Origin of the sequence: Kitasatospora setae KM-6054, from assembly GCF_000269985.1 — a bacterium.
Lineage (GTDB): Bacteria > Actinomycetota > Actinomycetes > Streptomycetales > Streptomycetaceae > Kitasatospora > Kitasatospora setae.
This window is the reverse complement of record NC_016109.1, coordinates 4,790,284-4,847,077: the sequence shown is the minus strand read 5'-3', so window position 1 is coordinate 4,847,077 and position 56,794 is coordinate 4,790,284. Positions and strand designations below refer to the sequence as shown.

At 71.5% G+C, this 56,794-nt stretch carries 52 protein-coding genes, 3 rRNA genes and 1 pseudogene (2 of these 56 running past the window's edge); 14 read left to right on the top strand and 42 right to left on the bottom strand.

The genetic code is table 11. From position 1 onward, the window contains the following. The 5 genes from ftsH to dacB all read right to left on the bottom strand — a co-directional run. Positions 1-1,316, bottom strand: the 5' portion of a protein-coding gene (gene ftsH, locus KSE_RS21605) for an ATP-dependent zinc metalloprotease FtsH (RefSeq protein WP_033257793.1). The gene continues 727 nt to the left of window position 1, outside the view; only the first 1,316 of its 2,043 coding nucleotides appear in the window; it begins with the start codon at positions 1,314-1,316; its stop codon lies beyond the left edge, outside the window. A 223-nt stretch (positions 1,317-1,539) separates the two neighbouring features. Further along, a complete protein-coding gene (gene hpt, locus KSE_RS21600) occupies positions 1,540-2,079 on the bottom strand; it encodes a hypoxanthine phosphoribosyltransferase (RefSeq protein WP_033217699.1) in 540 nt (179 codons plus the stop codon). A 78-nt stretch (positions 2,080-2,157) separates the two neighbouring features. After that, positions 2,158-3,285, bottom strand: coding sequence for a tRNA lysidine(34) synthetase TilS (gene tilS, locus KSE_RS21595; RefSeq protein ID WP_014137463.1), 1,128 nt, complete (start codon positions 3,283-3,285; stop codon positions 2,158-2,160). Between the two features lie 231 nt (positions 3,286-3,516). Continuing rightward, entirely contained in the window at positions 3,517-4,701 is a 1,185-nt protein-coding gene (locus tag KSE_RS21590) for a zinc-dependent metalloprotease (protein WP_014137462.1), read from the bottom strand. Positions 4,702-4,770: 69 nt separating this feature from the next. Further along, complete coding sequence (gene dacB / locus KSE_RS21585) at positions 4,771-6,312, bottom strand: D-alanyl-D-alanine carboxypeptidase/D-alanyl-D-alanine endopeptidase (RefSeq protein ID WP_014137461.1); 1,542 nt, start codon at positions 6,310-6,312, stop codon at positions 4,771-4,773. Positions 6,313-6,388: 76 nt separating this feature from the next. Between dacB and KSE_RS21580 the strand changes: the two genes are divergently transcribed. After that, on the top strand, positions 6,389-6,880 hold the full coding sequence (locus tag KSE_RS21580; RefSeq protein ID WP_014137460.1) for an inorganic diphosphatase: 492 nt from the start codon (positions 6,389-6,391) through the stop codon (positions 6,878-6,880). A gap of 100 nt (positions 6,881-6,980) precedes the next feature. Here KSE_RS21580 and KSE_RS21575 read toward each other — a convergent pair whose 3' ends face one another. The 3 genes from KSE_RS21575 to KSE_RS21565 all read right to left on the bottom strand — a co-directional run bounded on the left by KSE_RS21575 (position 6,981) and on the right by KSE_RS21565 (position 8,844). Beyond that, on the bottom strand, positions 6,981-7,202 hold the full coding sequence (locus KSE_RS21575) for a dodecin (RefSeq protein ID WP_033257792.1): 222 nt from the start codon (positions 7,200-7,202) through the stop codon (positions 6,981-6,983). A gap of 111 nt (positions 7,203-7,313) precedes the next feature. Further along, positions 7,314-8,318 (bottom strand): asparaginase, encoded by a 1,005-nt coding sequence (locus KSE_RS21570; RefSeq protein WP_014137458.1) that lies wholly within the window; start codon positions 8,316-8,318, stop codon positions 7,314-7,316. A gap of 7 nt (positions 8,319-8,325) precedes the next feature. Next, positions 8,326-8,844: an RsiG family protein gene (locus KSE_RS21565; RefSeq protein ID WP_014137457.1), complete on the bottom strand. Its 519-nt coding sequence runs from the start codon at positions 8,842-8,844 to the stop codon at positions 8,326-8,328. Between the two features lie 348 nt (positions 8,845-9,192). On the opposite strand from KSE_RS21565, the gene dtd reads away from it, so the two are divergent. Beyond that, positions 9,193-9,624, top strand: a complete 432-nt coding sequence (gene dtd, locus KSE_RS21560; protein WP_014137456.1) for a D-aminoacyl-tRNA deacylase — start codon at positions 9,193-9,195, stop codon at positions 9,622-9,624. Between the two features lie 9 nt (positions 9,625-9,633). Here the strand turns inward: dtd and ygfZ are convergent, their stop codons facing one another. The 3 genes from ygfZ to KSE_RS21545 all read right to left on the bottom strand — a co-directional run bounded on the left by ygfZ (position 9,634) and on the right by KSE_RS21545 (position 11,718). Then, a complete protein-coding gene (gene ygfZ, locus KSE_RS21555) occupies positions 9,634-10,590 on the bottom strand; it encodes a CAF17-like 4Fe-4S cluster assembly/insertion protein YgfZ (RefSeq protein WP_014137455.1) in 957 nt (318 codons plus the stop codon). A gap of 10 nt (positions 10,591-10,600) precedes the next feature. Then, complete coding sequence (locus KSE_RS21550; RefSeq protein ID WP_014137454.1) at positions 10,601-11,047, bottom strand: Fur family transcriptional regulator; 447 nt, start codon at positions 11,045-11,047, stop codon at positions 10,601-10,603. 86 nt (positions 11,048-11,133) lie between these two features. Continuing rightward, on the bottom strand, positions 11,134-11,718 hold the full coding sequence (locus tag KSE_RS21545) for an FABP family protein (protein WP_014137453.1): 585 nt from the start codon (positions 11,716-11,718) through the stop codon (positions 11,134-11,136). A 242-nt stretch (positions 11,719-11,960) separates the two neighbouring features. Between KSE_RS21545 and KSE_RS21540 the strand changes: the two genes are divergently transcribed. Continuing rightward, positions 11,961-12,323: a DsrE family protein gene (locus tag KSE_RS21540; RefSeq protein ID WP_014137451.1), complete on the top strand. Its 363-nt coding sequence runs from the start codon at positions 11,961-11,963 to the stop codon at positions 12,321-12,323. Here KSE_RS21540 and KSE_RS21535 read toward each other — a convergent pair. From KSE_RS21535 to KSE_RS21515, 5 genes are all read right to left on the bottom strand, one after another. After that, positions 12,317-12,604 carry a DUF3099 domain-containing protein gene (locus KSE_RS21535; protein WP_014137450.1) on the bottom strand — a complete coding sequence of 96 codons (288 nt, stop codon included), beginning with the start codon at positions 12,602-12,604 and terminating at the stop codon, positions 12,317-12,319. The two genes, KSE_RS21540 and KSE_RS21535, sit on opposite strands and share 7 nt — an antisense overlap. A gap of 75 nt (positions 12,605-12,679) precedes the next feature. Next, positions 12,680-12,970, bottom strand: a complete 291-nt coding sequence (locus tag KSE_RS21530; protein ID WP_014137449.1) for a DUF1416 domain-containing protein — start codon at positions 12,968-12,970, stop codon at positions 12,680-12,682. Positions 12,971-13,009: 39 nt separating this feature from the next. Beyond that, positions 13,010-13,843 carry a sulfurtransferase gene (locus KSE_RS21525; protein WP_014137448.1) on the bottom strand — a complete coding sequence of 278 codons (834 nt, stop codon included), beginning with the start codon at positions 13,841-13,843 and terminating at the stop codon, positions 13,010-13,012. A gap of 543 nt (positions 13,844-14,386) precedes the next feature. Then, positions 14,387-15,043, bottom strand: coding sequence for an LmeA family phospholipid-binding protein (locus KSE_RS21520; protein WP_051055312.1), 657 nt, complete (start codon positions 15,041-15,043; stop codon positions 14,387-14,389). A 133-nt stretch (positions 15,044-15,176) separates the two neighbouring features. Beyond that, a complete protein-coding gene (locus tag KSE_RS21515) occupies positions 15,177-15,482 on the bottom strand; it encodes a MoaD/ThiS family protein (protein WP_014137446.1) in 306 nt (101 codons plus the stop codon). Between the two features lie 583 nt (positions 15,483-16,065). Between KSE_RS21515 and KSE_RS21510 the strand changes: the two genes are divergently transcribed. The 5 genes from KSE_RS21510 (at position 16,066) to KSE_RS21490 (ending at position 21,532) form a co-directional block, all read left to right on the top strand. Next, positions 16,066-16,815 (top strand): response regulator transcription factor, encoded by a 750-nt coding sequence (locus KSE_RS21510; protein WP_014137445.1) that lies wholly within the window; start codon positions 16,066-16,068, stop codon positions 16,813-16,815. A gap of 149 nt (positions 16,816-16,964) precedes the next feature. Further along, positions 16,965-18,020 carry a LacI family DNA-binding transcriptional regulator gene (locus KSE_RS21505; protein ID WP_014137444.1) on the top strand — a complete coding sequence of 352 codons (1,056 nt, stop codon included), beginning with the start codon at positions 16,965-16,967 and terminating at the stop codon, positions 18,018-18,020. 126 nt (positions 18,021-18,146) lie between these two features. Beyond that, the gene (locus tag KSE_RS21500) at positions 18,147-19,244 is read left to right on the top strand and encodes a S1C family serine protease (RefSeq protein ID WP_106437705.1); all 1,098 of its coding nucleotides are present in this window, start codon (positions 18,147-18,149) and stop codon (positions 19,242-19,244) included. A 72-nt stretch (positions 19,245-19,316) separates the two neighbouring features. Next, entirely contained in the window at positions 19,317-20,087 is a 771-nt protein-coding gene (locus KSE_RS21495) for a response regulator transcription factor (RefSeq protein ID WP_014137442.1), read from the top strand. Continuing rightward, a complete protein-coding gene (locus KSE_RS21490) occupies positions 20,084-21,532 on the top strand; it encodes a sensor histidine kinase (protein ID WP_014137441.1) in 1,449 nt (482 codons plus the stop codon). Before KSE_RS21495 ends, KSE_RS21490 begins: the two co-directional genes overlap by 4 nt. A 61-nt stretch (positions 21,533-21,593) precedes the next feature. Here KSE_RS21490 and KSE_RS21485 read toward each other — a convergent pair whose 3' ends face one another. The 6 genes from KSE_RS21485 to KSE_RS21460 form a co-directional block, all read right to left on the bottom strand. Next, positions 21,594-23,399 carry a bifunctional metallophosphatase/5'-nucleotidase gene (locus KSE_RS21485; RefSeq protein ID WP_014137440.1) on the bottom strand — a complete coding sequence of 602 codons (1,806 nt, stop codon included), beginning with the start codon at positions 23,397-23,399 and terminating at the stop codon, positions 21,594-21,596. Between the two features lie 162 nt (positions 23,400-23,561). Then, positions 23,562-24,908, bottom strand: a complete 1,347-nt coding sequence (locus KSE_RS21480) for an ATP-binding protein (protein WP_014137439.1) — start codon at positions 24,906-24,908, stop codon at positions 23,562-23,564. A gap of 27 nt (positions 24,909-24,935) precedes the next feature. Continuing rightward, positions 24,936-26,510, bottom strand: a complete 1,575-nt coding sequence (locus KSE_RS21475) for an SCO6880 family protein (protein WP_014137438.1) — start codon at positions 26,508-26,510, stop codon at positions 24,936-24,938. 7 nt (positions 26,511-26,517) lie between these two features. Beyond that, positions 26,518-27,723, bottom strand: coding sequence for a hypothetical protein (locus tag KSE_RS21470; RefSeq protein WP_014137437.1), 1,206 nt, complete (start codon positions 27,721-27,723; stop codon positions 26,518-26,520). Positions 27,724-27,787: 64 nt separating this feature from the next. Next, on the bottom strand, positions 27,788-28,609 hold the full coding sequence (locus KSE_RS21465; protein ID WP_014137436.1) for a hypothetical protein: 822 nt from the start codon (positions 28,607-28,609) through the stop codon (positions 27,788-27,790). A 156-nt stretch (positions 28,610-28,765) separates the two neighbouring features. After that, on the bottom strand, positions 28,766-29,113 hold the full coding sequence (locus KSE_RS21460; protein ID WP_014137435.1) for a hypothetical protein: 348 nt from the start codon (positions 29,111-29,113) through the stop codon (positions 28,766-28,768). A 250-nt stretch (positions 29,114-29,363) separates the two neighbouring features. Between KSE_RS21460 and KSE_RS21455 the strand changes: the two genes are divergently transcribed. Beyond that, positions 29,364-30,419: a C40 family peptidase gene (locus KSE_RS21455; protein ID WP_014137434.1), complete on the top strand. Its 1,056-nt coding sequence runs from the start codon at positions 29,364-29,366 to the stop codon at positions 30,417-30,419. Positions 30,420-30,606: 187 nt separating this feature from the next. After that, positions 30,607-31,359 (top strand): phosphatase PAP2 family protein, encoded by a 753-nt coding sequence (locus KSE_RS21450; protein WP_014137433.1) that lies wholly within the window; start codon positions 30,607-30,609, stop codon positions 31,357-31,359. Positions 31,360-31,404: 45 nt separating this feature from the next. Here the strand turns inward: KSE_RS21450 and KSE_RS43420 are convergent, their stop codons facing one another. Further along, a complete protein-coding gene (locus KSE_RS43420; protein ID WP_202524401.1) occupies positions 31,405-31,545 on the bottom strand; it encodes a hypothetical protein in 141 nt (46 codons plus the stop codon). A gap of 242 nt (positions 31,546-31,787) precedes the next feature. Between KSE_RS43420 and KSE_RS21440 the strand changes: the two genes are divergently transcribed. Continuing rightward, positions 31,788-32,618 carry a LolA-like protein gene (locus KSE_RS21440; protein ID WP_014137432.1) on the top strand — a complete coding sequence of 277 codons (831 nt, stop codon included), beginning with the start codon at positions 31,788-31,790 and terminating at the stop codon, positions 32,616-32,618. A gap of 138 nt (positions 32,619-32,756) precedes the next feature. Continuing rightward, on the top strand, positions 32,757-32,933 hold the full coding sequence (locus tag KSE_RS43415; RefSeq protein WP_167544099.1) for a hypothetical protein: 177 nt from the start codon (positions 32,757-32,759) through the stop codon (positions 32,931-32,933). A 54-nt stretch (positions 32,934-32,987) separates the two neighbouring features. Here KSE_RS43415 and KSE_RS21435 read toward each other — a convergent pair whose 3' ends face one another. Then, entirely contained in the window at positions 32,988-33,368 is a 381-nt protein-coding gene (locus KSE_RS21435) for a metal-sensitive transcriptional regulator (RefSeq protein WP_014137430.1), read from the bottom strand. A 223-nt stretch (positions 33,369-33,591) separates the two neighbouring features. On the opposite strand from KSE_RS21435, the gene KSE_RS21430 reads away from it, so the two are divergent. Further along, positions 33,592-34,212 carry a DUF47 domain-containing protein gene (locus KSE_RS21430; RefSeq protein ID WP_014137429.1) on the top strand — a complete coding sequence of 207 codons (621 nt, stop codon included), beginning with the start codon at positions 33,592-33,594 and terminating at the stop codon, positions 34,210-34,212. A gap of 5 nt (positions 34,213-34,217) precedes the next feature. After that, a complete protein-coding gene (locus tag KSE_RS21425; protein ID WP_033257788.1) occupies positions 34,218-35,213 on the top strand; it encodes an inorganic phosphate transporter in 996 nt (331 codons plus the stop codon). Positions 35,214-35,351: 138 nt separating this feature from the next. Here the strand turns inward: KSE_RS21425 and pstB are convergent, their stop codons facing one another. From pstB to KSE_RS21340, 18 genes and pseudogenes are all read right to left on the bottom strand, one after another. Further along, the gene (pstB, locus tag KSE_RS21420; protein WP_014137427.1) at positions 35,352-36,128 is read right to left on the bottom strand and encodes a phosphate ABC transporter ATP-binding protein PstB; all 777 of its coding nucleotides are present in this window, start codon (positions 36,126-36,128) and stop codon (positions 35,352-35,354) included. 41 nt (positions 36,129-36,169) lie between these two features. Further along, entirely contained in the window at positions 36,170-37,246 is a 1,077-nt protein-coding gene (gene pstA / locus KSE_RS21415) for a phosphate ABC transporter permease PstA (protein WP_014137426.1), read from the bottom strand. Continuing rightward, a complete protein-coding gene (gene pstC, locus KSE_RS21410; RefSeq protein WP_014137425.1) occupies positions 37,243-38,226 on the bottom strand; it encodes a phosphate ABC transporter permease subunit PstC in 984 nt (327 codons plus the stop codon). The genes pstA and pstC overlap by 4 nt, the downstream gene beginning before the upstream one ends. A gap of 168 nt (positions 38,227-38,394) precedes the next feature. Next, on the bottom strand, positions 38,395-39,534 hold the full coding sequence (pstS, locus tag KSE_RS21405) for a phosphate ABC transporter substrate-binding protein PstS (RefSeq protein ID WP_014137424.1): 1,140 nt from the start codon (positions 39,532-39,534) through the stop codon (positions 38,395-38,397). A gap of 245 nt (positions 39,535-39,779) precedes the next feature. Then, entirely contained in the window at positions 39,780-40,286 is a 507-nt protein-coding gene (locus KSE_RS21400; RefSeq protein ID WP_014137423.1) for an NUDIX hydrolase, read from the bottom strand. 38 nt (positions 40,287-40,324) lie between these two features. Further along, complete coding sequence (locus tag KSE_RS21395; RefSeq protein ID WP_014137422.1) at positions 40,325-41,404, bottom strand: CHAD domain-containing protein; 1,080 nt, start codon at positions 41,402-41,404, stop codon at positions 40,325-40,327. A gap of 91 nt (positions 41,405-41,495) precedes the next feature. Beyond that, entirely contained in the window at positions 41,496-43,964 is a 2,469-nt protein-coding gene (locus tag KSE_RS21390; protein ID WP_014137421.1) for an RNA degradosome polyphosphate kinase, read from the bottom strand. Positions 43,965-44,249: 285 nt separating this feature from the next. Beyond that, complete coding sequence (mshD, locus tag KSE_RS21385; RefSeq protein ID WP_014137420.1) at positions 44,250-45,170, bottom strand: mycothiol synthase; 921 nt, start codon at positions 45,168-45,170, stop codon at positions 44,250-44,252. A gap of 280 nt (positions 45,171-45,450) precedes the next feature. Continuing rightward, a 5S ribosomal RNA gene (gene rrf / locus KSE_RS21380) occupies positions 45,451-45,567 on the bottom strand. A gap of 76 nt (positions 45,568-45,643) precedes the next feature. Next, positions 45,644-48,751, bottom strand: a 23S ribosomal RNA gene (locus KSE_RS21375). A 291-nt stretch (positions 48,752-49,042) separates the two neighbouring features. Further along, positions 49,043-50,566 (bottom strand): 16S ribosomal RNA (locus KSE_RS21370). Together the 16S, 23S and 5S rRNA genes form the textbook arrangement of a ribosomal RNA operon. 532 nt (positions 50,567-51,098) lie before the next feature. Further along, positions 51,099-52,343: pseudogene (locus KSE_RS21365) on the bottom strand (PP2C family protein-serine/threonine phosphatase); the annotation flags it as partial. 285 nt (positions 52,344-52,628) lie between these two features. Next, positions 52,629-53,957: an NAD(P)/FAD-dependent oxidoreductase gene (locus KSE_RS21360; RefSeq protein ID WP_202524001.1), complete on the bottom strand. Its 1,329-nt coding sequence runs from the start codon at positions 53,955-53,957 to the stop codon at positions 52,629-52,631. Between the two features lie 225 nt (positions 53,958-54,182). After that, a complete protein-coding gene (locus KSE_RS21355) occupies positions 54,183-54,755 on the bottom strand; it encodes a hypothetical protein (RefSeq protein WP_014137417.1) in 573 nt (190 codons plus the stop codon). A 124-nt stretch (positions 54,756-54,879) separates the two neighbouring features. Continuing rightward, positions 54,880-55,248: a hypothetical protein gene (locus KSE_RS21350; protein WP_014137416.1), complete on the bottom strand. Its 369-nt coding sequence runs from the start codon at positions 55,246-55,248 to the stop codon at positions 54,880-54,882. 2 nt (positions 55,249-55,250) lie between these two features. After that, positions 55,251-55,394, bottom strand: coding sequence for a hypothetical protein (locus KSE_RS42935; protein WP_014137415.1), 144 nt, complete (start codon positions 55,392-55,394; stop codon positions 55,251-55,253). Positions 55,395-55,558: 164 nt separating this feature from the next. After that, complete coding sequence (locus tag KSE_RS21345; RefSeq protein WP_014137414.1) at positions 55,559-56,134, bottom strand: hypothetical protein; 576 nt, start codon at positions 56,132-56,134, stop codon at positions 55,559-55,561. Continuing rightward, positions 56,131-56,794: the 3' end of an alpha/beta hydrolase gene (locus KSE_RS21340; protein WP_051055306.1), read on the bottom strand. 1,154 nt of this gene lie beyond the right edge of the window; only the last 664 of its 1,818 coding nucleotides appear in the window; its start codon lies beyond the right edge, outside the window; it ends in the stop codon at positions 56,131-56,133. Before KSE_RS21340 ends, KSE_RS21345 begins: the two co-directional genes overlap by 4 nt.

Sequence of the window (56,794 nt, the reverse complement as noted above, 5' to 3'; positions counted from 1 at the left end):
GTGATCTTCTTCTCCTTGTCGGACATGATCCGCGAGCGCTTCTGCGGACCGGCCACGACGCGGTCGATCGCCTCGTCCAGCGTCTGGTTGTCGATCAGCTTCTTCTCGGAGCGCGCGGTGAGCAGCGCCGCCTCGTTCAGCACGTTCGACAGGTCGGCGCCGGTGAAGCCGGGGGTGCGCTTGGCGACGGCCGAGAGGTCGACGTCCGGCGCGATCGGCTTGCCCTTCTGGTGCACCTTGAGGATGTCCAGCCGGCCCTGGAGGTCCGGGCGGTCGACCGCGATCTGCCGGTCGAAGCGGCCGGGGCGCAGCAGCGCCGGGTCCAGGATGTCGGGGCGGTTGGTGGCGGCGATCAGGATGACGCCGCCCTTGACGTCGAAGCCGTCCATCTCGACCAGCAGCTGGTTGAGGGTCTGCTCGCGCTCGTCGTGGCCGCCGCCGAGGCCCGCGCCGCGGTGCCGGCCGACGGCGTCGATCTCGTCGACGAAGATGATCGCCGGGGCGTTCGCCTTGGCCTGCTCGAACAGGTCGCGGACGCGGCTGGCGCCGACGCCGACGAACATCTCGACGAAGTCGGAGCCGGAGATCGAGTAGAACGGCACGCCGGCCTCGCCCGCGACGGCGCGGGCCAGCAGGGTCTTGCCGGTGCCGGGCGGGCCGTACAGCAGCACGCCCTTCGGGATCTTGGCGCCGACGGCCTGGAACTTGGCCGGCTCCTGCAGGAACTCCTTGATCTCGTGGAGCTCCTCGACCGCCTCGTCGGCGCCCGCGACGTCCGCGAAGGTGGTCTTCGGGGTGTCCTTGGTCAGCAGCTTGGCCTTGGACTTGCCGAACTGCATGACCCGGGAGCCGCCGCCCTGCATCTGGTTCATCAGGAACAGGAAGACCAGCACGATGATGACGATCGGCAGCATCGAGAAGAGCAGGCTGACGATGGTCGACTGCTTCTCGGGGCTGACGGTGTAGCCGTCGGCGATCTGGCCGGCCGCGTACTTGTCCTGGAGCTTCTTCGCCAGGTCGGCGGCCTGCTGGTCGCCGGTGTAGGAGGCCTGGAAGCGGGTGCCGGACGGCGACTTGCCGTTCGAGCCCGCCTTCAGCTTCTGGCCGTCCTGCAGCTGGATCTTGATGAGGTTCGAGTCACCGGTGGTGAGCTGCGCCGACTTCACCTGGTTGCTGTCGATAGCGCTGACGATCTGCCCGGTGTCCGCAGTCTTGTAGCCGCTCGAATCCGAGACGAGCTCCATCAACGCGAACACGGCGAGGGCGGCCAGCACGACCCACATGATCGGCGCACGGAAGTATCGCTTGACGTCCATCCATGCGGGGCGTCGCCGCCCCGTCCCTCCTGCCAGTTCAACGGGCGCTGCTCGGCTGTGGGGCCTCGGCGCCTCCGATATGTACTCGTAAGACGAGCGTTTGATGGGACCGTACCGCAGTGACCCCCGCTACCGGCGGGATCGCACCACGGTGCGGTCTATTTTCCTACCCCCGCACAACGGGTGGGAACAGGGCCCTGTTCCCACCCGTCGCCCGAACGGTTCAGCCGCCGTAGACGTGCGGCGCGAGCGTGCCGATGAACGGCAGGTTGCGCAGCTTCTCGGCGTAGTCCAGGCCGTAGCCCACCACGAACTCGTTGGGGATGTCGAAGCCGACGTACTCGACGTCGATCTCGACCTTGGCGGCGTCCGGCTTGCGCAGCAGGGTGCACACCTTCAGCGAGGCCGGGCCGCGCGAACCCAGGTTGCCGAGCAGCCAGGACAGCGTCAGACCGGAGTCGATGATGTCCTCGACGATCAGCACGTCCTTGCCGGCGATGTCGGTGTCCAGGTCCTTGAGGATCCGCACCACGCCGGAGGACTTGGTGCCCATCCCGTACGAGGAGACCGCCATCCAGTCCATGGTCACCTGGCTGTGCAGGGCCCGGGCCAGGTCCGCCATCACCATCACGGCGCCCTTGAGGACGCCGACCAGCAGGAGGTCCTTGCCCGCGTAGTCCTGGTCGATCCGCGCGGCCAGCTCCACCAGCTTGGCGTCGATCTCGTCCTTGCTGATGAGCACCTTCGCGAGGTCTGCGCCCATGTCGTTCTGGTCCACCGGGGATACGTCCTCAAACGTTCGGGGTCTGGGTTCGGCGGCGGTCGTACGACTGGTTCGTGCTCAGTCGCCCTGCCGCCGAAACACCAGCGTGCCACACCGGCGCACGGCTTCGACGCCCCCGGGTAGGTGCAGCGGGCCCTGGCCGCGCCAGCCGGTGACCAGCAGGTCCACCGTTTCCAGGTGCCGGGCGAACAGGTCCCCGGCCGGACAGCCCGCGCGCAGCGCCGCCCGGCGCAGCACCCGGCGGCGGACCGCGGGGGGCAGTTCGGCGAGCTTGCCGGCGTCCAGCGCGCCGTCCGGGGTGCGCAGGTCGCGCTCGGCCAGGGCGGCCCACTGGTCGAGGGCGTCGGCGTCGTCGCGGAACAGCCGGGCGGTGCGGGCCAGCGCCTCGACCACGCCGCCGCCCAGGTGCTTCTCCAGCACCGGCAGCACCTCGTGCCGGACCCGGGAACGGGTGTAGGCCGGGTCGGTGTTGTGCGGGTCGTCCCAGACCGGGATCGACTGCGCGCTGCACGCCTGCCGGGTGGCGGCCCGGTCGAGCTCCAGCAGCGGGCGGCGGTAGCGGCCCTTCTGGGCGGGCATCCCGGCCAGCGAGCGGGCGCCGGAGCCGCGGGCCAGGCCCAGCAGCACGGTCTCCGCCTGGTCGTCGCGGGTGTGGCCGAGCAGCACGGCCAGCGCGCCGTGGCGCTCGGCGGCCAGGTCCAGGGCGGCGTAGCGGGCGTCCCGGGCGGCGTTCTCCGGCCCGCCCTCGCGGCCCACCCGGACGGCGACCGCCTCCACCGGGTCCAGGCCGAGTTCGCGCAGCCGGACGGCGACCTGCTCGGCGCGCTCGGCCGAACCGTCCTGCAGGCCGTGGTCGACGGTCACGGCGCCGACCCGCAGGCCGAGCTTGGGGGCCTCGAAGGCGGTGGCGGTGGCCAGCGCCATCGAGTCGGCGCCGCCGGAGACCGCCACCAGCACCAGCGGGGAGCCGGGCGCGGCGGGCGTGCGGGGCAGGCCGGACGGGTGCCGGCGGGCGTTGCCGATCAGCGTGCCGGGCACCGTCGCGGTGCCGGCCAGCGCGGGCACCGGCACCGGGGCGGGCGTGCGGACCGGCCCGCCGGGGGCGACGCCCGCCTCCGCGGCGAGCTCGGCGAGGGTACGGCGGACGGCGAGGCGTATCGCCGCGACAGCGGGGTGTGGGCCCATGGTTGGCACTCCTTGGCGGAGGGGGGTACGTCGGCCGCCTGTCAGCTCTCGGTCACCAGGCGCTCACAGATGGTCGCAGAATCCGGCCACCGCCCACACCACCCGCGCCAACGGCGGATCCACCGTCCCACGTACGGGTGAATGGAGAAACGTTACGGCTGCCGCCAGGTGTACGACCCGACGGGTGGACGAACCGGTCGGGAACCGGCGCCCACCGGTCCGGTCGGCTCCTCAGCCGATCACCCGGGCGACCCAGGACGCCGGGTCGTGGACCTCCTCCTTGGTCGGCAGCGTGTTCGGCGAGGTCCAGACCCGGTTGAAACCGTCCATCCCGACCCGCTCGACCACGCCCCGGACGAACACCGCGCCGTCCTGGTACTGCCGCAGCTTGGCGTCCATCCCGAGCAGCCGGCGCAGCGCCAGGTCGAGCCGGCCGCTGCCGCGGTCGCGGCGGCGCTGGAACTTCTCCCGGATCTCCGCCACCGAGGGCACCACCGCCGGGCCGACCCCGTCCATCACCACGTCCGCGTGGCCCTCCAGCAGCGACATCACCGCCGTCAGCCGGGCCAGGATCTCCCGCTGGGCGGGCGTCTGCACCAGGTCGGTCACGCTGAGCGGGCCCCCGCCGCCCCCGCCGCCCTCGCCGCCCTTCCGGCGCCGGCCGCCGGCCAGCCCGGGGACGACACCGCCGAACGCCTCGCGCAGCCGCTCCAGGAACGCCCCCGGGTCGACGTCGGTGCTGGCCAGGAAGTCCTGCACCTCGGACTGGATGTGGTCGCGCAGCCACGGCACCGCGGTGAACTGGGTCCGGTGGGCCTCCTCGTGCAGGCACACCCAGAGCCGGAAGTCGTGCGGGGAGACGTCGAGTTCGCGCTCCACCTGGACGATGTTCGGCGCCACCAGCAGCAGCCGCCCGGGCGGCACCGCGAGGCCGCGCCGGGGCTGGTCGAACAGGCCCTCCGGGCTGTCCGGAGCGGCCGGCAGCTCGGCCGGGGCGAAGGTCTCGTACTGGCCGAGCACCTTGCCCGACAGGAAGGCCAGCACCACGCCGACCTCCACCCCGGTCGCCCGGGCGCCCGCCGAGACCGCCGTCGCCGCCGCCCGGCCGCCGTCCGCCCGGCGGGCCGCCAGCTTGTCGGTCAGCGGGCGCACCACCGTCCGGAACCCCGCCACGTTGGCCCGCACCCAGCCGGGCCGGTCGACCACCAGCACCGGCGTCCCGGCCACCGCCGTCGACCCCATCCGGGTGTACTCCCGGACGTGCCGCTCCGCCGCCGCGGCGTGCCGACGCAGCTCCGCGACGGCGGCCCGCGCCTCGTCCCGGCCGACCCGCGGCCCCGGCCGGGCGAGCCGCGCCGCGGTCGCCACCGCGAGATCCCAGTCGACCATCTCCGCACCGCCGCTCGCGCTCGTCATGCCCTCACCGTACGTGCTCGCCCCCGCCCGGGGGAGGGACGCGGCTGACGGCGGCCGCCCCGGGGGGGGTCAGCAGCCGCAGGCGGCGAGTCTGGCGACGACGCGGTCGACGGCGGCGCGGGCGCTGGTGGCGTCGGCGTCGGTGCGGGTCATCAGGGCGAAGGCCAGCACCCGGCCGTCGGCGTCGACCACGGTGCCCGCGAGGGTGTTGACGCCCATCATGGTGCCGGTCTTCGCGCGGACGATCCCGGCGGCCTCGCCGGCGCCGGACTTGGCGCCGAAACGGTTCATCAGGGTGCCGGAGAAGCCGGCGACCGGGAGGCCGGTGAGCACCGGGCGCAGCTCGGGGTGGGCGGGGGACGCGGCGGCGGAGAGCAGCTTCACCAGGGCGATCGGCGGGATCAGGTTGGCCTTGGCCAGGCCGCTGCCGTCGGTGAGCAGCACGCCGTTCATCGGGACGCCGAGCGCGGCCAGTTCGTCGGTCACCGCCCGCACGCCGCCGTCGAAGCTGGCGGGCTGCTTGGCGGCGATCGCGGCCTGCCGGGCGACCGCCTCGGCCAGCGTGTTGTCGGAGGTGGTGAGCATCCGCTCGACCAGCCGTCCGATCACCGGGGACTCCACCCGGGCCAGTTCGGCGGCCCCGGCGGGGGCGGGAGCGGCGGCGGGCTTGGCCTTGACGGTGATGCCCTCGGCCTTGAGGAAGGCGGCCAGCGAGTCGGCGGCCTGCCCGGCCGGGTCGAAGACGCGGGCGGGGGCCTCGTCGGGCGAGCGCGGGTCGATCCGGCCCTCGTCGACCATCAGCGGGGTGACCGCGGCGATGTTGGTCGCGTCGTGCTCCTTGTGCAGCAGCGGCCCGGTGTACAGCGTGGCGTCGTACGAGAGCTTCACCTCGGTGCGGCCGGCCGCCTTGAGCGCGGTGGCGGTGCGGTGGGCCAGGTCGGCCATCGAGGCGGGGGCGCTGTCCTGGTCGACGGGGGCGCCGCCGATCCGGACCTGGTCGGCGGGCAGCGCGGTCACCGTCGGGTCGCCGCCGCCGACCAGGGTGATCTCGCCGGGGGCGGCGGAGACCACGGTGGTGGCGATCCGGTGCCCGGCGGGCAGCAGGGCGAGCGCGGCGACGGCGGTGGCGAGCTTGGTGGTGGAGGCCGGGGTGGCCGGGGTGGCCTCGTTCGCGCCGAACAGGAACTCGCCGGTGGCGGCGTCCGCGACGGCGAAGTTGAGCGCCCCGAGCGCCTTGTCCTGGACGGTGCCGCCGAGCGCGGTGCGCAGGCCGCCGCCGGTCGGCGCCTTGCTGTCGGCGGCGTCGCCCTCGGCCAGCACCGGCCCCTTGACCGGCACCGCCCGGCGCCGGTCGGAGCGGTGCCGGTCGCCGTCCTTGCCGCCGTCCTTGTCACCGCTGCCGCGGCTGCCACTGGGGGTGCCGCTGGGGGTACCGGGGGTGCCGGTGCGGCGGCCGTCGTCGGCGTGCCGGCCGCCGTGGCTCGCGCCGGCGCTCGGCGAGGGCTCGGCCAGGGCCGGGTCCGCGCCGAGCGTCCCGGCGGCGAGCACCGCGCCGAGGGCGGTGGCGAGGACGGCCCTGCGCCCTCGTCCCGCTGTTGTCCCTGATCTCACCGACCGGCCCCTTTCCCGAGCACTCCCTGCCGTAGGAGACACTTGATTCTGTCAGTCCCAATCCTTGGAGGAACCGTTGGAGTTCGACGTCCTGATCGAGATCCCGAAGGGCTCGCGCAACAAGTACGAGGTCGACCACGAGACCGGTCGGCTCCGCCTGGACCGCATGCTCTTCACCTCGACCCGCTACCCGGCTGACTACGGCTACGTCGAGGGCACCCTGGCTGACGACGGCGACCCGCTGGACGCGCTGGTCATCCTGGAGGAGCCGACCTTCCCCGGCTGCCTGATCAAGTGCCGCGCCATCGGCATGTTCCACATGACCGACGAGGCCGGCGGCGACGACAAGCTGCTGTGCGTCCCGGCGACCGACCCGCGCTGGGCGCACCTGCAGGACCTGCAGGACGTGTCGGAGTTCGACCGCCTGGAGATCCAGCACTTCTTCGAGGTCTACAAGGACCTGGAGCCCGGCAAGTCCGTCCAGGGCGCCGACTGGGTCGGCCGGGCCGAGGCCGAGGCCGAGATCGAGGCTTCGATCAAGCGGCTGCAGGAGCAGGGCGGCCACTGAGCCGTGACACCCCCTCCGGGGGGTGGCCCGCGCCGCGCGCGAGGGGCGGGAGTCCGGTCCGGACTCCCGCCCCTCGCGCGTTCCCGGTCGGCGGGCGGGTTCAGACCCCGTCGTTGTCGTCGAGCCGGAAGCCGACCTTGAGGCCGACCTGGACGTGCTCGACCCGGCCGTCCTTGAGCTGGCCGCGGATCTGCACCACCTCGAACCAGTCCAGGTTGCGCAGCGTCCGGTCGGCCCGGGCGACGCCGTTGCGGATCGCGGCGTCCACGCCCTCGTGCGAGGACCCGACGATCTCGGTGACCCGGTAGGTGTGGTCGGTCATGGCGGTCTTCTCCCTGTGCGGCGACGGGTGGCTCCCCCGCCGTCCACCGTGCACCGAAGTGCCGCCCCGGGCATCCCGGCGTCCGCCGGACAGGGCCCCGGCGGTGCGGGGTCAGAACGCCGCGCGGACCTCGCCGACCACGCTGCCGCCGCCGTGCAGCGGGGCGGCGGCGATCCGCTCCAGCACCGGGTCCTGGACGCCCAGCCGGCGCAGCGCGGCGGCCAGCACCGGGCCGCGGGCGCGCTCCGCGCCGTCCTCGATCTTGAACGCGAGGGCCCGGCCGTCGGGCAGCGCCACCACCTGGACGGCCTCGGCGCCCATCTTGGACAGCGCGCCTGGCACCGCCCGCATCAGCCAGGTGTCGGCCCGGCGGGTGCCGGCCACGTACTCGGGATGGGCGCGCATCGCGTCGGCGACCCGGCGCTGCTCGGTGCCGGGGGCGGCCAGCAGCAGGCCGCGGTAGGCGCGGGCCAGGCCGGTGAGCGAGACGGCGTGCAGCGGGGCGCCGCAGCCGTCGGTGCCGGGGTGGGCGGTGGGCTCGCCGACGGCCTCCTCCAGGGCGGCGCGGGCCAGCAGCTGGATCGGGTGCCCGGGGTCGAGGTAGGTCTCCAGGCTCCAGCCGTTGGCGGCGCTGGCGGCCAGCCAGGCGGCGTGCTTGCCGGAGCAGTCCATCAGGATCGGGGCGCGCTCCCCGCCGGAGCGCAGCAGCTCCTCGGCCTCGACCTCGTCCAGCGGCAGGTCGGCGGGCAGCCGCAGGGCGGCCTCGGTGAGGCCGGCGTCGGCGAGCAGCCTGCGGACGGCCGCGCGGTGGAACGGTTCCGCGGAGTGGCTGGAGGCGGCCAGCGCGAGCTGTTCGCCGCGCAGGTCGAGGCCGGCCCGGAGGGTGGCGACGGCCTGGAAGGGCTTGGCGGTGGAGCGCGGGTAGACCGGCAGCTCGGGGGTGCCGAGCGCGTGCTCGACGGCGCCGTCGGCGTCGAGCAGGACCAGCGAACCGCGGTGGCGGCCCTCGGTGAAGCCGGAGCGTATGACCTCGGCGAGGGCGGGCAGGGCGGACTGCGACACGGGTGGGTTCTCCTGTGCTGACGTGCGGTGAGGGTGGGTGGGCCCCGGCCGCACGCCCCGCTCAGCGCTCGCTGAGCAGGTCGTCGACCCTGGCCTCGCCTTCACGGTACCTGCGGGTGATCTCCGCCCCGCAGTCGTCGGCGGTCCGCTGCAGGGCCTGGCGGCGGCCGGAGACCTCGCGCTGGTGCTCGTCCAGCCGTTCGATGGCGGCCAGCAGGTCGGCGGTGGCGTGCGCGGCCAGGTCGGCCAGTTGGACGTCGCCCATCAGGGCGTCCGCCGCCAGCCGGTAGCGCTCGCCGCGCGGCGGGCCGAGGGTGACGTGCCGGGCCGGGCGGCGGTTCGCGGAGGGGGCGTCGGCGAGGATCGCCGGGAGCCGGTCCAGCAGCGCGGGCCGGGCCTCGCCGGCGCCGGCCAGCGGGACCTCGCGGCGCTGCAGCTCGGCCCGCAGGATGTCCATCCGGCCGTGCAGCAGGCGGCGCAGGTAGGACAGGTCGGCCTCCTGCTCCAGCGCGTCCCGGCGGAGCACCCGCAGTTCCTCCAGGGCCAGGCCGCCCAACCCGTCGACCGCGCTCACGTCCATCAATCCGACCACCTGCCGTAGTACCAGTGCCCGCCGGTAGCACGGGCCGCCCGCCGTCCAGGGTTCCCCCCGGCGGGCGGTGCCACTCGTGCGGGTGACGCGGTTCGCCGGGACGGTGGACGCCCCCCGCGGGGCCGGGCGGCCCCGGGCCGTCGGACAGCGTGCCACCCCGGGCCCCGGCGCCGCACGCCCGACTACCCGAACGGCCCCCTGGCGAACACCCCTGGCTAGTACGAAGAATCCGCGCCACGGGCTCACCTGCACGAATCGGGGCGCGGCACGTGCGACCCCGGCGTGCGCCCCGAGGCCGTGCGCCCCCTACGAGCCCGGCCCGGCACAATGGGCGGCATGCGAGCAGTGGTGCAGCGGGTCGCCGGGGCGGCCGTGACGGTGGACGGCGAGACGGTCGGCGCGATCGAGGGGCCGGGCCTGTGCGTCCTGGTCGGCGCCACCCACGAGGACACCCCGGCGCGGGCCGCCCAGCTGGCCCGCAAGCTCTGGACGCTGCGGCTGTTCCCGGGCAGCCCCGAGCTGTCCTGCTCGGAACTCGGCGCCCCGCTGCTGGTGATCAGCCAGTTCACCCTCTACGGCGACGCCCGCAAGGGCCGCCGCCCCACCTGGAACGCCGCCGCGCCCGGCCCGGTCGCCGAACCGCTGGTCGACGCGGTGGTGGCCGAACTCCGGGCGCTGGGCGCGACGGTGGCGACCGGGCGGTTCGGCGCCGACATGAAGGTGTCGCTGGTGAACGACGGGCCGTTCACCGTCCTGCTGGAGGTCTGACCCGGGCTCCTAGGCCGGGACGATCACGTCCTGGGTGCCCGGGACGCCGTCGGCCAGCAGCACCGCGTCCACCGGGGTGTTGCGCTTGACCAGGGCCAGCGCGATCGGGCCCAGCTCGTGGTGCCGGGCCGCGGAGGTGACGAAGCCGACCGGGCGCTCCTGGCCCTCGACCCGGACCTCGGTGCCGTGCGCGGGCAGCTTCTCCGCGGTGCCGTCCAGGTGCAGGAAGACCAGCCGGCGCGGCGGGCGGCCCAGGTTGTGCACCCGGGCGACCGTCTCCTGGCCGCGGTAGCAGCCCTTCTGCAGGTGGACGGCGCTGCCCAGCCAGTCGACCTCGTGCGGGATGGTGCGGTGGTCGGTCTCGAAGCCGAGCCGCGGCCGGTGCCCCTCGACCCGCAGCGCCTCGTACGCCCAGATCCCGGCGGCCGGACCGAAGTCGGCCACCGCGGCGGCGAGTTCGGCGCGCGGCAGGAACAGGTCGCGGCCCCACGGGAGTTCGCGGACCGCGGCGGCCCGCTCGACCGGGGCGGTGGAGCCGGCCGGGAGGAAGACCACGGCGTACCGCTCGGTGGCGTCGGCGACCTCGACCCGGTTCCAGAACTTCATCGACTCCAGGTACGTCACCAGCGCGGGGGCGTCGCCGGGCTCGACGTGGATCCAGCTGGTCTCGCCGTCGTCGACCAGGTAGAGCGCGTGCTCGACGTGCCCGTTCGGGGAGAGCACCAGCGCCTCGGTGGCCTGCTGCGGCGGCAGTTCGCTGACGTGCTGGGTGAGCAGCAGGTGCAGCCAGCTCAGCCGGTCGGGGCCGGTCACCGTGATCACGCCGCGGTGCGACAGGTCGGTGAAGCCGCGCCCGGCGGCCAGCGCGCGCTGCTCGCGGAACAGGTCGCCGTAGTGCGCGGCGACCCCCTCGTCGGGACCTTCGGCGGCAACGGCACCGGGCAGGGCAAGCAGCGGGCTCTTCATACCGGCCAGCTTACGACTGCCCGTGCTCCGACTCGGCGGTGCAGTCGGCGCAGCGGCCGAAGATGGCGAAGTGCTTGAGGTCGGTGTCGAAGCCGTGCTCGGCGCGCAGGCTGTCGATCAGCGGGGCGGCGATCGCGGTGTCGGTCTCGGTGACCCGGTCGCAGTCCCGGCAGACCAGGTGCAGGTGGGTGTGCCGGCCCGCCAGGTGGTAGGTGGGGGCGCCGTGGCCGAGGTGCGCGTGCGAGACCAGGCCGAGCTCCTCCAGCAGCTCCAGCGTCCGGTAGACGGTGGAGATGTTGACGCCGCTGGCGGTCTTGCGGACCTGGCCGAGGATCTCGTCCGGCGTCGCGTGGTCGAGCGCGTCGACCGCCTCCAGCACCAGCTGGCGCTGCGGGGTCAGCCGGTAGCCGCGCTCGCGCAGGTCGGCCTTCCAGTCGGTGGTCTCGCTGTTCGCCACGTGTGTCCCTGCCCGGTGAGAGGTCGTACCGACAAGTGTAGGGACCGACCGGGCGGTCGGCCCCTACTCCGGGCGGGACGGCCGGTTCAGCGGAAGAACGCGATGCCGTCGTCCGGCAGGTCGTTGATGTCGCTGATCAGCTGCGCCGGGTTGAGCACCTTCTTCAGCTGGGCCGACATGTACGGCCGCAGCGGCACCTCGGGGGCGGCCTTCTCGCCGACCCAGAGCAGCTCGTCCTTGACCAGGCCGTACAGCCGCTTGCCGCCGCTGTAGGGGGCCGCGCCCTCGATCCGGGCGACCGCGTCGGTGGCCAGGTCGATCTGCGGCTTGCCGTCGTGCAGCTTGCCGTACCAGATCTCCACGGTGCCGTCGTCGCGGACCGAGGAGACCTCGATCTCGCGCTCGCCGCTGGTGCCGTGCTGGTTGCTGGTGACCCGCCAGAAGGCGTGCTCGGTCTCCAGCGCGCGGACCTTCTCCCCCTGCTCGTCCAGCACCCAGGTGCGGGAGCGGAACTCGAGGAAGGGACGGCCGTCGTGCCGGAAGACGATCTCCTGGCCGAAGTTGCACTTCTCCGAACCGGGGAAGTCGTGGACGCCCGCGCCCTCCCAGGTGCCGAGGAGGAAGGCGAGCGGGACGACGTCGCGGTGGAGGTCGGAAGGAATCTCGATCATGGTCCTGGCTGGTGTCGTCGGACGGTTACCGGGTCAACCGTACGGCAGTCGTCAGCGCTGGCCCTGGTAGAGCTTCATGACGGAGAAGATGGCGAACCAGGTGATCAGCACGGCCATCAGAGCCAGCAGGCTGTCGAAGAAGATCTCAAGACCGGACACGGTGCGCTCCCAGGGGCGGGTTCGACGGGCTGTGGTACGGCGCGAGTCTATCCGGCGCCCCCGGCGCCCGTAGTCTCTGGGGCATGTCGAAGAAGCTGGTCATCAAGGTCACCGCCGGGGCGGACGCGCCGGAACGCTGCTCGCAGGCCTTCACGGTCGCCTCGGTCGCCGTCGCCAGCGGGGTGCCGGTCTCGCTCTGGCTGACCGGGGAGTCCGCCTGGTTCGCGCTGCCGGGGCGGGCCGCCGGGTTCGAGCTGCCGCACTCGGCGCCGCTGCCGGAGCTGCTGGCGGCGGTGCTGGCGGCCGGCAGCGTCACGCTGTGCACCCAGTGCGCGGCGCGCCGGGACATCGCGCAGGCCGACGTGATCGAGGGCGTGCGGATCGCCGGCGCGCAGGTGTTCCTGTCCGAGGTGATGGCGGACGACGCCAGGGCGCTCGTCTACTGACGGCCGCCGTCCGGCGGGGGCTCGCGGTCCGGGGCGTCCCGGTCGTGGCCGCGCTGCTCCCAGCGGGGGTCGTCCCAGCGCGGGTCGTCCCACCAGTCGTCGTCCCGGTCCCGCCGGTTGGCCAGCACCGCGGCCACCGGCGGGATCACCATCGCGACCGCGCACATGCCGATGGCGGCGCCGACCGACCAGAAGCGCACCACGCCCCAGGCCAGGACGAACAGCGCCAGGCAGACGCCCATCATCACGAAGTACCGCACATGCCGTCGGTGTGCCCGCACCCTTCCAGGGTAGGCCGAGGGGCCCGGCCGCCAGAAGGCGTCCGGGCCCCTCGTCGACGCTGCTCGCGCGGTCGGTCAGACCGCGATCGCGACCTCGGTGAACTCGCCCTGGGTGGCGACCACCTGGCGGTCCACGGTGGCGCCGGGCACCAGGGCCCGCAGCGTCCACTTGCCCGGGCGGGCGAAGAACCGGAACTGGCCGGTCGCCGAGGTCGGGACCTCGGCCGTGAACTCGCCGTTCTCGTCGAGGAGCCGCACGTAGCCGTTGACCGGCTCGTCGTTGCGGGTCACGGAACCCTGGATGATCGTCTCGTTCGCCACGTCAACTCCTGCCAGGTCCGGGCCGCCGGCCTTCGCACCGCACATGTCTGTTTCCCTCTTCCTTGCTGTCGCGCGAGCCGGGGCTCAGTTGCCGAGCTCGATCGGCACGCCGACCAGGCTGCCGTACTCGGTCCACGAACCGTCGTAGTTCTTGACGTTCTCCTGGCCGAGCAGCTCGTGCAGCACGAACCAGGTGAGCGCGGAGCGCTCGCCGATCCGGCAGTACGCGATGGTGTCGGTCGCCAGGTCGACGCCCTCGGCCTCGTACAGCGCCTTGAGCTCGTCGTCGCTCTTGAAGGTGCCGTCGTCGTTGGCGTTCTTCGCCCACGGGATGTTCTTGGCGGACGGGACGTGGCCCGGGCGCTGCGACTGCTCCTGCGGGAGGTGGGCCGGGGCGAGCAGCTTGCCGGAGAACTCGTCGGGCGAGCGCACGTCGACCAGGTTCAGGGTGCCGATCGCGTTGACCACGTCGTCGCGGAAGGCGCGGATCGAGGAGTCGGCGGCCTGCGCGGTGTACTGGGTGGCGGCCCGCTCGGGCTGCTCGACGACCAGCTCGCGGGAGTCGAGCTCCCACTTCTTGCGGCCGCCGTCCAGCAGGCGGACGTCGCCGTGGCCGTACAGCTTGAAGTACCAGTAGGCGTAGGACGCGAACCAGTTGTTGTTGCCGCCGTAGAGCACCACGGTGTCGTCGTTCGCGATGCCCTTGGCCGACAGCAGCGCCTCGAAGCCGGCCTGGTCGATGAAGTCGCGGCGGACGGGGTCCTGCAGGTCCTTCTTCCAGTCGATCCGGACCGCGTTGCGGATGTGGTTCTTGTCGTAGGCGGCGGTGTCTTCGTCGACCTCGACGATGACGACCTTCGGGTCGTCCAGGTGGGCCTGGACCCAGTCGGCGTCGACCAGGACGTCGCTGCGGCTCATGTGGTGTTCTCCATCCGGGGGCGGTTGGCGGAAGGGCTGCTGGAAGTGGTCCGGACCGTGCGCGTCCGCACACCTGTCCGCATGCTGGGACGGGCGTGGGTGCGGCTTCGGCCGGGGTCGTTCGAAGGGGGTGTGCTCGCCGCTCCGGACGCACCGGTGCCCGTGGCTACCGGTCAAACGGCGTCGGAGTGGCGGGGGCGGACGTGCCGGGGACTACTGGGCGCGACCGCCGGTCAGCGCATTCGACACAGGCAGCTCGACACGCGGCAGTGGTCTACCGCCCGCCGCTTCGTGAGGTCCGCCTGTCGCTTCATGACGACGATGCTAGGGACTCCAGGGGGGCGCTGTCATCATTGTGTCGAATAGTGAGACCCAAACATCCGAATCCTGGGATTTACCGGTTTTCGCCCGCACCCCGCCCGGCCCGGACCCCGTACGGGAACCGGGCGAACGGGCGTTCCGGGACGTTCCGACGGCGGCGCTGGACAGCCCGTCTCGCCCACCGGACGCCGACATGACAGGCGCGGCGGGCGGGGCGTGACCTCAGTGGCCCAGCGTGGTGCCCGGGGCGAGGGTGAAGCCCAGCCGGACGCCGTCCGGCTCGGGGCTCGCCTCGGCGAGCGAGAGGCCGACCGGCAGGCCGGTCAGCGCGAACCGCTGGGGCTTCAGCAGGTCGCCCGCCAGACCGCCCAGCGAGGCGGCCGCGCCGGTGACCCGGAAGCCGTCCACGATCACCTGGTTGCCCTCGCTGCGCAGCTGTCCCTCGACCGAGCCGACCGGGGTGGCCACCTTCACCTTGCCTGGGCCGCCGTACTGGAGGGTGAAGCGGCCGCCCATGACGAACTTCGACAGGTCCTGGTAGGCGACCACGCCGCGGCCGTCGCCGCGGCCGACCGTGACGCCGCGGTAGGAGTCGGTGAACTTCACGTCGGACAGGTTCGCCCTGAAGGAGTGCACCGTCACGGTCTCCTTCCCGTCGGTCACGGTCATCCCGTCCGAGCTCATCGTGACCTTGTCCAGCTCGCCGGCCAGCGCGCTGGTCAGGAACGGGAAGTCGTCGATCTCGACGTCCGGCCGGCTGGTCAGCCAGCCCGAGGAGACGGCCGCGTCCGCCGCCTGGTCCTCCGCGACGCCGACGGCGACCCGGTCGGCCCCGACCAGCAGGCCGCCCACCACCCCCAGGCCGATCAGCAGCTTCACCGCACCATGCATCGCGCTCCCCCTGTGACGCTCGATCCGGGTGCGGTTCGGAGACGAACCGCTCCCGGGCTACGGACATAGGGACGATCGCACGCGCACCCGGGTTCCGGAACCGCGGCCGGGAAACCCGCGCTCAGCCTCCGGCGAACGGCGGCAGCACCTCGACCGTCCAGCCCTCGGACAGCGGCACCCCGGCGTGGTCCAGGCCGCCGATCTGCTCGCCGTCCAGCAGGAAGGAGCAGACCCCGAGCAGCCGCAGCAGCTCCGGCCGGCCGGCGTGCGCGGCGCGCACCGCGGCCAGCGCCCCGGCCAGCGTGCCGGCGGTGAAGGACTCCTCGGCCCGGCCGGCCGCGGCCTTGGCGGCGGCCCAGTAGCGGACGGTGCCGTTCACCCCGGCGGGTGAGGCGGCGGTGGTGCGGGATCCGGTGGCCGCGGTCACGGCAACCCCTCTCGACGGTCCTCGCCCGGTACGGCGGCCGGCCCGGTGCCGGCCGGCCCACCCGTGGAACGGGGTACACGTACGGTGCGGCCGGTGCGGCCCCCATCATCGCCCGCACCCCCCGCCCGGAGGCAAGCGCCCGCCCCGCCGGGCCCGGCGGAGGACGGCGGGGTGCGCCCGTCCGGCGGCGCGCGCCCCGCTCGCGCCTCTCCCCAGGCCGCCGGAGGTCGGCTATTCTCGATCCGATGAGGGATCCGGGCAGAGTCGCCCCCGGGTCCTTTTGTGCTTTCAGGACGCCTATACGGACGTTCTTGCGAACGGCGCACCACCCGCGCCGGCCGCCGGAACGCCCCCGCCGGACCGCACGACGAGGTGCGCACCCGGCGGGACAGAACCGGAGGGTACGCCGATGGACGGGGCACCAGCGGGACGCCAGGGGTTGCGGGACCCCGGGCGAGCCACCGCCGCCGCGCCCGCCGACGCGCCCGCCGGCCCTGTCGGCGCTCCCCCCACCCTGTACCGCGGCCGCCGCTTTCCCCCGGCGTCCGCGACCGCGACGACCCGGAAAGGGGACTAGCCGGGTATGAGTTCACTGCTCCTGCTGACCAACGCCCTGCAACCCTCCGCCGAGGTGCTGCCCGCCCTCGGACTGCTGCTGCACAGCGTCCGGGTGGCCCCCGCCGAGGGGTCCGCCCTGGTCGACACCCCGAGCGCCGACGTGATCCTGGTCGACGGCCGGCGCGACCTGCCGCAGATCCGCAGCCTGTGCCAGCTGCTGCGCTCCACCGGCATCGGCAGCCCGCTGATCCTGGTGGTCACCGAGGGCGGCCTGGCCGCCGTCACCGCCGACTGGGGCGTCGACGACGTGCTGCTCGACACCGCCGGACCGGCCGAGGTCGAGGCCCGGCTGCGGCTCGCCCTGGGCCGGCTGAACGCCGCCACCGACGACAGCCCGATGGAGATCCGCAACGGCGACCTCTCGGTCGACGAGGCCACCTACTCCGCCAAGCTGAAGGGCCGCGTCCTCGACCTCACCTTCAAGGAGTTCGAGCTGCTCAAGTACCTGGCCCAACACCCCGGCCGGGTCTTCACCCGGGCCCAGCTGCTCCAGGAGGTGTGGGGCTACGACTACTTCGGCGGCACCCGCACCGTCGACGTGCACGTCCGCCGGCTGCGGGCCAAACTCGGCGTCGAGAACGAGCAGTTGATCGGCACCGTGCGCAACGTCGGCTACCGCTTCGTGGTGCCCGAGCGGGCCGACAAGGGCACCGACCGGGGCGAACGGGCCGACCGGGCCGAACCGGACCGGGCCGGCACCCGGCAGGAGCGCTGACGGCGGGCCGGGCGGGCCGCACCTCGACAGGCACTCGCCCGGCCCCGCGGGAACTCTCGTCCGGCTTTGCCCGGTTCGGTCCCGAAAGCACCGTCCCACCAGGTGTCACCCCGGATCCGGGAGGTGAACCACCCGCGTAGACTCCCCCCGTGGCCAAGGTGACGCGCGACGACGTAGCCCGACTGGCTGGCACCTCGACGGCGGTCGTCAGCTATGTGATCAACAACGGTCCCCGGCCGGTCGCCCCGGCCACCAGGGAGAAGGTGCTCGCCGCGATCGAGCAGCTCGGGTACCGGCCGAACTCGGTCGCCCAGGCGATGGCCTCGCGGCGCACCAACCTGATCGGCATGGTCGTCCCGGACGCCCGGCAGCCGTTCTTCGCCGAGATGGCGCACGCGGTGGAACGCGCCGCCTCCGAGCGCGGCAAGCTGGTGCTGATCGGCAACTCCGACTACGTGGACGACCGCGAGGTGCACTACGTCCGCGCCTTCCTCGGCATGCGGGTCTCCGGCCTGATCCTGGTCAGCCAGGGCCCCTCGCAGCGCGCCGCCGAGGAGTTCGCCGCCATGGAGGGCGCCAAGGTGGTGCTGCTGCACCGCCGCCCCGAGGCGATCGACGACGTCGCCGTGGTCACCGACGACATCGGCGGCTCCGAGCTGATCGTCCGCCACCTGCTGGAGGTGCACGGGCACCCGTACGTGGCCTGCTTCGGCGGCCCGGTCGAGTCCCCCGCCCCCGGCGACCCGGTGATCGACCACGTGGCCGGCTGGGAGCTGGCGATGGCCGCGCACGGCCTGCCCACCGAACCGCACCTGGTCGACGCCCCGTTCCACCGTTACGGCGCCTACCAGGTCGCACTCGACCTGCTCGGCTCCGACCGGCGGCCGCCCGCCGTCTTCTGCTCCACCGACGACCAGGCGATCGGCGTGCTCCGGGCCGCCCAGGAGCTCGGCCTGCGGATCCCCGAGGACCTCGCGGTGGTCGGCTTCGACGACATCCCGGAGGCCGCGTTCGCCTCCCCGCCGCTGACCACCGTCGCCTCCGACCGGGACGCGATGGCCCGGGCCGCCGTCGACCTGGTCCTCGACGACTCGCTGATGGTGCCCGGCAGCGACACCGAGCGGGTCCGCAAGTTCCCGTCCCGGCTGGTCGTCCGGCGCTCCTGCGGCTGCGGCGGCCCCGACGACCACGGCCACCAGGTCTGACCTGCGGCTCCGCGCCCCCGGCCGATCACCGGCCTGACCAGGCTTTATGAGAAGCTGACGCGCTTCTCGGGGAACCTGTACCGCCCTCTCATCCGCTCTTCATCCAGCGGGCGGAACGTGGTCGTCATGAGCGAACAGCACCGCAGCACCCACGAGCCCCACCCCCGGGACGGCGGCGCGGGCCGGCTCCCGCCGCGGCCGCCGTACGCCCCCCACCCGGAAGCCGCCTACCCGGCGGTGCCGCCCGCCGCCCCGGGCACCGGCACCGGCGTCGTGCTCTACGGCCCCGACCCGGCCCCCGCGCCCGCCCCCGCCGGGCACCGCGCCCGCCGCGGCCTGCTGCGCGGCCGGCTCGCCCTGGCCACCGCCGTCGCCGCGCTCGCCGCGCTGGTCGGCGGCGTCACCGGCGGCGCGCTCGCCGACGACGGCTCCGGCTCCGGCAGCGCGAGCAGCACCCTGGTCCGCCCGGTCTCGGCGAACGCCGACGGCAGCGCGAACGTCTCGGCGATCGCCGCCGCGGTCTCCCCCGCCGTCGTGCAGATCACCGTCAAGACCGGCAGCGGCACCGCCACCGGCACCGGCGTGGTGCTCACCGCCGACGGCCAGATCCTCACCAACTACCACGTGGTCTCCGGCGCGGTCTCCGGCGGCGGACAGCTGACCGTCGCCTTCCAGGACGGCTCCACCGCCGAGGCGCGGGTCACCGGCACCGACAAGTCGCTGGACACCGCCGTGATCACCGCGTCCGGCGTCAGCGGCCTGACCACCGCCGTCCTCGGCGACTCCGACGGCACCGCCGTCGGTGACCCGGTGGTCGCGATCGGCAACCCGGAGGGCCTCACCGGCACCGTCACCTCGGGCATCGTCTCCGCCAAGGACCGGCAGGTCTCCGTCCAGGTCGGCGAGAGCACCACCAGCAACAACGGCGGCTTCGGCTTCCCGAACCTGCCCGGCCAGCGCGGCTCCTCGGGTTCGTCCTCCTCGTCCGACACCGCCACCTACCGGGCGCTGCAGACCGACGCCGCGCTCAACCCCGGCAACTCGGGCGGCCCGCTGATCAACGCCGCCGGGCAGGTCATCGGCCTCAACTCGGCGATGTACTCGGCCGCCGGCTCCGGCTCGACCGGCAGCTCCGACGCCGGCAGCGTCGGCCTCGGCTTCGCCATCCCGATCAACAGCGTCAAGCAGGTCCTGTCCCGGATGCAGGCCGGCCAGACCCTCTGACACCCGCCCGATCCGTCCCCGCCCGACGGACAATGGCCAGGACCGCACCGGACTCAGAAAGGGCCCGCGCCGATGACTCCCCCCGCCGACGACCGCACACCCGCCGAGGCGACCAGCGGTGCCCGCGTCCTCGTGGTCGACGACGAACCCGCGCTGCGCGACGCGCTGGAATCCAGCCTCGCCTTCGAGGGGTACCAGGTCGCCACCGCCACCGACGGCTACGAGGCGCTGGCCGCCGTCGAGCGCGACCGCCCCGACCTGGTGCTGCTGGACATCATGATGCCCCGGATGGACGGCCTCACCGCCGTCCGCCGGATGCGCTCCCGCGGCGACACCGTGCCCGTGCTGATGCTCACCGCCCGCGACGCCGTCGGCGACCGGGTCACCGGCCTGGACGTCGGCGCCGACGACTACCTGGCCAAGCCCTTCGAACTCGACGAACTGCTCGCCCGGGTCCGCGCCCTGCTGCGCCGCAACGCGCTCGCCGCGGAGGCCGCCGCCCGCACCGCCGCCGACGAGGACGGCGGCGAGGTGCTCTCCTTCGCCGACCTCCGGATGAACACCGCCACCCGCGAGGTCACCCGCGGCGGCCACACCATCGAACTGACCCGCACCGAGTTCATGCTGCTGGAGATGTTCCTCTCGCACCCGCGCCAGGTCCTCACCCGCGAGCAGATCCTCAAGGCCGTCTGGGGCTTCGACTTCGAGCCCTCCTCCAACTCCCTCGACGTCTACGTGATGTACCTGCGCCGCAAGACCGAGCAGCACGGCATGCCCCGGATCATCCAGACGGTCCGCGGCGTCGGCTACGCGCTGCGCGCCGCGACCGGCGCCGCGGCATGAGGCTCATCGGCCGGCTCACGGGGTGGTTCCGCGGCAGGTCGCTGCGGAGCAGGCTGGCCATGCTCACCGCCGCCGCGGTGGCGGTGGCGATCGCGGTCGCGGCGGTGGCCTGCTGGCTGCTCGTCCGGAACACGCTGTACGGGCAGGTGCAGCAGTCGCTGAAGGACGCCGAACCACCGGGGGCGCCGAACCAGTCCCGGGTGGCCTGTGCCTCCACCCCGACGGCCGCGCTGGCGAAGGCCGCCGCGGCCGCGGAGGGACGGCTGCCCTTCCACCAGAACAAGTACGACAACCAGTTCATCGTTGCCGACGGCACGGTCTGCTTCCCCCCGCAGTCCAGCAAGGTCATCCGGTACACCGACGACGACCTCACCGCGTCCACCGGCAAACCGGTCTACCGCGAGGGCAGCTACACCGACGGCACCCCCGCGATGGTCCGGATCTGGGGCGGCTCGACCACCATCGACGGCAAGTCCGCCGTCCTGCTCACCGCCCTCCCCCTCCAGGACGTCGAGGACTCGCTGCGCAGCCTCGCCTTCCTGATGACCGGCGTGGCCGGGCTCGGCGTGATCGGTGCCGGTGTCGCCGGGCGGCTGGTCGCCCGGTCCGCGCTCAAGCCGGTCGACCAGCTGACCGGCCTGATCGAGCACATCGCCCGGACCGAGGAGGTCGGCACCACCATCCCGGTCCACGGGAAGGACGAGATCGCCCGGCTCTCCACCTCGTTCAACTCGATGTCGACCGCGCTCGCCAACTCCCGGGAGCGGCAGACCCGGCTGATCGCCGACGCGGGCCACGAGCTGCGCACGCCGCTCACCTCGCTGCGGACCAACGTCGACCTGCTGATCCGCTCGGACGCGCAGGGGCGGGCGCTGCCGCCGGAGACCCGGGCCCGGATGTTGGGGAACATGAAGGCCCAGATGCAGGAGCTGACCGTGCTGATCGGCGACCTGCTGCAGCTCTCCCGGCCGGACACCCCGAACCCGGAGGCGGTGCGGACGGTGGTGCCGTTCCACGAGACGGTCGGGCGGGCGCTGGAGCGGGGCCGGCTGCGCGGCCCGTCGCTGGTCTTCGACACCGACGTGCGGCCCTGGTACGTGCACGGGGACCCGGCGGCGCTGGAGCGCGCGGTGATCAACCTGCTGGACAACGCGGTGAAGTACTCGCCGCCCGCCGGGACGGTCGACGTCGCCCTGCGGGAGGGCCGGCTGACGGTCCGGGACCGCGGCCCCGGCATCCCGGCGGACGAACTGCCGTACGTGTTCGACCGGTTCTGGCGCTCGCCGTCCTCCCGGCAGCTGCCGGGCTCGGGCCTGGGCCTGTCGATCGTCGCGCAGACCGTCCGGGACGCCGGCGGGCAGGTCGCGCTCGGCCCGGCCCCGGACGGCGGGGCGGGGACGCAGGCGGTGCTGGTGCTGCCGGGGCAGCCGGACGACCCGCGCTGAGACGCGCCGGAGGGCGGGACACCACCGGGTCTCCCGCCCTCCGGCGCCGGGTGGCGCCAGGTCAGCCGGTCTGGCCGACCGCGATGACCTTGATCCGGTCCGCGGCCGGCGGCGCGATCGGGGCGCTCGCCGAACTGTGGCCGGTCAGGTAGGCGTTGAAGACGTCCAGGTCGGAGGCGCCGACCAGCTTGTCGGTGCCGGCCGCGAAGGCCGGGAAGCCGTCGCCGCCGCCCGCCAGGAACTCGTTCGCGGCGACCCGGTAGTTCGCGGCCGGGTCGACCGGCGCGCCGTTCAACCGGATCGAGTCGACGACCACCCGGGCCGCGCCGGCCTGGTTCAGGTCGAGCGTGTAGCGCAGGTTGTCCGAGATCTGCAGGATCTTCGGGGAGGCGGTGTTGGAGCCGGAGACCTGCTGCTGCAGGACCTGCACCAGCTGGGCGCCGGTCAGCGTCTTGACCTGCATCATGTTGGTGAACGGCTGGACGGCGAACGCCTCGCCGTAGGTCACCACGCCGTCGCCCTCGGCGCCGGTCGCCTTGTACACCAGGTCGGCGCGGATGCCGCCGGGGTTCATGAAGGCCACCTGCGCGCCGCCCTTGTCGGCGGGCGCGAGCCCGGCCAGCTGGGCGTCGGCGATCAGGTCGCCGAGCGGCTTCTCCAGCGCGGTGGAGCCGCGGCCGTTGATGTCGGCGGTGATGTAGCCGGTGGCCCGGTTGGCGATCGGCGCGGCCAGCGTCCGGTACCGGTCGATCAGCGCGGTCAGGTCCGCGGCCTTCGGCAGGTCGCGGCGCACCACGTGGTTCGCGGCGGTGACCGACGGGCGGACGATGGCGCCGGTGCGCTTGTCCAGCTTCAGGTTGATCTCGGTGTACAGCCGGCCGAACGAGGCGGCGCTGGTGACCGAGCGCGGCACGCCGTCCGGGTCCGGGATGGTGCAGGCGTACGAGTTGTGGGTGTGGCCGGTGACGATCGCCCCGACGGCCGGGTCGATCTTCCTGGCGATGTCCACGATCGGGCCGGAGACGCCCGCGCCGGCCGCGCCGCAGTCGTAGTTGTACACGTTGCTGGCGGGCAGGCCGCCCTCGTGGATCAGCGCCACGATCGAGTTGACGCCCTGCTTCTTCAGCTCGGCGGCGTACGTGTTGATCGTGGTGACCTCGTTGCCGAACTTGAGGCCCTTGACGCCCTCGGCGGTGACGATGTTCGGGGTGCCCTCCAGGGTCACGCCGATGAAGCCGACCTTGACGCCGTGGACGTTCTTCACCCAGTACGGCTTGAGGAGCGGCTTGCCGGTCTTCTCGTTGGTGACGTTCGCCGCCAGGTACCGGAAGTCGGCGCCCTCGAAGCTCCGGCCCTCCTGGTAGCAGCCGTCGGTCGGGTGGCAGCCGCCCTTCTGCATGCGCAGCAGCTCGGCCGAGCCCTCGTCGAACTCGTGGTTGCCGACCGAGGTGACGTCCAGGCCGATCTCGTTCAGCGCCTCGATGGTCGGCTCGTCGTGGAACAGGCCGGAGATCAGCGGGCTGGCGCCGATCAGGTCGCCCGCCGCGACGGTCAGGCTGTTCGGGTGGCCCTCGCGGGCCTGTCGCAGCGCGGTCGCCAGGTACTCGGCGCCGCCGGCCGGGGTGGCGACGGTCTTGCCGGTGGCCGGGTCGATCTCGGTGATCGTGCCCGAGGAACCGGCCGGGGGCTCCAGGTTGCCGTGCAGGTCGTTGATGGCGAGGAGCTGCAGGTCCTCGTACTTCGGCTTGTCGTGGCCGCGGCCGTGGGCCTCGGCGGTGGCCGGCAGGGCCATCGTGCCGAACAGCGCGGCGGCTGCGGCGACCGCGAGGGCGGTCGAACGGCGGCCGGTGGAACCGGAAATGGGCATGGGTGTCCCCTGGACCGTCGGGGCCGCGGCAGCGCGGCCTGGCGTTGTCAGGGTGCAGCCTAGGGTCAACGCGCGTAGCTGTCAGGAACCTGCGAGTAACGAGCTGGTATCCACGGCCTGACGATTCGTCTGCCCGCTCTCGGTCCGCCCGCCCGTCCCGGCTCAGATCCGGGGCTGCGCCGCCAACTGCTGGTCGGCCCGGTCCCGCTCGGCCACCGCGTCCTCGGTCATCGCCCGGTCGGTGTACACCAGCGGCTTCTCGGCCTCGGTGATGATGTGCTTGACCACCTGCACGTTGCCGTTGACGTCCCACACCGCGATGCCGGGCGACAGCGTCGGGATGATCTCCACCGCCCAGCGCGGCAGGCCGAGCACCCGGCCGGTGGCCCTGGCCTCCTCGGCCTTCTGCATGTAGATCGTCCGGGTCGAGGACATCTTCAGGATCGCCGACGCCTCCTTCGCCGCCGCCCCGTCCACCACGTCCGACAGGTGGTGCACCACCGCGACGAAGGACAGGCCCAGCCGGCGGCCGAACTTCAGCAGCCGCTGGAACAGCTGCGCCACGAACGGGCTGTTGATGATGTGCCAGGCCTCCTCGACCAGGAAGATCCGCTTCACCCGGTCCGGCCGCAGCCAGGTGTGCTCCAGCCAGACCCCGACGATCGCCATCAGGATCGGCATCGCGATCGAGTTCCGGTCGATGTGCGACAGGTCGAAGACGATCAGCGGCGCGTCCAGGTCGATGCCCGCCGAGGTCGGCCCGTCGAACATGCCCCGCAGGTCGCCGTCGACCAGCCGGTCCAGCACCAGCGCCACGTCCAGGCCCCAGGACTGCACCTCGCCGACCTCCACGCCCAGCGACTCCACCGCCGACAGGTCGGGGCTGCGCAGCGTGTCGATGATGTCGGTCAGCACCGGCTGGCGGTGCCGCACCGTCGCCGTCACGTGCGCGTGCGCGGCCTTCAGCGCGAAGCCGGCCCGCTCCTCCAGGCCGCGGCCCATCGCCACCTCGATGATGGTGCGCAGCAGCGACAGCTGGCCGGTGGTGGTGATCGCCGGGTCCAGCGGGTTCAGCTTCACGCCGCCGTCCCGGGCCGCCAGCGGGTCCAGCCGGATCGACTTGATCCCCAGCGCGTTCGCGATCAGGTTCCACTCGCCGACGCCGTCCTCGCCCTGCGCGTCCAGCACCACCACCTGGCGGTCGCGGAACCTCAACTGCCGCAGCACGTACGTCTTCTCCAGCGCCGACTTGCCGTTGCCGGACTCCCCCAGCACCAGCCAGTGCGGGGCCGGCAGCTGCTGGCCGTACAGCTGGAACGGGTCGTAGACGTAGCCCTTGCCGCTGTACACCTCGCGGCCGATGATCACCCCGGAGTCGCCCAGCCCGGGCGCCGCCGTCGGCAGGTACACCGCCTGCGCCTGGCCGCTGGAGGTGCGCACCGGCAGCCGGGTGGTCTCCACCCGGCCGAACAGGGTGCTGGTGAAGGAATCGGTCAGCTTGCCGAGCATCGACGGGCCTCCGGGTGGGTCAGCGGGTCAGCGGCGGATGCCGGTGGCGAACGGCAGGGTGTTGGCGAACGCCCGGTGGTGCTCGCGGTCGCACCACTCCAGCTTCAGGTAGCTCTTGCCCGCCGACGCCCGGATGGTGCGCTTGTCCCGGGCCAGCGCCTCCGGGCTGCGCGAGGACACCGTCAGGTAGCCGACCAGGTTGACCCCGGCCGCGCCGGACGCCAGGTCGTCGCCGCGCTGGTCCACCCGGCCGGTGTGCGCCAGGTCGCGCGGGTCCACCGTGCGGTTCATCTTCGCCGCCCGGCTGGCCTCCGCCTCGTCGTTGGTCTTCTCGGTCAGCATCCGCTCGATCGCGACGTCGGTCGGCTCCAGGTCCATGGTCACCGCGACCGTCCGGATCACGTCCGGCGTGTGCACCAGCAGCGGCGCCAGGAAGTTCACCCCGACCGGGGTCAGCGGCCACTCCTTGATCCACGCGGTGGCGTGGCACCAGGGCTCCCGGGTCGCCGCCTCCCGGGTCTTCGCCTCCAGGTACTGCGGGTGGGTGGCGTCCAGCTCGGCCGGCCAGGCGTTGCGCCGGCTCATCGCCTGGATGTGGTCGATCGGGTGGTCCGGGTCGTACATCGAGTGGATCAGCGACGCCAGCCGGGCCTGCCCCAGCGGCTGCCGCACCCGGATGTCCGCCTCCGCCAACCGCGCGCAGATGTCGGTCAGTTCACGCGCCATCACGGTCGCCAGGCCGTCGTCGCTGCGGTCCCGCTTCGCCTCGTCCCGCCCGTACGCGGTGCGGCCCATCGCGTGCGCCTCGGCCGCCAGGTCCCGGGTGTAGTGCATGCAGGCCACCAGGTACGCCCGGTGCTGCTCCGAGGAGGTCGACACCATCGACTGCAGCTGGTCGTAGCTCTCCTGCAGCCAGCGCGGCGCCGCGTGGTCGCCGCGCCGCGCCACGTCCTTGGCGTGCGCGTCCGGGTCGGCCGGCAGCGTCCGGGCCAGGATCTGCAGCCGGGTCACGAAGCCGTCGCCGTTGGCCACGTGCTTGAGCAGCGTCCCGAACCGGTCGACCAGCGCCTCCTGGTCCTCCGAGTCGCGCAGGCCCACGCCCGGGCCCTCGATCTCGATCGCCGCGGTCACCGTCCGGCGCTCCAGGTGCATCAGCACCGCGACCTCGTCCGGCCCGAACGGCGCGCTCAGCCAGCGCAGCCGCCCCACCCCCGGCGGCGGGCCGACCTCCACCTCGCGGCCGTCCAGCCGGGTGCCCGCCTCGTGCACGTCCGGCCGCCAGACCGCCCGGCCGCTGCGCACCGTCCGCCGGAACGTCCGGTTGATCTCCACCCACTTGTAGAACGTCCGCCGCCGGTACGGCACGTACACCGCCATGATCGCCAGCAGCGGGAAGCCCACCAGGCCCGCGATCCGCAGCGGCAACAGGCTCGGGATCAGCCCCCACACCATGCCCAGGCCCGCGCCGGCGATGATCAGCACGATCTCGCCGTTCTCCCGGTTGCGCCCGATCGGCGCGTTCGGACGCGCCTTGCCGATCAGGTAGCTGCGGCGCTGATGGGCGTACTGGGTGCCGTACTGGCCGAGCTGTTCGCCGCTCATCTACCGGTCACCCTCCCTTCGGGTTGTTGACCGGAGACTGGACCTGGGCCTGCGCCGGCGGCGCGGCCGCCCGCGGCGGGTTCGCCGGACGGGAGGCGTGCGCCGCGATGCCCGCGCCCGCCCCGCCCCCGCCGGCCGGGGCGCCGCCGCCACCGCCCGCACCCTCCGCGCCACCGCGCGAACCGTGCGTCGAGATGCCCTGCTTCACGAAGTTCGCCGGGCCGTTGATCATCGCGCTGCCGGCCTGCACCGCGCTCGCCCGGGCGTTGCGCATCGACATCAGCTCGTCGCCGAAGCCCGGCACGAACCGGTACACCGCCGCGCTCGCGAAGATCGACAGGAACAGGATCGCCAGCCCCGCCAGCACCCGGCTGAAGTCGTCGTCCGCCCCCGCCCCGGACGCCACCGCGCCCGCCAGGCCCAGGATGACCACCACGATCGGCTTCGCCAGGTCCACCGCCAGCATCATCGCGGCCCACCGGCGGACGTGCTTCCACATCTGCTTGTCCACCAGCCCCGCGTACACCGCCGTCCCCAGCAGCGCGCCCACGTACAGCATCGCCGCCCGGATCACCAGCTCCACCCACAGCACCGCCGCGGCCAGCACCGCCACCAGCGACACCAGGATCAGGATCAGCGGGCCGCCGCCCATGGTGCCCTTCTCCAGCGTGTCCGCGAACCCGCCCAGGTACGTGCCGGTGTCCGACTTCGTCCCCGAGGCGATCGCGTCCGTCAACCCGTCGGTCACCGTCACCACGGTGTACAGGATCAGCGGCGTGAACGCCGACGCGATCACCGTCAGCCACAGGTACCCGACCGCCTCGCCGAACGCCTGCCCCAACGCCGCCCCGCGCACCGCCCGCTTCGTCACCGCCAGCAGCCACAGCACCAGCGTGATCACCGTCGACACCGCGAACACCACCGCGTACTGCTGCAGGAACGCCGCGTTCGTGAAGTCGACCTTCGTCGTCCCGTCGATCGCCCCCGACAACTGCCGCACCACCCAGGCCGCCGCCTGCGCGCACCCCTTCGCCAACGACCCCAGCGGATCCGTCACCCCCGACACCGCCCCGCTCCCGGGAATCACGGTGGCCCCGGGCGGGGCGCACAGCTTGTCGGCGCCCGGCACCGGCACGTCCACCGTGCAGGAGGGCTGGGGGCTGGGCGACGGGGTCGCGGCGGTGGCCGCCCTGACCACCGCCAGGAGCGCCACTTGGAGCGAAGCGGTCGCCCCGGCCAAGACGGCGACACGGCGTCCGAGGCCGCCACCCGCTCCGTCAGCGCGCATAGCGGAAACCTCCGAACTGCTGGACGGCACCCGAGATCTCCTCCGAGGTCGCGGCCTGTTGGTCAGCGGGCAACGGGGCCGGGCCTGCCTTCCGGCTGTAGTCGATGATCTTCCAGTCGCTGCCGGTCCAGCGCATCGTGATGTCGAGCGTGTACCAGCTGGCGGTGACCGGGATCTCCGAGGCCTTGCCGGTCATCCCCACCAGCGAATTGCACCAGACCTCCACCTTCGTCCCGGTGTCCGAGTAGTTCGCCAGCTTGGTACCGATCGGGATGGCGCGGCTGATGAACGTCATGCCGACCGGCGCCCGACCCTCGGCACTGAGCCCGTAGCGGGCGTTGGTCTCCGGCGTGAAGGCCTGGTCGAGGCGGGTCTGCAGGGTCTGGACGGCGGTGGGGTCGGCGATGGTGGTGAGGACGGTGCGGCGGGAGTCGGCGCGGAACATGTCGGTGGAGCCGAGCGCCACCGCGTAGTTGGCGGCGGCGGACTGCGCGCCCTGGTCGGTGTGCGGGTAGCCGGTGCCGATGCCGTTGACCGCGGTGCCGACGGGCTGTTGGCCGCTGGCGGCGGTGCGGTCGGGGGAGGCGCCGGCACCGGCGGGGGCGCGGTCGCCGGAGGTGGTGGTGGCGGTGCGGTCGACGGCGGGCTTGTCGCGGTTGGCGACGGCGACGGCGACGACCAGCAGGGTGACGATGCCGAGGACGGTCAGGAGGGTGCGCAGCGGCCTGGCCGGTCGGCCGCCGGCGGGGGCGTTCTGTTCGGCGACCGGTAGCCGCGTACGGGTGTGCGGCTGGTCGTCGGACAACGGCACGGGGCCCTCCTGGTGGGCGCCGTCGCGCGGGGCGCGGGGCGGCGTGACGGGTGCTCGGCGGGGAGGCGGGGAACGGTGGGGAAACGCTGCGGTCGGAGCGGGCGGCGCGAGGTCGATCGACGCCGCCGGGGCGGCAGTTGTCCGATCGTCAGGTCGTCAGATGGCCATGCCGTACACAATGGTGAACAGCGTGCCGAGCGAACCGATGATGAACACGCCGGTCAGGCCGGCGACGATCAGCCCCTTGCCCTGCTCGGCGCTGAAGGTGTCGCGCATCGCGGTGGCGCCGATCCGCTGCTTGGCCGCGCCCCAGATGGCGATGGCGAGGCAGACCAGGATCGCCACGGCCATCACGACCTGGACCATCACCCGGGCCGAGGAGCCGAGGGTGGCGAACGGGCCCCAGTCGGGGGCGATCCCGCCGATGATGGTGTCGATGTCGGCCTTCTTGGGCGGGTCCTCCGCCAGGTACCGGATCACTGTGCTGTCCACGTTCAGGTCCATCCCATCTCACCGCCCGATCAGGAAAATTCAAGGCCCCGGACCACGGTCGAGCGAAGGGGCAGGTCCTATTCTTGGCCAGATCTGACGTCGACTTGGCTGCTTCTCGCGGATTGCTCGTGGCTGGCCGGACGCCTCCGCCAGGATGTCCGGTGGCGACAAGGATACTTCCCGCCCCTGGTATCTGTGATGATTGCACCGGGCAATTGCGTAACAGGACATGGCCGCTGACGTTCTGTCGGGATGGTGCTTGATGGTGCTGCGGAAGGCTCGGTTGGCGGCTGCCGGCTCGGCGGTGCTGATGATCGGTTTCGTGGGCGTCGTGACGGTCGGGACGTACGCGGCCAGCGGGGTCCCCGGGCAGTCCGCCGCGCAGCCCGGGCTCTCCGGCGGGACGGTGCCGGCCGCGTACCGGGCGCACATCCAGCAGTGGGGCGCGCTCTGCCCGGAGATCTCCGGGCCGCTGCTGGCCGCCCAGCTCTACCAGGAGAGCGGCTTCGACCCGAAGGCGAGGAGCCAGGTCGGGGCGATGGGCATGGCCCAGTTCATGCCGGGCAGCTGGGACGCCTTCAGCGTCGACGGCGACGGCGACGGCAAGCGGGACGTCTGGAACCCGCTCGACGCGATCGCCTCCGCCGCCAGCTACGACTGCCTGCTGGCCCGGCAGGTCGCCAACGTCCCGGGCGACCGGCAGGCGAACATGCTGGCCGCCTACAACGCCGGCCCGGGCGCGGTCTCGCGGTACGGGGGCGTCCCGCCGTACCAGGAGACCCAGGGGTACGTCCGCAGCATCCAGACCCTGGCGAAGTCCTTCACCGCGCCGGCCGACCCGGGCGTGCAGCTGGCGCTGTCCAAGGAGGCGGCCGGGGCGATCTGGTTCGCGCAGAGCAAGCTGGGCACCGACTACCTGTGGGGCGGCACCGGGCAGGAGTGGGAGAACGGGCGGTTCGACTGCTCGGGCCTGACGAAGGTCGCGTACGAGAGCGTCGGCATCGAGCTGCCCCGGGTGGCCAACGACCAGTGGTACGCCGGGCCGCACCCCTCGCGGGACCAACTCCGGCCCGGCGACCTGGTGTTCTTCGCCAACGACCTGGACGACCCGCGGACCATCCACCACGTCGGGATCTACGTCGGCGGCGGCTACATGATCGACGCGCCGCACACCGGCGCCAAGGTCCGCTACGACACCATCGACCAGCGGGACTACATCGGCGCGACCCGGGTCACCCCGGACGGCGCCGCCGCGCTGCCCACCCGGAACATGGGCGACGGCACCATCACCCGGAGCCAGGCCCCGAAGGCCGACTGACCGGAACCCCCGCCTCCCCGGGCGGCATGTGCACGCCCGGTGGACGGTCAGTCAATTTTCCATAACGGTGCGTTTCCGGGGAAACCGCGGCGGCCTTGATCGCGTTGACTCAGGAGGCTGCCGGTCGTCCGCACCCGGAAGCACCACGACCTGGGACCACCGCGGAGAGCCGACAGGGAGGTGCGGCGTGCCGACGCTGCTCGCCGACGCCGGAACCGGTTCGGGCGACCCCGACCTCGGGCTGCTCAAGGCCGTCAACGGCCTGGCCGCCGACGCCCCCGGCTGGCTGGACTCACTGGTCGCCTGGACGGCCGAGTACGGCATCCTGCTCGGCCTGGCCGCGATCGGCCTGACCGCCTGGCTGACCGCCCGCCGCCGCCCGGACGCCCCGGTCGCGGTGGCCGGCGTGCTGTGGGCGCCGCTCGCCGTCGCCATCGCCGAACTGGCCAACCTGCCGGTCTCCCGGCTGGTCGACCGGCCCCGCCCGTTCGTCACCCACCCCGAGCTGGACGTCCTGGTGCCCGGCAAGGAGGACACGCTCTCCTTCGTCAGCGACCACTCGGCGATGTCGATGGGCATCGCCGTCGCGCTGTTCCTGGTCAACCGCAGGCTCGGCCTGGCCGCCGGGGCGCTCGCCCTGCTGCAGGGCTTCTGCCGGCTGTTCGTCGGCGTGCACTACCCGACCGACGTGCTGGGCGGCTACGCGCTGGCCACCGCGGTGGTGCTGCTGCTGGCGCCGATCGCGATGGCCGTCCTGGTGCCGCTGTGCCACGCGCTGTCCCGGACGGCGCTGCGCCCGCTGGTGGCGGCCCGGGTGCCCGCCGCGGGCGCCGGCGGCCGCCGGTCGGCCGGTGCGGGCGCCCGCCGCTCGGGCCGCCGGGCCGGGCCGGGCCGGGGGCGCGAGCCGGAGCGGGACCGCGAGTCGGACCTGGCGGCCTGAGACCGCGGCAGCGCCGGGGGGCGGAACGGGCAGGCGGCGGGGCGTTCAGCCCGCCTCGGCCACCGGGCCGGCGTTCTCGGCGAGGTGTCCGGCCGCGTCCCGCCGGGACTTGTCGCGGGAGCGGCGGGCCGGGGCGGACCAGCCGCAGGCGCACTGCGCGAAGCTGAACGAACCGCGCTCGACCACCTCCGTCCGGTGCTCGTCCGGGTGGTCGTCCGCTAAGGCTCCGCCGGGTGCCCCTGCACGCTGTTCTGCCACATCCTTCACCGTATCCCGGCCCGGCGGCCCGGCCTCCCGTCGGTCCGGTGAACAACGGCGTAACCTTCCGCGCCCCCGCTCGTTTGCCTGGCAGGCGCTCCCGCCCATCCGGGGTGGCAGCTCGCCGGGTCATCCCGGGTCGTCCGGGGCCCGAGGGGGTAGTCGAAGAAGTGAAGACGCTCAACCGGGCCGCGGCCGCGGCCCTGCTCGTCACCGTGCTGTCGGCCTGTAGCGGTGGTGGCCAGGAGCGGCCGAGTTCGGCCGACCAGCTGTCCGGCGACCCGCTGACGGCGGTCCGCTCGGCGGCCGACATCACCGGCCGGACCGGGTCGGCCCGGGCGGCCACCGAGCTGGTCACCGAGTCCGCCGACAAGAAGGCGGTCTTCAGCGGCGGCGGCGGCTACGACTACGTGAAGCGGATCGGCCGGCTGGAGATCGACGTCCCGCCCGGCGCCGCCACCACCGGGAAGATCACCGAGGTGGTGCTGCCCGGCACGGTGTACCTGCAGAACAGCGGCGCGAAGATCCCCGAGGGCAAGTGGGTCAAGCTGGACGTGCGCCAGCTCCCGGACGGCAACCTGGTCAGCTCCGGCGCGACCGACCCGGCCACCGCGGCGGGCGCGCTGCGCGGCGCCCAGCACGCCGAGCTGGTCGGCACCGAGACGGCGGACGGGGTGGAGCTCAAGCACTACAAGGGCGTCCTCGACCTGGCGAAGGCCGCCGACGCGACCGGCGGCCGCGGGGCGGACGGCCTGCGGATGGCGGCCCAGACCTTCACCGCGAAGGAGGTCCCGTTCGAGGTCTGGCTGGACGGCCAGGGCCGGCTGCACAAGGTGGTGGAGACCTTCGCCTTCGCCGGGGTGGCCGGGTCGACCGCGCCGAAGGACCAGGTCAAGGTGGTCTCCACCCTGTCGCTGAGCGAGTTCGGCAAGCCGGTGGAGGCCGCCGAGCCCGCCGCCGCCGACATCTACTCGATGAAGGCCAGTCCCTCGCCGAAGTGACCGCCGCTGTGGCCTGCCGCGGGCCGGGCCCACCCGTTTCGGACGGCAGAGATGGCCCGTCCGTGCCATGTGGCCCGGCCCGCCGCTCCCTACGCTGGTACGGGGCGGGCACACGGCCGGGCGGCGGAAGGGGTGGAGATGGCATCCGGGGACAGCGGCGCCGGCGGCCACGACAGAACCGCGCTGGACGAGATCGACCTGACCGGGGAGCTGATGATCGCCGCCTCGGCCAGCCGCGCGGAGCGGCTGGCCGCCGAGCAGATCGACGAGGTGCTGCTGGCCCGCCGCGATCCGGCTCCGGGCGAGGCCGACTGACGGGGCGCCACCGGGCGGGGCGTCAGTCGGCGGGGCGTCGGCGGATGGGGCGGCTCAGGTGCGGAGCAGTCGGGCGATCGCCGCGCTGGCCTCGGCGACCTTGGCGTTCAGCTCCTCGCCGCCGTCCTCGGCGGCCGCGGCGGCGGCCACGCAGTGCCGCAGGTGCTCCTCCAGCAGGGAGAGCGCGAAGGACTGCAGGGCCTTGGTGGAGGCGGACACCTGGGTGAGGATGTCGATGCAGTAGACGTCCTCGTCGACCATCCGCTGCAGGCCGCGGATCTGGCCCTCGATCCGGCGCAGCCGCTTGAGGTGCGCCTCCTTCTCGCCGCTGTAGCCGTGCGGCCCGGCACCCTGGGGGGCGCCGTGGCAGGCCGCCGCCGGCGCGGTCTCGGTGGCCGGCGCGGTGCCGGCGCTCGGGGTGTCGATGGTGGTCATCCGGTCCGCCCTCTTGGTCTCGGTACTCGGCTCATCTTCCAACACGCGGCACCGGTCTGGTGTTCCGCCGTCCGGGCGTCAGGTCAGAGATCCCCGTGCAGGGCGGGAGCAAACCGGCGTGTCGTGGGACACACTTAGGGCGCGCGTCGGCAACCCCGTGTTCAGGTGAGGGGGGCGTGCGCCTAGCATCGTCAAGTACCGACCCCGCACATCGGAGATTTCCGTGCGTTTTAGCCTGACCCCGAAGGAGACGAGCTTCTACGACATGTTCGCCGCCGCGGCGGAGAACCTGGTCGTCGGATCGAAGCTCCTGCTGGAACTACTGGGCTCGGACGTGTCAGCCCGCGCGGAGATCGTCGAGCGCATGCGCGCCGCCGAGCACGCCGGGGACGACACCACCCATGCGATCTTCCACCAGCTGAACTCCTCGTTCATCACCCCGTTCGACCGGGAGGACATCTACAACCTGGCCTCCTCGCTGGACGACATCATGGACTTCATGGAGGAGGCCGTCGACCTGGTCGTGCTGTACGACATCGAGACCCTCCCGAAGGGCATCGAGCAGCAGATCGAGGTGCTGGCCCGGGCGGCCGAGCTGACCGCGGAGGCGATGCCCAACCTGCGGTCGATGTCGAACCTCACCGAGTACTGGATCGAGGTGAACCGGCTGGAGAACCAGGCGGACCAGATCCACCGCAAGCTGCTGGCCCACCTGTTCTCCGGCCAGTACGAGGCGATCGAGGTGCTGAAGCTCAAGCAGGTCGTGGACGTCCTCGAAGAGGCCGCCGACGCGTTCGAGCACGTGGCCAACACGGTGGAGACCATCGCCGTCAAGGAGTCCTGACCTCCGTGGACATGGCAGCACTGATCGTCGTCATCGGCGTCGCATTCTTCTTCACGTACACGAACGGCTTCCACGACTCGGCGAACGCGATCGCCACCTCGGTCTCCACCCGGGCGCTGACGCCCCGGGCGGCGCTGGCGATGGCCGCGGTGATGAACCTGGCCGGCGCGTTCCTCGGCAGCGGGGTCGCGAAGACCGTCTCCAAGGGGATCATCGAGACCCCGACCGGCAGCAAGGGCATGGCGATCCTGTTCTCGGCCCTGGTCGGGGCGATCACCTGGAACCTGGTCACCTGGTACTTCGGCCTGCCGTCGTCCTCCTCGCACGCGCTGTTCGGCGGCATGGTGGGCGCGGCGCTGGCCGGCGGCATCGGGGTGGTCTGGCACGGCGTGGTCGACAAGATCATCGTTCCGATGATCGTCTCGCCGATCGTCGGCCTGGTCGGCGGCTTCCTGGTGATGCTGGCGATCCTGTGGATCTTCCGGCGGGCCAACCCGCACCGGGCCAAGCGCAACTTCCGGGTGGCGCAGACCGCCTCGGCGGCCGCGATGGCGCTGGCGCACGGCCTGCAGGACGCGCAGAAGACCATGGGCATCGTGGTGATGGCCCTGGTCATCTCCGGCCACCAGACCGGCAACGGCATCCCGATCTGGGTGAAGATCTCCTGCGCCACGATGCTCTCGCTGGGCACCTACGCGGGCGGCTGGCGGATCATGCGCACCCTCGGCCGGAAGATCATCGAGCTGGACCCGCCGCAGGGCTTCGCCGCCGAGGCCACCGCCTCCGCGGTGATGTACACCACCTCGTTCGTCTACGCGGCGCCGATCTCCACCACCCACGTGATCACCTCGGCGATCATGGGCGTGGGCGCCACCAAGCGGATCCGCGCGGTCCGCTGGGGGGTGGCGAAGAACATCGTGCTGGGCTGGTTCATCACCATGCCGGCCGCCGCGATCGTGGCCGCCGCGATGTTCGGGATCGTGAACCTGCTGGTCCTCTGACCGGCGGTGAGCAGACAGCGGAAGGGCCCGCCCCCACAGCACGGGGGCGGGCCCTTCCCTTTCTGACTCCGCGGCGGCACCGCCATGCAGCGCCGCGGAGCAGTTCTCGGTGCGGCCCGGTGCGGGCGCGCGGGCCGGTCAGCCGAAGCGGCCGGAGATGTAGTCCTCGGTGGCCTGGACCGACGGGTTGGAGAAGATCCGCTGGGTGTCGTCCAGCTCGATCAGCTTGCCGGGCTGGCCGACGCCCGCCAGGTTGAAGAAGGCGGTGCGGTCGGAGACCCGGGCCGCCTGCTGCATGTTGTGGGTCACGATCACGATGGTGAACTGCGACTTCAGTTCGCCGATCAGGTCCTCGATGGCGAGGGTGGAGATCGGGTCGAGGGCCGAGCAGGGCTCGTCCATCAGCAGCACCTCGGGCTCGACCGCGATCGCCCGGGCGATGCACAGGCGCTGCTGCTGGCCGCCGGACAGGCCCGCGCCGGGCTTGTTGAGGCGGTCCTTGACCTCGTTCCACAGGTTGGCGCCCTGCAGCGAGCGCTCCACCACGCCGTCCAGCACGGCCTTCTTCTTCACGCCGGCCAGCTTGAGGCCGGCCACCACGTTGTCGTAGATCGACATGGTGGGGAACGGGTTGGGGCGCTGGAACACCATGCCGACCGAGCGGCGGACGGCGACCGGGTCGATGCCGGCGCCGTACAGGTTCTGGTCGTCCAGCAGCACCTTGCCCTCGACCCGGGCGCCGGGGATCACCTCGTGCATCCGGTTCAGGGTGCGCAGGAAGGTGGACTTGCCGCAGCCCGAGGGGCCGATGAAGGCGGTCACCGAGCGGGGCTCGATGGTCATCGAGATGTCCTCGATGGCGCGGGTGGAGCCGTAGTAGGCGGACAGTCCGCTGACGTCGATGCGCTTGGCCATGGTCTTTCGTCTTCTCTCGTCTGTTCGAACGTCAGTCGGTGTCAGTGCCCGCCCTTGGGCGAGCGCCAACGCGCGATGCCCCGGGCGATGAGGTTGAGACCCATCACGAACGCGATCAACACCAGGGCCGCGCCCCAGGCGCGCTGGTAGCCGTAGTCGTTGTTGATCTGCGAGTACTGCTGCCAGATGTAGAGCGGCAGCGACTGCTGCGGTCCGTTGAACGGGTCGCTGTTGATGAAGTCGGCACCGAAGACCAGCATCATCACGGGGGCGGTCTCGCCGGTGATGCGGGCGACGGCCAGCATGACACCGGTGGTGATGCCGCCCACGGCCGTGGGGAGGACGATCCGCAGGATGGTCTTCCACCTCGGCACACCGAGGGCGTACGAGGCCTCGCGCAGCTCGTTCGGGACGAGCTTGAGCATCTCCTCGGTGGAGCGGACCACCACCGGCATCATCAGGATGGCCAGCGCGAGGCTGCCCGAGAAGCCGGAGTACTGGAAGCCCAGGGCGATGTTCCAGAGCGAGAGGACGAACAGGCCGGCGACGACCGACGGGATGCCGGTCATGACGTCGACGAAGAAGGTGACCGCCCTGGCGAGCCGGCCGCGGCCGTACTCCACCAGGTAGACGGCGGTGAGCAGGCCGATCGGGGCGGCGATCAGGGTGGCGAGCAGGACCTGCTCGATGGTGCCGATGATCGCGTGGTAGATGCCGCCGTCCGGGCTGAGGGTGGCGGCGATGCCCTTCATCGAGTGGGTGAGGAACTCGGGGCTGATCGCGCCGATGCCCTGCTGCACGGTGTAGAAGGTCAGGGCGACCAGCGGGACCACGGCGCAGATGAAGGAGACCCAGATCAGCGAGGTGGCGAACCGGTCCCGGGCCTGGCGGCGGCCCTCGACCGCGGCCGAGACCGTGTAGCTGACCAGCAGGAACAGCAGCGCCGAGATCAGGCCCCACTGCAGGTGGCTCTTCAGTCCGGCGGCGGCGCCGATGCCGCAGCCGACGGCGATCGAGGCGATCGCGATGCCGGCCGGCGCCCAGCGTGGCAGCCGGGCCGCGGTGAGCCGGTGGCTCAGCTGCGGGGTGGTGTCGGTGACGGTCGAGACGGCACTCACGCGGCGGCCCCCGAGTACTCCTTGCGACGGGCGATGATCATGCGGGCCGCGCCGTTCACCAGCAGGGTGATGACGAACAGGACCAGGCCGGAGGCCATCAGGGCGTCCCGGCCCAGCGGCTGGGCCTCGTTGAACTTGAGCGCGATGTTCTGCGCGAAGGTGCCGCCGCCCGGGTCGAGCAGGTGCAGCGACAGCTGGCTGTTGGTGGACAGCACGGTCGCGACGGCGATGGTCTCGCCGAGCGCGCGGCCCAGGCCGAGCATCGACGCGGAGATGATGCCGGGGCGGCCGAACGGCAGCACCGAGGTGCGGATCATCTCCCAGCGGGTCGCGCCGAGCGCGAGCGCCGCCTCCTCGTGCATCCGCGGGACCTGCCGGAACACCTCGCGGGTGACCGCGGTGATGATCGGCAGCACCATGATGGCGAGCAGGATGCCGACGGTGAACAGGTTGCGGGCCGGGACGCCGGAGCTGGACTGGTCGAAGACGTACGTCCAGCCGAGGTACTCGTCCATCCAGCTGGTCAGGCCGTCCATGTGCGGGACGAGGAACAGCACGCCCCACAGGCCGTAGACGATCGACGGCACGGCGGCCAGCAGGTCCACCAGGTAGGCGAACGGCTGGGCGATCCGGCGCGGCGCGTAGTGCGAGATGAACAGCGCGATGCCGACCGAGACCGGAACCGCGATGACCATCGCGATCAACGCGCTGACCAGTGTGCCGAAGGTGAGGACGGCGATGCCGAAGACCGGCTTCGCGGCGTCCGGCGCCCACTCGAAGGTGGTGAGGAAGTTGCCCTCGTTCTTGCCCAGGGCGAGGAAGGAGCGGTAGGCCAGGAAGCCTGCGATGGCGGCCATGATGACCAGCAGCAGGATGCCCGAGCCCCGCGAGAGGTTGAAGAACACGCTGTCGCCGCGGCGGCTGTCGCCCCGGCTCCGTCGAGTCCGTCCCCGCGCGTCGGCGGGGGGTGCAGAAGTCATGATCGTTTACTCCGGTCTGGCGGCGCTGCCCCGCGGAGGGCGGCACCTTGGCGGCGGTGCCCCGGATGTTCTGTGGTGGTGGTGCGGTGCTGCGTGCGCGACGAACAGCCCGGCCGGGCGGCCCCTCCCCCCTCCTTGGGGGGTCGCCCGGCCGGTCGTCGATCAGGCTCAGGCGAGGGCGTCGACCTGGGTCTTGACCTTGGCCGCGAGCTGGGCCGGCAGCGGCACGTAGCCGACCGCGCCGATGGCCTGCTGGCCGGCCTCGCTGACGGTGTAGTTCAGGAAGGACTTGAGGATCGGCAGGCTGTCGGCCTTGTTGCCCTTGTCGCAGACGACCTCGTAGGTGACCAGGGTCAGCGGGTAGTTGCCCTCGGCCTTGGTCGCGTAGTCGATGTCCAGGGTCAGGTCGGCGCCGGTGCCGGTGATCTTGGCGGCGGCCAGGGTCGCGGCGGCGTTGGCGGCGGTGGCCTCGACCGGCTTGGCGGCACCGGTGTTGATCGCGGCGCTGTTCAGCTTGTTGGTCTGGGCGTAGGAGAGCTCGACGTAGGAGACCGAGTTCTTGACCTGCTTCACCTGGGCCGCGACACCGGCGGAGCCGTTCGCGGACTGGCCGCCCTGGCCCGCCCAGGTCTTCGAGGCCGGGTACTTCCAGGCGCCGCCGCCGGCCTTGGCCAGGTAGCCGGTCAGGTTGGCGGTGGTGCCGGAGTCGTCCGAGCGGTGGATCGCCTGGATGTCGGCGGCCGGCAGGTTGACGCCCGCGTTCAGGGCGGCGATCGCCGGGTCGTTCCACTTGGTGATCTGCGCGTCGAAGATCTTCGCCAGGGTCGGGCCGTCCAGGACCAGCTTGTCGACACCCTCGACGTTGAAGACGATCGAGATCAGGCCGCCGACCATCGGGAGGTCGATCGCCTGGCCACCGGTGCAGACGGTCTTCGAGGTCTCGACCTCGGCCGGCTTGAGGGCCGAGTCGGTGCCCGCGAAGGCGATCTTGCCCTGGTTGAACTGGGTGACACCGGCACCGGAACCGCCGCCGCCGTAGGTCAGGGTGGCGCTGGAGCAGGCGGCGCTGTAGGCGGCCTTCCAGACGTCGATCGCCGGGGTCTGGGCGGTGGAACCCGCGGCCAGCAGCGAGCCGCCCTTGTCGGCGCAGGTGATCTTGGCAGCAGGAGCGGCGCCACCCGACGCCGAGGTGCCGGCGTTGGTCTTCGTGGTGTTGTCGTCCGTGCCGCAAGCCGAGAGCGACAGCGTGGAGACGAGCGCGACGGCACCGATGGCGAGGGCCTTGGAGCGGCCGTTCCGCAGGTTCACTGGGTGTCCCTTTCTGAGGCAATGCCGGTCTCGGAACGACCGGTTTTGCTGTGGTCCGGGGCCCTTCCGGCCCTCCGGTAACCCAGAAGTTAGGCAGGACAGGTGACGCGTCAGCCCGTCACAAATGAACGGGGAGTGAACCTCGAAGGGACGTCAGGAAACTGCGGCCGGTAGTAACGGTTGCGTCACGGTGCGGGCGCGGGCAGATCACCCGTACGACCTGCGCGAACCGGCCGGGCGGCGGTTCAGCCGAACAGCAGGGCCAGCAGGGCGTCCACCAGCACCCGGTCCCGCGGGTGGGTCAGCCGTTCCCGGGCCCGCTTCGGCGGCAGCCACTCCAGCCGGTCGACCTCCCGGTTGGGCCGGAACGCGCCGTCCGTCGGCACCGCCGCCCAGTACCGGACCTCCTTCGGCCGGCCGTGCGCCAGGTAGTGCTGGGTCGGCAGCTCCGCGCCCAGCACGCAGCGCATCCCGGTCTCCTCCAGCACCTCGCGCAGCGCGGCCGCCCGCCAGCCCTCGCCCGGGTCGAGCTTGCCCTTCGGCAGGCTCCAGTCGTCGTACTTGGGGCGGTGCACCAGCGCGATCCGCGGCTTCTTCCGGCCCTTGCCGCTCTTCTTCGGCGGGCCCGGCACCCACAGCACCGCGCCCGCCGCCAGCACCGTCGAACGGGAGCCCGCCGCCGGGCGGCGGCCCGGACGGGAACCGCCCGACCGGGCCTGGACGCGGTCGGGCGGGGAGGAGCGATCGGGCATCAGCGGTACGCGGTCCATCCGGGCGGGGAACGGGGGGCTCAGGCCGGCAGCACCGCCGCCGGACCGACCAGCCCGGGCGCCACCGCCGGCCACTGGCGCCCGAAAGCGTACCGGGCCGACTCGACCTCCAAGCGCTGGTCCGCGTGCACCACGCCCAGCACGTACGCCGTCGCGGGGGTGATCCGCGGCGTGCGGGCCGCCGTCGCCACCGTCGCCGCCGCGTCCGAAGCCTCCTGGTGCCGGGCCAGCACCCCGTCCAGCTCGCGCAGGCCCTCGCCCGGCGCCCCGCACACCTCCAGCGCGTACCTGGCCCGCTTCACCAGGATCCGGGCCCGCAGCCACGGCGCGTCGTCCGCCGCCAGCGCCGCGTCCGCGTCCGCCGCCGTCCGGGCGGGCGGCACCGCGGCCGGCGCCCCGGCCGGTGCCGCGGGCTCGGCCGGGCCCAGCCGGTGCAGCCCCGCCCCGCCGTACGCCTGCGCCGAGCGCTGCCACGGCAGCCGCTCGCCCGCGCCCACCAGCGCGGCCAGCGCCGCGGCGGCCCGCGGCAGCAGCGCCGCGGCCGGCTCGGCCGGGGCGGCCAGCGGCACCTCGCCCGCCAGCAGCGTCATCCGGTCGGCCAGCGCGTGCAGCCGGGCCGAGCGCAGTTCCTGGAGCAGCGCGGTGTGCGCCCTGGTCCGGGCCAGCGTCAGCTGGCGCTCCAGCAGCGCCCGGGCCTTCGGCGCGCCCGCGTGGCCGGCCAGCATGCCGGCGCCGTCCGGCGAGGTGTCGGCCAGCGAGTCGAGCGCGCCCAGCAGCCGGGTCGCCCGCCGCTGGTAGCCCGGCTCCTGGGCGAGCAGGTTGAGCAGCCAGCGCAGCTCGGTGCGCGACTCCTGGGCCCACTGCGGGTCGAACGCGGCGGCGAAGGTGTGCAGCGCCCCGCCGACCCGGCGCACCGCCCGCAGCAGGTCGTCCGCAGCCTGCGCCGAGGCCGGCAGCGCCCCCGGTCTGGAGCCCGCCTCGCCGACCGCCTGCGGCAGGGCGCGCAGGAACGCGCCCGCCTGGGCGGTCAGGTAGCCGGCAAGGACCTCCCCGGCGGTCGCGGCGCGCGCCACCGGGGCCGTCGTCGGCGCATCGGTCATGGCTGTGGCTCTCCCCGATTCCCTCCCTGGGCCTGCCCCAGGGGTGCAGTCCGCCCGCGCCGGTGGTGTCCCGGCGCGGGCGGTGTGCCGCTCAGCGCGCGGCGGCGGAGCCGCGGTTGCGGCGGCGCGAGTCGATCAGCAGGTCCTGGACGTGGCGCAGCGGCCGGCCCTCGGCGTCCTGCGAGTGGCGGGTCCAGGTGCCGTCGGCGCCCAGGTGCCAGGAGTCGGTCTCGTCGGAGACGCCGAGTTCCAGCAGCCCGTTCAGCTCGGAGCGGTGGGCCGGGTCGGTGACCCGGACCAGCGCCTCGATCCGGCGGTCCAGGTTGCGGTGCATCATGTCGGCGCTGCCGATCCACACCTCCGGGTCGCCGCCGTTGCCGAACACGAACAGCCGGGAGTGCTCCAGGAACCGGCCGAGGATCGACCGGACCCGGATGTTCTCGCTCAGCCCCGGCACGCCCGGCCGGATCGCGCAGATGCCGCGCACCCACACGTCGACCGGCACGCCGGCCTGCGAGGCCCGGTACAGCGCGTCGATGACCACCTCGTCGACGATCGAGTTGACCTTGATCCGGACGAACGCCGGGCGCCCGGCCCGGTGGTGCGCGATCTCCCCGTTGATCCGCGCCACCAGCCCGTCCCGCAGCCCGCGCGGCGCGGTCAGCAGCCGCCGGTACGACTCGCGGCGCGAGTAGCCCGACAGCCGGTTGAACAGGTCGCTCAGGTCGGCGCCGACCTGCGGGTCCGCGGTCAGCAGGCCGAGGTCCTCGTACAGCCGGGCGGTCTTCGGGTGGTAGTTGCCGGTGCCGACGTGCGAGTACCGGCGCAGCGTGTCGCCCTCCTGGCGGACCACCAGCGACAGCTTGCAGTGCGTCTTCAGCCCGACCAGGCCGTACACCACGTGGCAGCCGGACTCCTCCAGCTTCCGGGCCCACTTGATGTTCGCCTGCTCGTCGAACCGCGCCTTGATCTCCACCAGCACCAGCACCTGCTTGCCGGACTCCGCCGCGTCGATCAGCGCGTCCACGATCGGCGAGTCGCCGGAGGTGCGGTACAGCGTCTGCTTGATCGCCAGCACGTGCGGGTCGGCGGCGGCCTGCTCCAGGAACGCCTGCACCGAGGTGGAGAACGAGTCGTACGGGTGGTGCAGCAGCACGTCCCGCTCGCGCATCGCGCCGAAGATGTCCGGCAGCGTCGCCGACTCCACGTCGGTCAGCCCGCGCGCGGTGCCCGCCACGAACTTCGGGTACTTCAGCTCCGGCCGGTCCAGGTCGGCGATCCCGAACAGCCCGGTCAGGTCCAGCGGCCCGGGCAGCGGGAAGACCTCGGCCTCGGTGATGTTCAGCTCCCGCACCAGCAGGTCCAGGATGTACGGGTCGATCGACTCCTCGACCTCCAGGCGCACCGGCGGGCCGAAGCGGCGCCGCATCAGCTCCTTCTCCAGCGCCTTCAGGATGTTCTCGGTGTCGTCCTCCTCCACCTCCAGGTCCTCGTTGCGGGTGACCCGGAACGCGTGGTGGGCGAGCACCTCCATCCCCGGGAACAGCTCCTCCAGGTGCGCCCCCATCACGTCCTCCAGCGGCACGTACCGCTGCGGCGACGCCTCCAGGAACCGGGACAGCGACTGCGGCACCTTCACCCGGGCGAAGTGCTTGTGCCCGGACACCGGGTTGCGCACCACCACCGCCAGGTTCAGCGACAGCCCCGATATGTACGGGAACGGGTGCGCCGGGTCGACCGCCAGCGGCGTCAGGACGGGGAAGATCTGCTGCCGGAACAGCGTGTGCAGCCGGGCCTGCTCGGTCTCCGCGAGGTCGGGCCAGCGCACCAGCTCGACGCCCTCGGCCGCCAGGTCGGGCAGCACCTCCTGCTGGAAGGTCGCCGCGTGCCGGGCCATCAGCTCGCGCGAACGGCGCCATATCTGGTCCAGCACCTCGCGCGGCTGCAGGCCGGACGCCGAGCGCTGGGCCACCCCGGTGGCGATCCGGCGCTTGAGGCCGGCCACCCGCACCATGAAGAACTCGTCCAGGTTGGACGCGAAGATCGCCAGGAACTTCGCCCGCTCCAGCAGCGGGATGTTCGGGTCCTCGGCGAGCTCCAGCACCCGCTCGTTGAACGCCAGCCAGCTGCGCTCGCGGTCCAGGAAGCGGCCCTGCGGCAGCTCCTCCTCGTCCGCGCCGCCGGCCACCGGGCTCAGCGTGCCCGCGGCGAACGCCGCCGACACCGCGGCGGGCAGCGCCGTCGCGGCGCGCGGCGGCTCGGCCCCGGACTTCGGCTCGCTCCTCGGCTCGGGCTTGGGCTCGGCCGCCTTGGGCTCGGCCGCCTTGGCCTTGCTCGCGCGGACCGGCACCGGACGCGGCCGCGCGCCCTTGCCGGGCTCCCGGCCGGGCTCCCGGCCGGGCTCCTTGCCGGTGTCCTTGTCGGCGTCCTTGCCGGCGTCCTTGCCGGCGGCGGCCCGGGAACCGGCGCCGGACCTCGCGCCCGAACGGACGGCCGGCTTCTGCTCACTGCTGCGCTCGACCGGGTCGGCCGAGTCGGAGACGGGGCGGGGGATGCTCATCAGTTCCAGCTCCTCCTGCAGGACGCGGTCCCAGTGGGGCGAAGGGCATGACTCCGCAGGCTGCTCGTCCTCGTCGAACCACGTCCACCCGCCCGGGGAGGCCAGGATCCGCCCGGCCGGGCGGTGGGTGGAGCGGTGACGCGGACGTGGCAATACGGACGACATTCTGTGATCTTCGCGGCGCCGATTGAATCCACGGTAAACACCGCATGGCCAGGAGGAAAGCTGAGTCCGTCGCCCCCGTGGCTGCTAGCGGACGCTCCCTTCCGCCCGCCTCCGACCCGCTCAGCGCTCCCCGGACGGCGCCCAGCGGTACATCAGGTCGACCTCGTGGACCGCGAAACCGAGCCGCTCGTACACCCGGACGGCCGCGGCGTTGTCCGCGTCCACGTACAGCATCACCGTCGGCAGGCCGCGTTCCAGGATCAGGTGCCGCAGGCCCGCCGCCGTCAGCGCCTTCCCCAGGCCATTACCCTGTTCGGCCGGATCCACCCCCACCACGTACACCTCGCCGAGGCCGTCCGGCTGGACCTTCGTCCAGTGGAAGCCCACCAGCCGGCCGTCCCGCTCCGCGAGGAAGAAGCCCTTCGGGTCGAACCAGGGCTCGGCGATCCGCTCCGCCAGGTCGCGCTCCGTCCAGGAGCCCTGCTCCGGGTGGTGCGCGAACGCCAGCGCGTTCAGCGCCAGCCAGGCCGCCTCGTCCCGGCCCGGCTCGAAGGTCCGCAGCTCGACGCCGGCGGGCAGCGGCACCGCGTCCGGCGCCGCCGCGGTGCGCCGCATCTGCCGCAGCTCGCGCACCAGCACCGCGCCGTGCCGCTCGGCCAGGTGCCGGGCGGCCGGCAGTCCGCCGTGCGCCCAGAAGTCCAGCCCGCCCGCGCCCTCGGCCAGCACCGCGTCCACCAGCGCGCCGCCCAGGCCCCGGCCGCGCTCGGCCGGGGCGACCGTCAGCTCCACCGTGCCCGGCCGCTCGCCCTCCAGCTGCGCGTAGCCGACCACCGCGCCGTCCACCGACTGCACCAGGTGCCGCACCCCCGCCCGCGGGCTGTCCGGCCGCACCCGCAGCCGCCCGGCCTCCGACACCGCCTCCCGCCCGTCCGCCCCGGCCGCCGCGGCGAGCAACTCGCGCACCGCCCCCGCCTGCTCGGGCGCCAGCGCCTCGATCCGCTCGATCCGGCCCGCACCTGACGTGTTCTCAGAAGTCCGCATGCCAGCGAGCGTACGTTCTCCGGCCGGTTTTCCGTACGGATCACCGGACCGGGGCGTCCTCCTCCGGCCAGGCCGCCAACGCCAGTTCGGCCCTAGCGGCCGGCTCCGCCGCCTCCCTCACCGCCCTCGGCCGCATCGCCGACGTCGCCGACGTCGTCGCCTTCCTCGCTTCGCACGACGCCCGCTGGGTCACCGGCCGGAATCCCCAGTGGAGATCCGGAAATGCAGAAATGCGAAAAGGGCCCCAGCCTGACGGCTGGAGCCCTTTCCTTGAAAGATTGTTCGGCGGCGTCCTACTCTCCCACAGGGTCCCCCCTGCAGTACCATCGGCGCTGTGAGGCTTAGCTTCCGGGTTCGGAATGTAACCGGGCGTTTCCCTCACGCTATGACCACCGAAACACTATGAAACTGTGCACCACCCACCATGCGGTGGGGGTCGTTGTTTCAGAACAACACAGTGGACGCGAGCAACTGAGGACAAGCCCTCGGCCTATTAGTACCGGTCAACTCCACCCCTCACAGGGCTTCCATATCCGGCCTATCAACCCAGTCGTCTACTGGGAGCCTTACCCTCTCAAGGAGGTGGGAGTGCTCATCTCGAAGCAGGCTTCCCGCTTAGATGCTTTCAGCGGTTATCCCTCCCGAACGTAGCCAACCAGCCATGCCCTTGGCAGGACAACTGGCACACCAGAGGTTCGTCCGTCCCGGTCCTCTCGTACTAGGGACAGCCCTTCTCAACACTCCTACGCGCACAGCGGATAGGGACCGAACTGTCTCACGACGTTCTAAACCCAGCTCGCGTACCGCTTTAATGGGCGAACAGCCCAACCCTTGGGACCTACTCCAGCCCCAGGATGCGACGAGCCGACATCGAGGTGCCAAACCATCCCGTCGATATGGACTCTTGGGGAAGATCAGCCTGTTATCCCCGGGGTACCTTTTATCCGTTGAGCGACGGCGCTTCCACAAGCCACCGCCGGATCACTAGTCCCTACTTTCGTACCTGCTCGACCCGTCAGTCTCACAGTCAAGCTCCCTTGTGCACTTACACTCAACACCTGATTGCCAACCAGGCTGAGGGAACCTTTGGGCGCCTCCGTTACCCTTTAGGAGGCAACCGCCCCAGTTAAACTACCCACCAGACACTGTCCCTGATCCGGATCACGGACCCAGGTTAGACATCCAGCACGACCAGAGTGGTATTTCAACGATGGCTCCACCATGACTGGCGTCACGGCTTCAAAGCCTCCCACCTATCCTACACAAGCCGAACCGAACACCAATATCAAGCTATAGTAAAGGTCCCGGGGTCTTTCCGTCCTGCTGCGCGAAACGAGCATCTTTACTCGTAATGCAATTTCACCGGGCCTGTGGTTGAGACAGTCGAGAAGTCGTTACGCCATTCGTGCAGGTCGGAACTTACCCGACAAGGAATTTCGCTACCTTAGGATGGTTATAGTTACCACCGCCGTTTACTGGCGCTTAAGTTCTCAGCTTCGCCACGACGAATCGTGACTAACCGGTCCCCTTAACGTTCCAGCACCGGGCAGGCGTCAGTCCGTATACATCGCCTTACGGCTTCGCACGGACCTGTGTTTTTAGTAAACAGTCGCTTCTCGCTGGTCTCTGCGGCCACCACCAGCTCAGGGAGCTAAGTCCCGTCACCAGCAATGGCCCCCCTTCTCCCGAAGTTACGGGGGCATTTTGCCGAGTTCCTTAACCACAGTTCACCCGAACGCCTCGGTATTCTCTACCTGACCACCTGAGTCGGTTTGGGGTACGGGCCGCCATGAAACTCGCTAGAGGCTTTTCTCGACAGCATAGGATCATCCACTTCACCACAATCGGCTCGGCATCAGGTCTCAGCCTTGATGAGTGACGGATTTGCCTATCACTCGGCCTACACCCTTACCCCGGGACTACCACCGCCCGGGCTGGACTACCTTCCTGCGTCACCCCATCGCTCACCTACTACAGGCTTGGACCGGCGGCTCCACCACGTCCCATCGTCCGAAGACTCCGGGCCGGCTTCACGGCCTTAGCATCACCTGGTTCGACGTTGGCGCTTCAAAGCGGGTACGGGAATATCAACCCGTTGTCCATCGACTACGCCTGTCGGCCTCGCCTTAGGTCCCGACTTACCCTGGGCAGATCAGCTTGACCCAGGAACCCTTGGTCAATCGGCGCAAGAGTTTCCCACTCTTGTATCGCTACTCATGCCTGCATTCTCACTCGTGAACCGTCCACAACTCGATTCCTCGGCTGCTTCACCCGGCACACGACGCTCCCCTACCCATCACAGCCTCCGTTGGGAGTATTGCTGCAATGACACGACTTCGGTGGTGTGCTTGAGCCCCGCTACATTGTCGGCGCGGAATCACTTGACCAGTGAGCTATTACGCACTCTTTCAAGGGTGGCTGCTTCTAAGCCAACCTCCTGGTTGTCTCTGCGACTCCACATCCTTTCCCACTTAGCACACGCTTAGGGACCTTAGTCGGTGTTCTGGGCTGTTTCCCTCTCGACCATGGAGCTTATCCCCCACAGTCTCACTGCCGCGCTCTCACTTACCGGCATTCGGAGTTTGGCTAAGGTCAGTAACCCGGTGAGGCCCATCGCCTATCCAGTGCTCTACCTCCGGCAAGAAACACGCGACGCTGCACCTAAATGCATTTCGGGGAGAACCAGCTATCACGGAGTTTGATTGGCCTTTCACCCCTAACCACAGGTCATCCCCCAGGTTTTCAACCCTGGTGGGTTCGGTCCTCCACACGGTCTTACCCGCGCTTCAACCTGCCCATGGCTAGATCACTCCGCTTCGGGTCTTGGGCATGCAACTCGAACGCCCTATTCGGACTCGCTTTCGCTACGGCTACCCCACACGGGTTAACCTCGCTACACACCGCAAACTCGCAGGCTCATTCTTCAAAAGGCACGCAGTCACAGCCTAAAAGGCTGCCCCCACGGCTTGTAGGCACACGGTTTCAGGTACTATTTCACTCCGCTCCCGCGGTACTTTTCACCATTCCCTCACGGTACTATCCGCTATCGGTCACCAGGGAATATTTAGGCTTAGCGGGTGGTCCCGCCAGATTCACACGGGATTTCTCGGGCCCCGTGCTACTTGGGAGAAGCTCAAGCGAGCCGTACAGATTTCGTCTACGGGGGTCTTACCCTCTACGCCGGACCTTTCGCATGTCCTTCGACTACCCATACGGTTTCTGACTCGCCCAGCCGCCGGCAGACGACTGAAGAACTTTCCCACAACCCCTTGAGCGCAACCCCTGCCGGGTCTCACACGCTCAAGGTTTGGCCTCATCCGGTTTCGCTCGCCACTACTCCCGGAATCACGGTTGTTTTCTCTTCCTGCGGGTACTGAGATGTTTCACTTCCCCGCGTTCCCTCCACATACCCTATGTGTTCAGGTATGGGTGACAGCCCATGACGACTGCCGGGTTTCCCCATTCGGACACCCCCGGATCAAAGCTCGGTTGACAGCTCCCCGGGGCCTATCGCGGCCTCCCACGTCCTTCATCGGTTCCTGGTGCCAAGGCATCCACCGTGCGCCCTTAAAAACTTGGCCACAGATGCTCGCGTCCACTGTGCAGTTCTCAAACAACGACCAGACACCCAAACCCGACACCCCCAAGACAGGGACGCCCGGCATGAGGCCGGCAACCTGAAGACAACGACCACTGGCCGTTCCCTCAGGACCCAACAACGTGCCCGCCACACCCGCCTCCGGAACACCGCTTTCCACGCCCCGGAAGGGCAGTACTCGCGATCTCCATCACCGTGTGTGCCGAATAGTCAACGTTCCACCCATGAGCTAGCACTCCGGGACATTCGCCCGAAGCTGCCATGTGCTCCTTAGAAAGGAGGTGATCCAGCCGCACCTTCCGGTACGGCTACCTTGTTACGACTTCGTCCCAATCGCTGGTCCCACCTTCGACGGCTCCTCCCCTCACGGGTTAGGCCACCGGCTTCGGGTGTTACCGACTTTCGTGACGTGACGGGCGGTGTGTACAAGGCCCGGGAACGTATTCACCGCAGCATGCTGATCTGCGATTACTAGCAACTCCAACTTCATGGGGTCGAGTTGCAGACCCCAATCCGAACTGAGACCGGCTTTTTGGGATTCGCTCCGCCTCGCGGCATCGCAGCCCTTTGTACCGGCCATTGTAGCACGTGTGCAGCCCAAGACATAAGGGGCATGATGATTTGACGTCGTCCCCACCTTCCTCCGAGTTGACCCCGGCAGTCTCCTGTGAGTCCCCATCACCCCGAAAGGCATGCTGGCAACACAGAACAAGGGTTGCGCTCGTTGCGGGACTTAACCCAACATCTCACGACACGAGCTGACGACAACCATGCACCACCTGTACACCGACCACAAGGGGGCTGATATCTCTACCAGTTTCCGGTGTATGTCAAGCCTTGGTAAGGTTCTTCGCGTTGCGTCGAATTAAGCCACATGCTCCGCTGCTTGTGCGGGCCCCCGTCAATTCCTTTGAGTTTTAGCCTTGCGGCCGTACTCCCCAGGCGGGGAACTTAATGCGTTAGCTGCGGCACCGACGACGTGGAATGTCGCCAACACCTAGTTCCCAACGTTTACGGCGTGGACTACCAGGGTATCTAATCCTGTTCGCTCCCCACGCTTTCGCTCCTCAGCGTCAGTAATGGCCCAGAGATCCGCCTTCGCCACCGGTGTTCCTCCTGATATCTGCGCATTTCACCGCTACACCAGGAATTCCGATCTCCCCTACCACACTCTAGCCTGCCCGTATCGAATGCAGACCCGGGGTTAAGCCCCGGGCTTTCACATCCGACGCGACAGGCCGCCTACGAGCTCTTTACGCCCAATAATTCCGGACAACGCTCGCACCCTACGTATTACCGCGGCTGCTGGCACGTAGTTAGCCGGTGCTTCTTCTGCAGGTACCGTCACTTGCGCTTCTTCCCTGCTGAAAGAGGTTTACAACCCGAAGGCCGTCATCCCTCACGCGGCGTCGCTGCATCAGGCTTTCGCCCATTGTGCAATATTCCCCACTGCTGCCTCCCGTAGGAGTCTGGGCCGTGTCTCAGTCCCAGTGTGGCCGGTCGCCCTCTCAGGCCGGCTACCCGTCGTCGCCTTGGTGGGCCGTTACCCCACCAACAAGCTGATAGGCCGCGGGATCATCCTGAACCGCCGGAGCTTTCCACCACCCCCCATGCGGGAAGCGGTCGTATCCGGTATTAGACCTCGTTTCCAAGGCTTGTCCCAGAGTTCAGGGCAGATTCCCCACGTGTTACTCACCCGTTCGCCACTGATCCACCCCGAAGGGCTTCACCGTTCGACTTGCATGTGTTAAGCACGCCGCCAGCGTTCGTCCTGAGCCAGGATCAAACTCTCCGTGAATGTCTTCACAAAGAGCGGCACGGCGACCAGCCGGAATAGGGCGGCCCCGCGCACTGCGTCCTCGCTAGTGTTACTTCATAAAGGAATCTCCAACCAACCGAACACGTCGGCCGGCCGGGGATGTCAACATATCTGGCGTTGACTTTTGGCACGCTGTTGAGTTCTCAAGGAACGGACGCTTCCTTCGACCGGCCTTCCGACCGCATCTCCGGGCGCTTCGTTCTTTCGTGTTTCCAGCTTAGCAGATGTTTTCCGCTCCGTTTTCCGGAGTTTCATTCGATCCGATCCGCTTTCGTCTTCCGCGACCTGACGGCCCGTCCGACGTTTCAAACTCTAGCCGATCCCCGCTCCGAAAAGCGAATCGGCCGCAATCTCCGAAAACGAGCACGCCGAAATACGAACGAGGACGCGAAAGACACGCCGACCCGCCACGGATCATCGAACTGGTTTCTCAGGGATTGGCCGCCCCGGGACCGTCCACGCAGACCGCGTGCTCGGTGCTCCCTGTCAGGCAACTCGAAGAACTTTACACACCCGTGGGCTCCGGATCAAGTGGCACCTGGAAGACCAGGACCGCGACGTCGTCGTCGTGCTCGGCGGTGACGCCGAGGGCGCGCAGGAGGCGGGAGCAGACGGTGTCGGGGGTGCCGACGGGGCTGGTGAGGGTGCGGGCGAGGTGGTCGATGCCCTGGTCGATGTCCTGGTCGCGGCGTTCGACCAGGCCGTCGGTGTAGAGGACGCCGGTGGTGCCGGGGAGGAGGCGGAGGGTGTGGGAGAGGTGGCCGGCGCCGCCGGTGCCGAGCGGGGGGCCGTTCTGTTCCTCGCCGCGCAGGACGGTGCCGTCGGGGCCGCGCAGGAGGAGGGGGAGGTGGCCGGCGGAGGCGTAGACGAGGGTGGTGGCGGCCGGGTCCCAGACGGCGTAGGTGCAGGTGGCGATCTGGTTGGCGTCGATCTCCATGGCGAGGCCGTCGAGGAGGGTCATCACCTCGTGCGGGGGGAGGTCGAGGCGGGCGTAGGCGCGGACGGCGGTGCGGAGCTGGCCCATGACGGCGGCGGCGCGCAGGCCGCGGCCCATGACGTCGCCGATGACGAGGGCGGTGCGGCCGCCGCCGAGGCCGATCACGTCGTACCAGTCGCCGCCGACCGCGGCGTCGGCTCCGCCGGGCTGGTAGGTGGCGGCGACGTGGAGGGTGTCGGGCTGTTCGAGCTTCTGCGGGAGGAGGCTGTGCTGGAGGGTGACGGCGGCTTCGCGCTGGCGGCGTTCGGCTTCGCGGAGGCGGCCGGCGGACTGGACCTGGTCGGTGACCTCGGTGGCGAAGACCAGGACGCCGGCGGGGGCGGCGTGCTCGTCGGGGCCGAGCGGGACGCAGGCGATGTTGTAGTAGCGGTTGCCGCCGAGGCCGAGGATGCAGCGGGACTTCACGCTGCGCGGGCGTCCGCTGCGCAGGACCTGGTCGAGCAGCGGGAGCACGCCGAGGGTGGCGAGCTCGGGCAGGGATTCGGCGGCGGGACGGCCGGGGGTGCGGGCGCCGAACAGCTCGCGGTAGGCCTGGTTGGCGTAGCCGAGGTGGTGCTGGGGCCCGTGGGTGAGGGCGACGGGGGCGGGCAGGCGGCGCAGGACGTCGTGCAGGTCGTAGGGCTGCTCGGCGTCGCGGGGGTCGTGACAGGGGGCGGCCGGATCGCGCGGGCCGGGGACGGTGACGGATTCGTCCGCGGTGGCGGGGGTGGCCCGCCAGGTGGCTCCGGTGAGCCGGGCGCTCCAGCGCATGAGGTTCAACGTCGGCCGCTTCCTCGGGGACTGATGGGGGGTGGTGCCTGCAGAGAGGGCCCTTGCAGTGTGATGATCACAACGCGTGGGCACCGTCGCACTCGCCGTAATGATTCCGTCGGGGTTGATCCTGTCAGGCTCCGGCGTGATTCCGGAAGTCGCGCCCCCGGTACGGCGCGTTCCGGAGAACGCGCGCCGGGGGTGCGCTTCAGTGCGCCGGGAAAGGGCCGCAGGAGGAGAGGGGGGAGAAGAGAGGGAAGGGAGGGCGGAGGTGGGAAGGGGACGGGGGGAGAGTCAGGTACCGGGGCCGCTGGTGAAGCCCGACTCGAACTCGGCCCGAGGGTGCTCGATGGTGCCCAGCGAGACGATCTCGCGCTGGAAGAGGCCGCCGAACAGCCAGTCCGTCAGCACCCGGATCCGGCGCTCCCGGGTCGGCAGCCGGCGCAACTGGCGGGCGCGGTGCAGCCACCAGGCGCGGCGGCCGGTGAGCCGGGTGCCGCGGCGGGTGTGGGCGACGGCGCGGCGCAGGCCGAGCGAGGTGGAGCAGGCGGGCTGGTCGGGGCGGTAGTCGGCGAGGGGCTGGCCGGCCAGTTCGGCGGCCAGGTTCTCGGCGAGCAGTCTGGCCTGGGCCAGGGCGTGTTGGGCGTTCGGGGCGCAGGGTTCGCCGGTGAGGTCGGGGACGGAGGCGCAGTCCCCGGCGGCCCAGGCGTCGGGCAGCGGGGTGCCGTCGGGGGCGGCGATCCGCAGGGTGGGGAGACAGGTGATCCGGCCGGCGCCGTCGAGCGGGAGGTCGGTGAGCGAGAGGACGGGCGCGGGGCGGATGCCGGCCGTCCAGACCAGGGTGCGGGCGGCGAAGCGGCTGCCGTCGGAGAGCAGCATCAGCCGGTCGGTGGCGGACTCCAGAGTGGTGGAGAGCCGGACGTCGATGTTGCGTTCGCGCAGTTCGGCGAGGGTGTGGGTGGCGAGTTCGGGGGTCTCCTCGCCGAGGATGCGGTCCTTCGCCTCGACCAGGATCCAGCGCAGGTCGTCCGGGTCGAGGTTGTGGTACCCCTTGGTGGCGGTGCGGGCCATGTCCTCCAGTTCGGCGAGCGCGCCGACACCTGCGTAGCCGGCCCCGACGAAGACGAACGTCAGTGCGGCGTGCCGGAGTTCGGGGTCGCGGGTGGAGGAGGCCAGGTCGAGCTGCTCCAGCACGTGGTTGCGCAGGGCGACCGCCTCGCCGACGGTCGCGAAGCCCATGCCGTGCTCGGCCAAGCCCGGCACGGGGGCGGTCCGGGAGACCGAGCCGGGGGCCATCACCAGGACGTCGTACCGGACTTCGGTGGGCAGTCGGAGTTCGCCGCGCGGCGCCGCGTCCACCCAGGCGGTGCGGGTGGCGTGGTCGATCCGGGTGACCCGGGCGGTGAGCACCCGGCAGTCGGGGAGCGCGGCGCGCAGCGGCACGACGACGTGGCGCGGGTCGATGGAACCGGCCGCGACCTCGGCCAGCAGCGGCTGGAACGTCAGGTAGGGCTGCGGCTCGACGATCGTCAGCTCGACCCGGCGGTCCCTCAACCGGGCGCGCAGCAACTGCTGGAGACGCAGCGCGGCGCTCAGTCCGGCGCAGCCGCCGCCGATGATCAGGACTCGAATGGGGCACCTCCGGCCGCCCTGGGGCTGTGACCCGTTTCACGTTCCCCCTATGACGCACCCGGGGGCGGCGTCTTGTCCACACTCCGGGCCGGATCGGTCCGAATCCGGCCGGGAAAAGCGGCCCGGAACGCACCGCACCGCGCCACCCCGGCCGGCAGCACGGCGGGCGCGGCCGGCGCGGCGCGGCGGACGGACGCCACCGGCGGGGCGGACGGGTCAGTGCGACCAGTAGGAGTGGTCCTGCTGGCCGGCGGGGTGGTGGCTGGCGAGCGGGAGGGGGGTCTGGGTGTCCGGGAACGGGTTGCCGCCGCTACGGAACTTCGTCTTCGACACCCATGCCCTGATGACCACCGCGCTGCCCTCGGCGTCCACCATGACGTGTGCCTTGTCCGGGCAGGTCGCCGCCGTGTACTTCCGCCGGTCGTCCGGTTCCTTGGTGTCGACCGTGCAGCCCTGGGCCGTCCAGTCCTTCTCCACCTGGTCGAGCAGGGCGTCCTTCTTCCCCTCGGCGATCCGCTCCTCCAGGGAGTCCTCCCGCTCGACCTCGGCGTAGCCGGTGTTGTTGCCGACCACGTTCCGTTCCTCGGCGTAGGTGAACCCGACGTACGGCGTGAGCGTCACCGCCGGGGTGATCGCCTTGGCCGTCCCGGCGATCAGCGAGTCGATCCGCTGCTGCGCCGCGGTCGGGTCACCGAGCGGCCCGAGATCCTCCGAGCCGGAACAGCCGGCGGTGAGCGTCACCGCCAGCAGGACGGTGGCGAAGGCGGCGAACGGGGTTCGGGTCCTCAACAGTGGTTCTCCTTGGTCGTGTTGCCACCGTTGCCGGTGACGATGTCGGTCACGTCGCCCGGGGATCCACAGGATCTGCCGGACGGTTCAGGCACCCGTTTGCGATCGCCGGTACGGGAGCCGGTCACTTCTTGGGCGGGGTGCCGTCCGGCCAGACGCACGGCGAGGAGACGGACAGGGTCAGGAGCTTGCTCGAGTCCGAACTCTCGATCAGTCCGATGGCGAAGCCGTCGGCGGCGTTCTGGTACATCACGGCGCTGGAATCGCGCCATTTCTCGGTGAAGCCCCTCGCGCGCACCTTCTGCTCGAAGGCGTCGAAGACGGCCTTGTTCCCTTCCGGCTTGCCGTTGGGGAACCTGGTGTTCAGGGCACCCTCCGCCCTGGTGATGGTGGGCTTCAGCTGGTCGTGGGTGAGCCCGCAGGAGGCCAGCAGCAGGGCCGCGGCGGGGATGGTGATCAGTCGCAGGTGTCGTAGGTGTCGTAGGTGTCGCATGGTCAGTCCAGCCCCCCGGTGATGACACGCCCCTTCGTCCGCGGGGAGGCGCCGTCGCTGTTCCAGTAGTCAAAGTGGCCGACTCCGGAGGCGGTCGGCAGGACGTTCGCGCCGAACCCGCCGTTGACCGGGTCGCGGCCGTACATCAGGTGGTTGTCGCAGGTGAGGAGAGTGCCGGCGAGGTCGTCCGGACTCGCCGAGTTCGCGCAGTCGATGCAGTGCGAGAGGCCCTGCGGCGCTCCTCCGCCCGGTGAGCCGCCCCGGCCGCCCTGCCGGGCTTGGCGGCGGGGCGGCGGGGGCGGCGCGGTGATCAGTGCGACCAGTAGGGGTGGTCACGCTTCCCGACGGGGGTCTCGCTGGCGGTCGGCCGAGGGGAGAGGGTGTTCGGGAACGGGCTGGGGCCGCTCCCGAGCTTCGTCTTCTCCACCAGGGCCTTGACGAGCGCCACGCCGTCCTTGCCGATCTCCACGACGGCCACGGCCTTGTCCGCGCAGGTCGCCGACACGTACACCCGCAGGCTGTCGGACTTCTCGGCGCCGACCGTACAGCCCTGGTCGCTCCAGTACTTCTCCGCCTGCCCCAACAGGACGCGTTGCTTCCCCTCGGCGATCCGCTCCTCCAGGTAGCTCTGCCGCTCCACCTCGGTGTAGCCCGTGTTGTTGTTGATCCCGTTCCGCTCCTCGCGGTAGCGGTACCACCAGTCCTGCCGAGGTGGCACTGCCGGGGTGATCGCCTTGAGCGTCCCGTCGATCAGCGAGTCGATCCGCTGCTGCGCCGCGGCCGGGTCACCGAGCGGCCCGAGATCCTCGGAACCGGAGCAGCCGGCGGTGAGCGTCACCGCCAGCAGGACGGCGGCGAAGGCGGCGAACGGGGTTCGGGGACTCAACGAGGGCTCTGCTTGGTCGCGTTGCCACCGTTGCCGGTGACGATCTCGGCCATGTTGGCCAGGGAGGCACTGGGGTCCTTCTTCTGCCTCTCGTCGCGGAAGTCCCAGTAGTCGGAGTGCGAGTCGGCGCTCAGCTCGGGCCCGGGTTCGACGGCGAAGCGGTTGCCGCCGAACTCACGGCTCGCCGGGTCCTGGCCGAACCACAGCTCGTGCTCGTCCACGAGGTGTCCGACGCCGTAGCCCCCGCCACCGCCGACGACCGCCCCGGTGATCAATCCGAGCGGTCCGAAACCGGCGCCGGCCGCCGCTCCGATGTACCCGCCGACCCCCATGCCGGTGCTCTCGGCTCCGCTCGGCAGGTGGGTGACCGGGTCGTTCTCGGCGGCGCCCACCCAGACGTGCTTGGGGTCGATGCCGAGCTGGTCGGCGCGCTGGGCGCCGGTGCCGGGGCTGCCCACCAGGATGATGTCGTCGACGGGGAGGCCGCCGGGGCGCTGGGCGGCCTGGCCGACGGTGAACGAGCCGTACGAGTGGCCCAGGGCGGTCATGTGCGCGGGTTCGCCCTCGTGGGTGGCCCGCAGGCCCTGGACGAAGGTCTGGTAGGAGGCGCCGCCCCGCTCGGCCCGCTCGGTGCCCGCGACGGCGAGGCTGTCCAGGGTG

What these genes read in the sequence shown, in the direction of transcription:
- hpt (WP_033217699.1), bottom strand. Translation starts at nt 2,079, where the DNA reads ATGGGCGCAGACCTCGCGAAGGTGCTCATCAGCAAGGACGAGATCGAC.
- tilS (WP_014137463.1), bottom strand. Translation starts at nt 3,285, where the DNA reads ATGGGCCCACACCCCGCTGTCGCGGCGATACGCCTCGCCGTCCGCCGT.
- KSE_RS21590 (WP_014137462.1), bottom strand. Translation starts at nt 4,701, where the DNA reads ATGACGAGCGCGAGCGGCGGTGCGGAGATGGTCGACTGGGATCTCGCG.
- KSE_RS21575 (WP_033257792.1), bottom strand. Translation starts at nt 7,202, where the DNA reads ATGACCGACCACACCTACCGGGTCACCGAGATCGTCGGGTCCTCGCAC.
- KSE_RS21565 (WP_014137457.1), bottom strand. Translation starts at nt 8,844, where the DNA reads ATGGACGTGAGCGCGGTCGACGGGTTGGGCGGCCTGGCCCTGGAGGAA.
- dtd (WP_014137456.1), top strand. Translation starts at nt 9,193, where the DNA reads ATGCGAGCAGTGGTGCAGCGGGTCGCCGGGGCGGCCGTGACGGTGGAC.
- ygfZ (WP_014137455.1), bottom strand. Translation starts at nt 10,590, where the DNA reads ATGAAGAGCCCGCTGCTTGCCCTGCCCGGTGCCGTTGCCGCCGAAGGT.
- KSE_RS21545 (WP_014137453.1), bottom strand. Translation starts at nt 11,718, where the DNA reads ATGATCGAGATTCCTTCCGACCTCCACCGCGACGTCGTCCCGCTCGCC.
- KSE_RS21540 (WP_014137451.1), top strand. Translation starts at nt 11,961, where the DNA reads ATGTCGAAGAAGCTGGTCATCAAGGTCACCGCCGGGGCGGACGCGCCG.
- KSE_RS21530 (WP_014137449.1), bottom strand. Translation starts at nt 12,970, where the DNA reads ATGTGCGGTGCGAAGGCCGGCGGCCCGGACCTGGCAGGAGTTGACGTG.
- KSE_RS21525 (WP_014137448.1), bottom strand. Translation starts at nt 13,843, where the DNA reads ATGAGCCGCAGCGACGTCCTGGTCGACGCCGACTGGGTCCAGGCCCAC.
- KSE_RS21510 (WP_014137445.1), top strand. Translation starts at nt 16,066, where the DNA reads ATGAGTTCACTGCTCCTGCTGACCAACGCCCTGCAACCCTCCGCCGAG.
- KSE_RS21500 (WP_106437705.1), top strand. Translation starts at nt 18,147, where the DNA reads ATGAGCGAACAGCACCGCAGCACCCACGAGCCCCACCCCCGGGACGGC.
- KSE_RS21495 (WP_014137442.1), top strand. Translation starts at nt 19,317, where the DNA reads ATGACTCCCCCCGCCGACGACCGCACACCCGCCGAGGCGACCAGCGGT.
- KSE_RS21490 (WP_014137441.1), top strand. Translation starts at nt 20,084, where the DNA reads ATGAGGCTCATCGGCCGGCTCACGGGGTGGTTCCGCGGCAGGTCGCTG.
- KSE_RS21485 (WP_014137440.1), bottom strand. Translation starts at nt 23,399, where the DNA reads ATGCCCATTTCCGGTTCCACCGGCCGCCGTTCGACCGCCCTCGCGGTC.
- KSE_RS21480 (WP_014137439.1), bottom strand. Translation starts at nt 24,908, where the DNA reads ATGCTCGGCAAGCTGACCGATTCCTTCACCAGCACCCTGTTCGGCCGG.
- KSE_RS21475 (WP_014137438.1), bottom strand. Translation starts at nt 26,510, where the DNA reads ATGAGCGGCGAACAGCTCGGCCAGTACGGCACCCAGTACGCCCATCAG.
- KSE_RS21460 (WP_014137435.1), bottom strand. Translation starts at nt 29,113, where the DNA reads ATGGACCTGAACGTGGACAGCACAGTGATCCGGTACCTGGCGGAGGAC.
- KSE_RS21455 (WP_014137434.1), top strand. Translation starts at nt 29,364, where the DNA reads ATGGTGCTGCGGAAGGCTCGGTTGGCGGCTGCCGGCTCGGCGGTGCTG.
- KSE_RS43415 (WP_167544099.1), top strand. Translation starts at nt 32,757, where the DNA reads ATGGCATCCGGGGACAGCGGCGCCGGCGGCCACGACAGAACCGCGCTG.
- KSE_RS21435 (WP_014137430.1), bottom strand. Translation starts at nt 33,368, where the DNA reads ATGACCACCATCGACACCCCGAGCGCCGGCACCGCGCCGGCCACCGAG.
- pstB (WP_014137427.1), bottom strand. Translation starts at nt 36,128, where the DNA reads ATGGCCAAGCGCATCGACGTCAGCGGACTGTCCGCCTACTACGGCTCC.
- pstC (WP_014137425.1), bottom strand. Translation starts at nt 38,226, where the DNA reads ATGACTTCTGCACCCCCCGCCGACGCGCGGGGACGGACTCGACGGAGC.
- KSE_RS21400 (WP_014137423.1), bottom strand. Translation starts at nt 40,286, where the DNA reads ATGCCCGATCGCTCCTCCCCGCCCGACCGCGTCCAGGCCCGGTCGGGC.
- KSE_RS21395 (WP_014137422.1), bottom strand. Translation starts at nt 41,404, where the DNA reads ATGACCGATGCGCCGACGACGGCCCCGGTGGCGCGCGCCGCGACCGCC.
- KSE_RS21390 (WP_014137421.1), bottom strand. Translation starts at nt 43,964, where the DNA reads ATGAGCATCCCCCGCCCCGTCTCCGACTCGGCCGACCCGGTCGAGCGC.
- mshD (WP_014137420.1), bottom strand. Translation starts at nt 45,170, where the DNA reads ATGCGGACTTCTGAGAACACGTCAGGTGCGGGCCGGATCGAGCGGATC.
- KSE_RS21350 (WP_014137416.1), bottom strand. Translation starts at nt 55,248, where the DNA reads ATGCGACACCTACGACACCTACGACACCTGCGACTGATCACCATCCCC.
- KSE_RS42935 (WP_014137415.1), bottom strand. Translation starts at nt 55,394, where the DNA reads ATGTACGGCCGCGACCCGGTCAACGGCGGGTTCGGCGCGAACGTCCTG.